We start from the raw sequence: 46,659 nt of genomic DNA on the forward strand, positions 1-46,659 counted from the left end.
TTAGGTGGCTACCTCAATCTCGAGCATGGTTGTGGGGGGGGGCGTGGGGTGTGTATAAGAGCCAGCCCTCCAACGCCTCGAACGCCTGGAACGCGGATTCGCCGGTGGGGCGAGCGGAAGGGATTGCCCCACCGGCGAATCCGCGTTCCAGGCGTTCGAGGCGTTGGAGGGTGGCGGATTCGGTGTCGGAGACCGACGGGAGGAGCATGCGGGCGCAGATGACCTCGAGCAGGAGGCGGGGGGCGGTGGCGCCGCGCATTTCGCCGAGGCCCTCGTGGAGGAGTTCGGCGTAGCGGGTGAGGGTGGCGGGGCCGATGCGGGCGGCCTGGTCGCGCATGCGCTCGAGCACGTCGCCGGGGCCCGCGACGAGGCCTCGCTCGGCGGCGTCCGGGACCGCGCGCAGCAGGATCAGGTCGCGCAGACGCTCGAGCAGGTCGACGGCGAAGCGGCGCGGGTCGTGCCCCGCCTCCATCACCTGGTCGATCGTGCCGAACAGGGCGGCGCCGTCGTCGGTGGCGAGCGCGTCGACGGCGTGGTCGATCAACGCCACATCGGTGACGCCGAGCAGCGAAACCGCCCGCGGGTAGGTGACACCCTCCGGCCCGGCACCGGCGAGCAACTGGTCGAGCACGCTCAGGCTGTCGCGCGGGGAACCCCCACCGGCCCGGATGACCAGCGGATACACCGCCTCCTCCACCGGCACGTGCTCCTGCTCGCAGATCTTGCCGAGCAGTCCGCGCATGGTCGCGGGCGGCAGCAACCGGAACGGGTAGTGGTGGGTGCGCGACCGGATGGTCGGCAGCACCTTGTCGGGTTCGGTGGTGGCGAAGATGAAGATCAGATGGGCGGGCGGTTCCTCGACGATCTTGAGCAGCGCGTTGAAACCGGCCGTGGTGACCATGTGCGCCTCGTCGACGATGAATACGCGATAGCGCGACTCGGCGGGCGCGTAGAAGGCACGATCGCGCAGCTCACGGGTGTCGTCGACACCACCGTGACTTGCCGCGTCGAGCTCGATGACGTCGAGGTTCCCCGATCCGCCCGGCCCGAGCGCCACACACGACCCGCAGGTGCCACACGGCCGCGAGGTCGGTCCTTCCACGCAGTTGAGCGAGCGGGCGAGGATGCGCGCCGAGGACGTCTTGCCGCAGCCACGCGGCCCGGAGAACAGGTACGCATGGCTGATGCGGCCGGTGTCCAGCGCTGTACTCAGCGGGTCGGTGACGTGCTCCTGACCCACTACCTCAGCGAATGTCGCCGGTCGATATTTCCGGTACAGAGCCACGGCCCAAAGGCTACCGGTGTGGTGTGACATCCCGACTGGCGCCGCAGAGGTGGAGCCGAAAGGCATAGCGGTACAGCGGGTTACATGTGTTGTAGATCACATGGTGGTTAAAGGTTCAACTCATGGCCGCATAGCGGGCACGGTGGGTGCAACTGACCGGTTATCGAGGGTTATCGATTCGGCGAATCGAGACAGGACGAGTTCGTCGATCCTGGTTGTCGCGTAATTCCGTACCAGGTCCCCGAATATCGACCCGTTTCCAGATGTAACGAAACCGTGAACCGTCGTGACAGCGGCGCAAGCGGCTGGCTACCGTGGTTATCGGCAACTTCGGTGGCCAAACCTTCATCAGGTTGGTGACCCCGGCCGGTCCCTCATCCCGACCGGGGCACAACCTTCGCGCACCGATCGCTCCCCCACCGCATCGACCGGAGGAACGTTTCATCGTGCTGTCGTGTGATGACATCGCAGCCGCCTGGCTGGCCCACACCGAGTTCGCGGGCGATCACGCCGCGGTCGGACTGCTGAGCCGGGCGATCAGCCCACAGGACTTCGACATCAAGCGCGACTCCTTACCCGTCGCGGCGGCCGCCGACCCGGCCACCGCCGCCGCCATCCTGCAGCTGCTCGAGCGCGGGCAGGTACCGACGATGGCCGCGATCCGCACCCTCACCGCGCAGAACGAGATGCGCCGCGAGGCCGAACGGATCGAACGGCTCGGCAGGCGGGCACAACGCAGCATCGACGAGTTCGGCCGGATTCTGGCCAGGCTCGCGGCCGCGCACTGGACCGAGCACGGCATCGGCCCCACCCGCCGCGACATCCTCGCCGACCCCCAGATCACCGAACTCATCGCCGACCGGGTCGGGGAGATCGCGCCGACCGCCGTGAAACACCTGTGGCTCATCGAACGCGCGCAGCGCGCGGGCTGGATCGCCTCCAACGCGAACCCGGGCTCGCTGTGCCCCGCCCGCCGTTGGCACACAACGAAATACGGCAACCGGGTGTCGCAGAAGCCGGTGAACATGATCGGGAAGATGGTCGCGGGTTTCGTCGCCGAGCACACCGTGGACAAGGGCCGGGCCCCGAGCTGGGCGGCACTGTCGCGCGATCTGCGTGACGACCGCGGCCGCCGCGTGTTCTTCGATGTGGCCGACGCGCACGCCCAGCGCCGCTGGCTGGTCACCGCCGAATGGCTCGCCGACACCGGCGACGACCTGCCAGCCCCGGGCAAACGCGGCCTGCGCGCGCTGGCCAAGGACGCTCGCGGCTGACTCAGCTCACGTCGCCGGCCGCCGCGATGAAGGTATTGCACTGGGGCGTCAAGTTTTCCAGGCCGGCTTCGAACCACTTGCCGCCGTTGTCGGCGGTGCCGTGGTCGCGCATGTCGCCCGGCCGGTCGCCGCGCCCGTAGGAATCGCGGGTGGCGAGGGTGACCTGGTCCGACGACAGCGAACCGCCGCCCTTGGACGCGGCGATGAACATGGCGTCGAAACAGTTGGCCTGCAACTCGACTCGGCGTGACAGCTCGAGTCCCTTGGTCGAGCGCGCCCCCGCGTCGACCCGTTCGCTGTTGGCCTTGCGCAGAATTCCGGACTGCGCCTGGATGTGGTGCCCGTACTCGTGCGCGAACACCGACAGGTACACCACCCAGTTGTCGCGGAACTGATCGGTCTGCAACTGGCTGATCGGCATGTAGATGGTCTTGTTCGCCGCGCAGTAGAAGGCGGCGAAGTTGCTGGTGGAGCCGGTGCACGGGGTGGTGATGCCGTCGGTGGTCGCGGTGATGCTCAGCGTCGGCGACTCGAAGGGCAGTCCGTTGGCGGCCATCAGCGGCTTCCACGCCGCTTCCAGGCAGCCCGCGGCGGACTCGAAGAACTTGCGCGCCTTGTCCACCTGGGTGCCCCACGGCGCGTAGTCGCAGGAGGCGGGCACCAGCGAGCCGTCCGCATCGGTGACCAGCGGGTTGTCACCGGTCTTGGCGGGCGCGCTCCCGGGTTGCGGCGTGTAGGTGGTGGTCGGCCTCGGGCCGAACGCGTCGATGCCGATATCGACGCCTTTGTTCACGGCGAACTTCACCAGACCACCGACGACGAGGAAAATCACCACCAACATCAGCGAGGTGAAACCGCCGCGTCGCTTGCGGGGCGGCGGAGTCGGCCTGCCCGGCGGACCGTAGGGCATCGGCGGCGGACGGTAGCCCGGCGGCGGTCCGTAGGCCGGACGCTGCTGTGGATACCCTTGCGGCGGTGGGTATCCGGGCGGACCGTAGCCCTGTTGCGGGCGATAACCCGGGGCACGACCATAGCCGGGGGGTGGCGGAACCGGTCGTCCACCAGGCCCGTATGGGCCGTAGCCGTACGGTGGTTGGTTCACGTCCCCCGTACCCCCTCGTCTAGTTCGTCGCCGACAGCCGCTGACGCAGGATAGCAAGCTGTCTAGAGTAGGCAGCCATGCTGACTTTTCGGGGGGGCGCCGCGGGCGCGCTGCTGCTCGCTTCGGCGGGCCTGCTCGCGGCCGCTCCGGTAGCCCACACGCAGCCCGCGGGGGTGTCGATCACCGCCGATCTCACCTTGACCGAGACAGGCGTGCTGCGGGTCGTCGAAACCGTCGCGGTGCCCGCCGACGGGAACTTCACGATGTCGCTGCCGTTGCGCCTGGGCCTGGGCGACGGTGTGGAGCGGGTGTTCAAGGTCACCGATGTGTCCGCGACCGGGGCGGGCACCGCGACCACCGTCGACGACCAGTTCGTCGTCGAGGCCAAGCCCGGTGAATCCAAGTTCACGTATACGGTGCACAACACCGTCGCCGACGCGCCGGGCACGCAGATGTTCCACTGGCTCGGCGTGCTCAACGCCGACATCGCCTCCCTCGATGTGTCGGTGATCAGCCCGAGCTTCCAAATGGGCATCGTCGACTGCAAATTGGGCCCCGCGGGCAGCGCGCGCCCGTGCGCCGAGGTGCACGTCGAACCCGACGGTGTGCTGTATCTGAGCCAGACCGACCTGCGCAAGGGCGACGCGATCGACCTCACCCTGCAGATGCCGCCCGGCACGGTGCCCGCCAATGCCGATGTGCGCGACGGCGATTCGAACAACTTCTTCGCCTTCACCACCCCGGTCCTCGCCGCCTTCGGCGCCCTGCTGCTGGCCCTGGCCGGGATGATCGCCTACGTGCTCACCGCCCGCAAGCGCGGTGTGACGGCCCGCGCCACCAGCGACACGTTCGACCCGCTCGTCACCACCGGTGACCGGATGGAATTCACCTCCCCCGACGGTGTCCTGCCCGGCGAGGCCGGTCTGCTGCTCGACGAGCACGTAGACCCGGTCGACATCGCCGCCACCGTCGTCGACCTGGCGGTGCGCCGTTACCTGTGGATCGCCCCGGTGAACGCGCGCGGCGAGGACGACTGGCGGATCAGCCGCGTGAACGCGCCCGACGACCAACTGCGCGAGTACGAGAGGGTCGTCTACGACATGTTGCTGCCCGAGGGCACCGACACCGTCGCCGTGCGCGAGCTGCGCGCACCCGGGCGCCTGCAACTGGACCCGATCCGCGTGGCCATGCGCCGCGACGCGGTGTCGACCGGCGCGCTGGCCGATCCGAAGCAGCGGATGCTGCCCCGCTGGATCGGCGCCGCGCTGATCGCCGTCGGCGCCGCGACCACCGTCGCCCTGGCGTTGACCGCCGGACACGCCCTGGTCGGCGTGGCGATCCTGCTGGCCGGGGTGGCCGCGGTCGTGCTGCCGAACTACCTGCCGACCCGAACCACGCTGGGTGACACCGTGGTCGGCCGGATCAAGGCTATGGGGCGCGGACTCGATTCGGTGTCACGCGACCGCATCCCACCGATCGATCAGGAGACGATCTTCTCCCGCGCCCTGCCCTACACGGTGATCAGCGGTCGCGCCGACAACTGGATCCGCACCTTCCGCGATATGGATCCGTCCGCCGATTCCCAGCCCGGCCTGTACTGGTTCGCCGGCTACGACCGCGACCGCAACCTGCACCGCTTCGCCTCCCAGTTCCCGTTCTTCATCACCGCTTTGGAAGGCGCGTGCTCTTCCGCCTCCCCGCGGATTTAGGCCGGACTCAGGTGCGGGGAGACTGGCGTTGGCGGCCAGACTGAAGCGGTTGGTTCCGGTCTCCCGTGCCCGGTGAGTTACCCATGTGCGTGCGTGATCAGTGGCTGCGGTTGGTTATATCCGACGCAGGGCGGCCAGGGGGTCGGCGTAGATGGAACTGAGTGAGGTGACGACGGCGGCGAATTCCTGGACCTTGCCGCCGAATCCGCTGACCCTGATGTCGGTCGGGGGCAGCTGGGTGCTCTGTGTGAACGCGCGCGCCACGTGGCCGAGGGCCGGGCGGTAGCCGGTGAAGGCCTGCCCGCCGAGGACCACCCGGTCCGGGTTGAGCATGTCGCGGACCAGGGCGACGGTCTGGCCGAGCATGGTCGCGCGTTCGGCGAGCAGCTCGCGGGCACCCTCGGAACCGGACTCGGCGGCCCGGTACAGGTCGGCGATGGTGGTGCCCGCGGTTCCGTTGTGCGCCGGGATGATTCCGCGCCCGACCGCACGCGCTTGCAGCGCCCGATCGCCGACGGTCACTTCCAAGCAGCCACGCCTGCCGCAGGTGCACTGCACGTCCGAACCGGTGGGCAGGTGCGCGATGGAACCCGGGCCGTTGCTCGGGGTGTGTACCCGCCCGTCGAGGGTGACGGCGATGCCCGCCGTCTCGCGGACGTAGAAGTACAGGCTGCTGCCGGGCTGGTCGGCGGGCTGTTCCGGGCCGCGCGCGTCGAAGGTCGGCAGCAGCAGTTCCGAGGCGGCCATCGCTTCCACGTGGGGTGCGACGGAAACCGGGAGCTCGAGCACATCGCCGAGGACCTGGCCGAGCGGTGCGCCCTGCCACGCCAGTTTCGGATGGTCGACCACACCGGTGTGCGTGTCGACCCGTCCGCCGATGGCGACGCCTGCCCACAGCGGGGTGCGCCGGTGCCAGCGCTGCAGGAACGCCTTGGCGCTGCGGGCGACCGTGGTGACGGCGAAGTCCTGCCCGGTCTGCGGTGTCGCGATGGCCAGCCCACCGAGGATGCGGCCGCGCAGGTCGGCGGCCACGATCTTCGTCGCCGCGGCGCCGATGTGGATGCCGATGGTGAGGTAGGCGTCGTGGTCGATCTCGAAGGGCACCCGTGGCCGTCCGACCGCACCGGCGGCGGTGAGATCTGCGCGCTCACGCAGCAGACCGGCCGAAAGCAGCGCGGCCACTTGGCGGTTCACCGTCGCGATGCTCAAACCCGTTGCGCGGGCCGCATTGTCGCGGGAGATGGGGCCGCCGACTGCGGTACGCAGCACGGCGGCGGCGGGGTTGTCGCTGCGCCGCAGCTCGGGGGCGACGACGGGACGCGAAACTCGGGGACGACCGGTGACCACCCGCGAAATGGGGCGGTCGAGAATGGGGGCAGACATATGCAGTTCCTTGCCGAAAATCCCGTTTCAACAACGGGTTTGCCTACACGAGGGGTGTGGCAGCTCGCGAACCCGAGGGGCTCAGCTGCAGCGGCAGGAACGACACAGTTCGCGCGTCAACGGCAACCGCAGACCCAGCGCGGCGGTCACGTAGGTGACCCGCGGGGCGGAGTGATGGTTGCCGGACATAACAATCAAATTAACACCGAATCGGCCCCCATCCAAGACCGACCGGCGAATTGTGTGGTGACACACAGCAAATCACCAGGTCAGCGCGGTGCAGTGCAAGGCGTAATGATGCTGTGACACAGCACGAACCCCTCCCGAGGACGCCGGGAGGGGTTCGCGCGCGGACGGCCTACTTGGCCGGTGGCGTGAAGGGCTGGTTGATGGTGGTGAAGTACTGGATCGCGGCGGCGACGGCTACCGGTCCGGTGACGAACAGCTGCCCGGCGACCACGCCGAGGAAGCCGACGGCGGCCGCACCCGCGACGCACCCGCCCAGCGGACCGAGGCCGAACAGGGTGAGCAGCGCACCGGTGGCGACGAGGCCGAGTGCCGCGCCCGCGATGCAACCGGCGGCGGCCCCGCCGAGCCCGCCGACCAGGGTGCCGATGGTCGCACCCATCGAGATCGTCGAGGTCAGGCGCTGCCAGGCGGCCTGCTCACGCTCGTACTCCGTCTTCCAGGGCGCCTTGTCCTCGTACGGCAGGGCGACCGGCTTGTACACGGCCTTGGCCGGGTCGAGCTGTGGGGTGAGGGTGGCGGTGTTACCCGAGATCTCGGCGGCGATCGGCAACTCGAACTCGTCGAGCCGGAACGTCAGCGGGGTGGCCGCGACGGTGGTTCCATCGGCCGCTTTGATCTTGAACGCGCCGTCCTCGGTGACCAGCGATCCGGCATCGGTGGTGACGACGGCCCTCGACTCGTCGACGACCTCGGCGGTGTAGTTGATCGGTGCTGCTTGCTCGGGCGCCGCGTTGACGGTGCCCGCGGTGACCCCGGTCGCCACGGTCAACAGTGCCGCAACCACGGCGAACTTCCTCATCTTCATGCCGGAAAGCTTCCGGTAAACGCGTTTGCCTGACGAGGAATAAACGCACCGAGATCGCAATCGCCGAATTCACTCGGCCGCTTTGGCCGCGGCTTTCGCTTGTTTCTTGAATTCCCTTACTTCGGCGAGGGTTTCGGCATCCACGACGTCGGCGACCGAACGGCGCGAACCCTCGTCGCCGTAGGCACCCGCCGCTTTTCGCCAGCCCGCCGGTTGCACACCGCGTTGTTTGCCGAGCAGGGCGAGGAAGATCTTCGCCTTCTGCGCGCCGAAGCCCGGCAGGTCCTGCAACCGGCGCAGCACTTCCTTGCCGTCGGGGTCGCCCTCGGTCCAGATCTTCGCTGGTACGCCGTCGTAGTGCTCGATGATGTAGTTGGCGAGTGCCTGCGCGCGCCGGGCCATCGAGCGGCCGTACCGGTGGATGGCGGGTGGGGTGGCGGCGAGTTCCTCGAATTCGGCCGGGTCGGCCTCGGCGATACGGCGCAGATCGAATCCGCCCATTCGCCCGGCCAGTTTCTGCGGCCCCCGAAAGGCGTGTTCCATCGGGTACTGCTGGTCCAGGAGCATGCCGAGCAGCAAGGCGAAATCGTCGGTGCTGAGTAGTTGATCGGCCTCGGCGTCCTGGGCAAGGCACAGCGTTCGGGTCATATATTCATCGTGACACATTTCACTGCACCCACATCGGCGGTACGAATGACGGATTACACCCCACGCCCGGACCGTTTCGATCGGGCGGGGCAACCCCAGCTGATCGATGCCCATGACCTGGAGGTGACTCAGCCCGGCGTGCGCGCCCTCGGCGCCTGGACCCATGAACGACTCTCTTTGCAGCCCGGCGACAGCGCGCTCGACATCGGTTCGGGCACCGGCTCGGAAGTGTTCACCTTCGCCGACGCGGTCGGTCCCCGTGGCACCGCCGTCGGCGTGGAACCCGACCCGGACCTACTCGCCGCCGCTACCCGGCGCGCGACCGAACGCGGCTCCACCGCCACCTTCGTCTCCGGGGACGCCTACGGATTGCCTTTCGGCGACAACACTTTCGACGCCGTTCTGTGCGAACGCGTCTTCCAGCACCTGACCGCCCCCGCCCGCGCCGCGACCGAAATCGCGCGCGTCCTTCGCCCCGGCGGCCGCGCGGTAGTCGTCGACGCCGACTGGGCGACCGCCATCATCCATCCCGGCGCCCCCGAGGTGGCACGCGCGGTGATCGACACCCTGATCTCCTCCACCACCAACCCCCTCTCCGGCCGCAGACTGGCCGGCCTCCTCACCGACGCAGGTCTGACCGTCGACGAGATCGGCTCCCACGCGCTGGTCCAGGACCGAACCATCGGCGCGGGCGCCCTGGTCAACCGCATAGCCGACCTCGCGGTCCTGCGGGGAACCGTCACCCCCGAAGCCCGGGACCAACTCCTCACCGACCTCCAAGAGGCCGCACCCAAGGGCCACACCCACATCTCGGTGACCGTCTTCGCCACCCTGGCCCACAAGAAATAAGCGAAACCCCGCGTATCCCGGCAGGCGGGGTACGCGGGGTTTCGTTCGTGATCAGGCTTCGAGCAGCTTCTCCGTAGCCGCCAGCAAAACACAGGTCGCCAACCCGTCCATCGCCTTCTCCAGCTCCGGCAGCTGCGGGAAACTCGGCGCGATCCGGATGTTCTTGTCCTCGGGATCGTTGCGGTACGGGAACGCCGACCCGGCGGCCGTCAGCGCGATCCCCGCGTCCTTGGCCAACGCGATCACCCGTGCCGCAGTCCCCTCGAGCACATCGAGACTGATGAAATACCCACCCTTGGGCTCGGTCCACGAAGCGACCTTCGACGCCCCGAGCCGATCCTCGAGAATCCGGCGCACCAGCGCGAACTTCGGCTCGAGCAACCGCCGATGCTTCTGCATGTGCTCACGCACGCCTTCGGCGTCGGTGAAGAACCGCAGGTGCCGCAGCTGGTTGAGCTTGTCGGGGCCGATGCTCTTCTTGCCCGCGTGGTCGAGGTACCAGTCGATATTGGCCTTGGACGCACCGAAGAAGCTCACGCCCGCACCGGCGAAGGTGATCTTGGAGGTCGAGGCGAAGACCAGCGGCCGGTTCGGGTGACCGGCGGCCGCCGCCATGCCGAGCACATCGAGCACCGGTGCGGCGGTGTCGGTGAGGGGGTGTACGGCGTAGGCGTTGTCCCAGAAAAGGCGGAAGTCCGGTGCGGCGGCCGGCATCGAAACCAGTTCGCGCACAATCTCTTCGGAGAAGACCACACCGGTGGGGTTGGAGTAGTTCGGTACCGCCCACAGACCCTTGATCTGCGGGTCGTTTGCCAGCAACCGTGCGATGGCATGGGTGTCGGGGCCGTCGTGACGCATCGGGATGGTGATCATCTCGATGCCGAGCGCCTCGGTGATGGCGAAGTGCCGGTCGTAGCCGGGGGCCGGACACAGCCACTTGATCGGCTCGTCGGAGGCCCAGCGGCGCGGGGAGTCGGGGGTGCCGTAGAGCATCGAGAAGACGATGATGTCGTGCATCATCTCGAGGCTGGCGTTGTTGCCCGCAACCAATTGGTCGACGGGGATGCCGAGCAGTTCACCGAAGATCGCGCGCAGTTCGGGCAGGCCGGTGAGGCCACCGTAGTTGCGGCAGTCGGTGCCGGTGCCGTCGCGGAAGTCGCCGTCGCCGGGTAGGGCCAGCAGCGGCGAGGAGAGGTCTAGTTGTTCCGGTGACGGCTTACCTCGGGTGAGATCCAGCGTGAGCTTCTCGGTCTTGAGCGTCGCGTAGTTCGCGGTCTGGGACTCGTGCTCGGACACGAGTTCCGCGTGGCTCATCAAACCGATCTGCGTTTGCCGGGGCATCCTGGGCAGCCTTTCGAAGCAGCAAGGTGGGTGTACCCGCAACGTTACCCGGCGGTTGCCGGGAATCGGCAGGGTATCCAGGGAGGATGGGCTCGCACGCTGCGAAGGTGTGCAGCGGAGTCCGGAAATTTAAGGGGACCCCGCGCACCCGGCAGAGCCCGTTGACCCTTGCTGCCTTCCGGCCCTGGGGGAGTTCACAGGATGCGCGCCGCGCGGGATCCGTCGGCCAGTGTAGCCGCAATCGCGCGTACTAGCGATTTCGGGGTTCGAACAGCAGGTCGGCGGCCCGGATGAGCACCTCGACGCGGGTGCGGCCCTCGTGATCGGCGGCGAGGAAGTGCCCGCCGATCACGGCACAGAAGGCGAGCAGGGCGCGGGCTTCCACTTCGTCGGGATCATCGCAGAATTCGCCGATCGTCTCGCGCAGCAACGCCATTCGCGCGTTGTCGACGCGGCGCAGGCGAGCGGCGACGTCGTCGTCGCGGCGGGCCCAGTCGCGGACGGCCAGATCGATGGGCAGCAGCCGGTGATCGGAGAGGGTGAGGACACCGGCCATGCGCGCCCGGTTCTTGGGGTCGAGGCCCGCGTGGTCGACCTTGGCGAGCACCTCGTCGACCGCCTCGCGCTCCCACGCTTCCAGCATCGCGGTCAGCAGGGCCTCGCGGTCGGCGAAGTAACCGTAGAAACCGCCCTTGGTGACGCCGATGCGTTTGGCGAGCGCTTCCACCCGCACCGCGTCGACACCCGAGGTGGCGAGCACGTGCAGCCCCTCTTCGATCCACCGTTCGCGTGGTGTTCGCGCGACGCCCACGTGTGCTCCGTTTCTGCTCGCCCGACGACGGAACAACCAGTGTACGTAGGCGTATAGATACGTCATCCCCTGCCGAAGCTGGCTACGATCAGTGCGACATCGGCAAGGGGGGTCCCGGTTCCCCATGACTACGAGGGGGTTCCGCGCGTGACCGGCCCGAACCAGCAACCGCCCGGCGGCGACGTACCGCCGTCCGACCCGACTGTGCAGTGGTGGGAACGCCCAGGCCCCGAGTCGGGTCAGCCACCACAGCAGGCCGATCCGACCATCCTGCGCGGTGACATCGGCACGCCCGGCCCCTACACCGCGCCGCCCGCACCGCAGCACAGCGGCGCCAACCCCTACACCGCTCCCCCGGCGGCGACGCCGTATCAGAGCGGTGCCAACCCGCAGCCCTACACCGGCATGCCGTACCAGGCAGGCGCCACCGCACAGCCGTTCGCGGCGCCGCCGCAGTACCCGGCACAGCAATGGGGGACGCCGCCGCGCCCGCCGTCGTCGGGCAACAAGGCCGTGTGGTGGATCGTCGGCGGCGCGGTGCTGCTGGTCGGCGTGCTCGTGATCGGCCTCATCGCCTTCGCCGCGAACAAGGCCGACGAGACCAACCCGTTCGGTCCCAACCCGTCCGAATGGGAAGGCGACTACGCCTTCCAGAAGGGCAAGAACGCCTGCGACCTGATCGACCTCACGGTGCTCAACCAGTGGTCCTCGACCAGGGAGACGACCACGCACACCGAGCGCGAGCCCTCGGAGTACGGCGGTGGCGGCTCCTACAACTGCGATGCCAAGAACCAGGACTCCGGCCGCAGCGGCACCGGCGCGAAGATCTCGCTCGAGGTGGCGTTCAAGTCCAGTTACGAGACCGAATCGGACTACTCGCGCTGGAAGGGCTACGACACCAAGACCACCGGCAAGGACTACGACCACGGCCCGCTCAGCGGCCTGGGCACGGAGGCGTACTACGCCTACGAGCAGCGCATCTACGGTTCCATCCCGAACGACTACATCTACGTGGTCGCCGCGCACGACAGCAATATCTCGGTGAAGGTGGAGATCGAGGTGGACAAGATGGGCAGTGTCGACAAGTCGACCCTGCGCTCGGCCGCCGAAACCCAGGTCCGCAAGGTCCTGACCGCACTGAAGAAATAGCAGGTCAACGGGGTGAGATGGGGGCCGGTTTGGCATCGGCCCCCGTCGACCCGCTATGCTGCTCCACGGAGGATTCGCCTAGTGGCCTATGGCGCTCGCCTGGAACGCGGGTTGGGTTAACGCCCTCAGGGGTTCAAATCCCCTATCCTCCGCCACAGCAGGGCCCTGATCGGTTCGCCGGTCGGGGCCCTGTTCGTTTAATCCGGTGGATCTGTCGGTGGGTGTCCGTAGAGTGACCCCCGATGGTGCGGGAGACCCCCACCGCACCCGACCGCCGTCGTCGCCGCGATAAATCGCGCGTGCAGACACAGCGGAACTGGGTATTAAAGGCTTCGTGCCCGTCGAAACCGACGGCGCACACCGGCCGGCGCCGAGAGCGCCGGCCGAACACACCAAGAGGAAACTTTCGTGAGTACACCTGACACGACTATCGGTCGCGACACGGCGGGCCCGATCCGGCTGATGCTGCGCGACCGCAAGACGGCACCCGGCCCGATCGACGGCGCCTGGTGGCCGCGCACCGACACGCCGATGACCGAGATGCACCAGCTGGTCACCGCGGTCGGACCGCAGATCGGCAAGCTGGCCCAGCTCGGATTCGACTGGACCGCCGACGAACCCGGCGCCGACGAGGCCGCGCGCATCATGCACCTGGTCGGCAGCAACGGCGCGAGCCTCGCGCTGCTCGTCATCCCCGCCTCCACCGAGGCGGCCGCCGCGCGCAGCCAGATGCGCTGGGCCGCGGGCAAGCCACGGATCCAGGACCCGGCCCCGGCCGACACCGCCGCCGACGGACCGCGCACGCTGATGGGCGCGATCTGAGTCAGCGGTCGCTGGTGTAGGTCGGGTCGAAGTCGCGCGGTGTGCCGCGGCGGCTGAGCAACCGGTCGAACCATTCACCGAGAATGACGCCCGCCGCGAGCGCGCAACCGACACCGAAGGCACCGAGGATCTGCCCGAATCCGAGCAGCGTTTCGTCCTCGAGCAGGGCGTACAGCCCTCGGTACACCTTCAGACCCGGCAGCAGCGGCGTGATGCCCGCGGCCGCGACGACCAGCGGCGGAGTGAGCGCGCGCCGCGCCATCAGACCACCGGCCATGCCGATCAGCGTGGCCGCGGCACCCGAGGCGACGACCGGTCCGAACCCGATGTCCTGGACCACGAGGTAGGCCACGGTGCCGCCCGCGCCGCTGAGAGCTGCCGCGAACAAGGCCCGGCGCTCGGCATAACAGGCCATCGCGAACGCGACAGCCGCCACCGCACCGGCGCTGAGTTTGAGCGCGAGGAACTCGGTATCGCGTCCGGCGTTCGCCGCGATCTCGGGCACCTCGATCCCGAGAATGGTTGAAATCCGCAGTGCCAGACCGATGCCCGCGACGATGCCGCCGGTCATCATCACCACTTCGAGCATGCGGGCCGCGGCGGTGACCGGCGCACCGGTGATGGCGTCCTGCACCGAACCGACCAGTTGCAATCCGGACAGCAGCACGGTGATACCCGCCGCGACGATGAGCGCCGCATCGGCTCGCCATTGGTCACTGAACGCGGCAAGCGCTATCGCCGGGGTCGAGGCGATGACGCCACCGATCATGTTCTGGAAGAACAACGGCAGACCGAGCTGATGCAGCGCCCGGTTCACCAGGTCGATGACGGCGGTCGTCGCGAAACTGATCACCGCGAGTATCACGCCACCGCCGAGCAGCACCGCGATGGCCGCGGCGAGCAGCGACCAGCCCGCCGTCGACACCCAGCGCGGATACGGGTGCCGGGCGGAGACGATCTCGTCGAGCGCGGCGTGCGCGTTCTCCACCGGAACCACCTGGGTGCGGATGCGCCGGGTCAACCGGTCGACGGCGGCGAGGCGGGTGAAGTCGAGCGAGCGGTACTTCACCACCCGCATATCGCTGGCCGGCGGCAGGTACGGGCCACGGTCGGCCCAGATGCGGATCGCGTCGAAGGTGACGTCGATATCGCATTTGTCCAGACCGTAGGTGGAGGCGATGAAGCGCACCTGCGCGGAGGTGTCGCCGACACCGGTACCGGCGGCGAGCACCACCTCGCCCACCCGTACCGCCAGATCGAGCACCTGCGACACCTCGGCGTCGTCGGTGAGGTCGATCGGCCGCAGCGGGGTGGGCGCGGCGACGATGTTGTCCGCGGTCGCGCGTTCGAGCGGACGCCAGAACGGGCGGCGCAGGCGCAGACGCGGGCGCGAACCGAGGCGTCCGAGGGACGAATCGTCGCCGTCCGCCGTGTGCTCCGCTGTCATACTTCGACCGTAACGGCGTTTCGTGCCGGTTCGCCGCCTCGTCACGAGTTCGTCAACGTGTCGTTCGTAACTCCCCGCGACCTGCTCAGATGTCGTCGATCAGACCCGTGCTGTACGCGGTGGCCGCGAGGTGCTGCAGGCAGCGTGGTCCGCACCCGTCGTGCTCGGTCAGCACGAAACGGGCCTGCTGGAGCGAAGAGATGGGAGAATCGGCCACGCAGTCGGCATGTGCGGTGCGCCAGTGATGTTCGATATCGCCGGTGACGACCCGTGGCGGCGGGTCCGGCGCGGATGTGTCGGGCAGGGTGTGACGGTAGGGGCCGGCAATGGAGGCGATGACTGTATGAACACCGGGACGGGGAAGGTGATTCAGGAGCGGCGGCGGTTGCTCGGGCTGTCGCAGCCCGCGCTCGCCACCGCCATCGGGGTGAGTTCGCGGCAGATCACCCGGTATGAATCCGAGGAGCAGTCGCCGACCCTTCCGGTCGCGATCCGGTTGGCCGACGCGTTGCGCATCTCGCTGGCGGAACTGGCCGGGATCGTCGACAACCGGGTCGACCTGGCGGGCCGCTGGTGGGCAGCCTGGCAGAAGGCGGCGAAACACGGCGACGAGGTCGAGGTAGCGGAGGTGACGATCCGGCACGAAGGCGACCACCTGCTGCTCGACACCGCCGAAACCGCTGCGGCCGAGGACGATCCGGGGCCCGGCGTGCGTGGTGAGATGCGGGTATGGGACGGCGACGCGATCACCGGCTGGGTGCGTGGCATGGATGTCGCCTTCCCGGTCGGCACCATCTACTACTCGCTGCACCCCCAGGGCGCTCATGCGGTGGGCTCGTGGACGACGAAGTCCGGCCCCGACGGTGTGGTGCGCGGCTGGAGCGCGCTGGCCAGGGAGAAGTCCGACGCCGAGAAGCTCCTGCTGGAGATGTTGCGCGGCGACGGTGTCGTCGAATCGTGGCCGGGTGCCCGCTCGGACTGAATCCTGCGGCGGATGTCGGCGACGGTCGGACGGCCGGTGACGGTCTCGGCGGGCGGTAGTAACAGCAGGTACCGGGTGAGTGCCCCGAATCCCAAGAGGCCGACGGCAATCCACAGGTAGACGTCCATGCTTTCCCCTCCGAACGTGTCAGTGCTGCACGGGTGGCGCGGTATGGTTCTGGTGAAGCCGCCAGGGAAAAGTATGGTCACTGTCAAGACCTTTTGGACAGCAAAAATCGTCTACAAACGTCTACAGTTCTCTACGATGGCTGCATGTCCAGTCGGGGCGAGCAGGGGAGACTCGTAGGCGCGCGGTTGCGGCGGCTGCGGGAAGAAGCCGGATTGTCCTTGGCGGGGTTGGCCACCCGCGTTCCGTACAGCCGGGCCGCGCTCGGCCACTACGAAACCGGCACGCGTGCCGCGCCTTCCGAGGTGATCGACTGGTACGAGCGGGTGCACGCCCAGGCGGTGCCCGCCCTCCCCCGCGTGCGGCGCGATCCGCGTGCGGCCGACGCGGCACTCGCCACCGCCATCGCGCAGCGGACCGGCCGCCCCCTCATCGAGATCGGCCGCCCGCACCAGGGTGATTCGGGGTACTTCTGCCCGTTCCGGATCGACGGGTTGATCGAGGGTGAGGCGGCGGGCACCGATGCGACCACCGCGCTGCGTTCGGCGCTGCGGGCGATCGGCGACGAACTGGGGCGGGCCGGCAAGCGTTAGCCACGCACGGCGTCCACCGCTTCCGCGAGCAGGGCCAGGTACCGATCGGGATCCGGCACGGCCGCTTTGTCGGAATGCACGGAGAGCGTGATGGTTTCGCCGAGTCCGTGGATGCCGTGGGTCAGGTGCATGACGGTGCCGAGCGCCGGAAATCCGCCGGTGAACAGGACCGGTGCGCCCGCGAAGGTGAGGTCGGCGGCGCCACGGTTCACGCTGGAGACGACGGTGTTGCCGTCGATCGTCCGCGGGGGCGTGTCGAGGTCGGCGCGGGCGACGTCACGTACCGCGAACAGCGCGGGAACGGTTTCACCGACTTGATCCTGCACGGCGAGAAGCGGATTCAGTGCGCGTTCACGACGGGTTCGCAGTTCGTCGGCGATCAGTTCGGCACGGACGCGCAGGTCTGGTTCCTCGATGTGCAGGTCGATGGAAAGACCTCGGTAGTTGTTGTGCGCGTTGCTCGATGCGGGCACAGCCATCGGCAGCGCGGCACCGAGGCGTTCCGGTGCTCGACCGTGCTCGGTGAGGTAGGTGGTGAGTGCGCGCGAAATCGCCGTCAGCGCAAGCGCTGTCACTGTGACGTGCGCGCGGCGCAGCGCGTCCGCGGGGACGACGAGCATGCGGACCTGATGATCGAGCGCCGCGACGGGCCGCATCGTGTTGAGCGCACCGGGCGTGAAGCCGGTTGTGGGCGCGGGCACTTCGCCGGCGGCAGTGCGTTCAGCGAGTTCCCGTTGAGCACGGCCCGCCGCCAGACCACGGCGGAACGTCGCGATCAGCTGCTGGGGAAAACGTAGTACCCCAGGCACACTCGGATCCATCCATCCACAGAGTTGTCCCCAGTAATCCACAGGTCTCACCGGCGTTTTCACAGGATCTACTCGGTGTTTCACCGAGTTATCCACAGGCACATCGGGAAGCCTGTGGACAAACAGGGATCTGGTGAGTGCGGCCGCACGGGTGCCGTCGGCGAGAGCATGGGAGATCTGAACCACCGCCACCAGCGACGGCCCGGTCGACATCGGCGCATCACGGACACCACGAAAAACATGCAGCCGCCAGGGCCGTTCGGTGGCATCGACACCGGTACCCAGAAGTTCGCCGAGCCGGTCGAGCAGAGTGGGCCACGGCAGGCCGTCGGGCCGGTGGGCAATGAATTGCTGGGGAATGAATTCGGCCGGAATCCAGTGCGGATAGTCGAGGTCGCGCGCGGTCTCGCGCAACCGGCGGCACAGATCGGGAATGAGCGCTACGCGTTCGGCAACCGCGGCGCGCAGTTCCTCAGTAGGAGTGGAGGTTTCGGCGAAACAGTAGAGCAGGAACACATCATTGGCGGTGCGGCGCGACAGCCAGAACATCGTCGCGTCGCGCGGGGCCATTCTGGTCACCCGGCCACGATAGGCCACGCCGAGAGAAGGCCCCGAGTCCTATCGACCCGGGGCCCGAACTGCCCGGTTCAGGCGCATCGGCGGTTCAGCCGCGCGCGAACTGTCCTGCGGTGACGTCGGCGAGAAACGCTCGCCATGCTCCTGGTCCGAAGGCCAGCACGGGGCCACGCCCGTGATCCTTGGTGTCGCGGACCGCGATCTCGCCGCCGGTGAGAAAGGCGACTTCCACGCAGTTTCCATCGGGACCGCTGTAGGTGCTCTTGCGCCACACAGCGCCCGTCACATCAACCTCCACAGCACTTGCTCCTTTGCATCAGTGAGAACGGGATAACACCGCCGAATCGGTTCAGCATTTCCGATTTCCGGCGCGACCGACGAGTTACTTCGTGGCACCCACAGCACTGCCACCCGGAACGCGCAACCGATCGGCACGAACCAGCGCATGAGGCGTTTCCGCCTCCGGGGGCTGCCCCCGCGGAAGAAACACTAGCAGGTCTTCCGCAAGTTTGCGGATGAGAATTTGCTTTCTCATATCCGTTTGCCAAGCTTGCGAAGGTTTGCGTTTGCGGCGGCATTGCCAGGCCCTCTTACCCATTCCCCACGGGCTTGACACATGCGGATTTACTTCCATGTGATTGGTTCGTGATACGTCACATTCCTGCTCGCCTCACAGGCCACATCAGCACCATCCGAAGTGGACGTGGATCATGGGGGAATGATCTCCCGTGACCGCGACGCCGCAGGTCGTGCCCGTAACGACCGCCCACGCGACCGACTGGGCCGACCACTGCCGCCCGGCAGTGCCGGAGTCGCCCGAATTCCCGACGATCTCGAGTTGACCCCCCAGCAAACTCTGACCTTCGCCCAGCAACTGCTGGACGACGGATTGGCATTCAACGCACACGAGGTTTTGGAGGCGGCCTGGAAGAACGGGCCGGTTGCCGAGCGGATGCTCTGGCAGGGTCTTGCCCAATATGCCGTCGGCCTGACCCACATCCAGCGCGGCAACGCCAAGGGCGCGACTACGCTGCTGCGGCGCGCCTGCGAGCGGCTCGGCGCCTACCCGGCGAATGCCCAGCAGCACGATGTCGATCGTGCGGGCCTGATCTCCTACGCCGAACAGCTGCTCGACGCCGTCGAAGGCGGCGTCCAGCTCACCGACGAACAGCTGCGGCCGAGGCTGCGCCGCACGACCGACTAGGATCGGACAGGTGTCCAGTTCACCAGGTGCAGGCCGCTATGCCCCGAGCCCCTCGGGCGAGCTCCACCTGGGCAATCTGCGCACCGCCATCCTGGCCTGGCTCTACGCCCGCAGCACCGGGCGCGCGTTCCGGATGCGCATCGACGACCTCGACCGCGTCCGCCCGGGCGCGGCACAGCGCCAGCTCGACGACCTCGCCGCCATCGGACTCGACTGGGACGGCCCTGTCCTGCGGCAATCCGACCGGCTCGCGGTCTACGAGTCGACGATCGAGGAACTCACCGCGGCCGGGCGCACTTACGAATGTTTCTGCACCAGACGTGAAATCCAGCAGGCCGCCGCCGCACCGCACGGGCCGATGGGGGCCTACCCCGGCACCTGCCGCACCCTCACCGACGCACAGCGTGCCGCTCGCCGGGCCGAAGGCCGTTCGCCCGCAGTGCGATTGCGCGCCGACGTGACCGACTACGAGATCACCGACCTGCGCCACGGCCGCTACCGAGGCGCCGTCGACGATCTGGTGCTGCGCCGGGGTGACGGCATCCCCGCCTACAACCTCACCGTCGTGGTCGACGACGCCGCCCAGGGGGTGGATCAAGTGGTGCGCGGCGACGACCTGCTGCCGTCCACGCCCCGCCAGGCCTATCTCGCCGGCCTGCTCGGCCTGCCACGGCCCACCTACGCCCATGTTCCGTTGGTACTCAATACCGAAGGCAGAAGACTCGCCAAACGCGATGGGGCGGTGAGCCTTTCCGACCAGATCGCGCTCGGCAACACGCCCGGCGACGTGGTGGCGGCGATCGCCGATTCACTCGGATATGCCGCTCGCACAACGGCAGAGCTCCGCGCGGTTTTCGACCCGGCGCGCATCCCGGAGAAACCATGGATACTCGAGCCTATCGGGTTGTTCCAACCAGACCGATGTCCGTAACGTACGCAACGACCGATCTACTGATCACGACGAGGACGAATTTATGACCAGCGGTGGTTACGACCCCAATCAGTACCCGCAGGGCGGTCAGCCCGGCGGCTACGGCCAGGACCCCTACGGCCAGCAGCAGCCGGGATACGGACAGCAGCAGCAGCCTTACGGTCAGCCGACTCCCGGATACGGCCAGCCGGTGCCCGGTTACGGGCAGGCCGACCCCTACGGTCAGCAGCAGCCCGCCTACGGCCAGCAGCCGTACGGACAGCCGCAGCCCGGTTACGGTGCCGATCCGTACAACCAGCAGGGTTTCGGTGGCGCACAGGCAGGTGACCTCGGTACCCGCCTCGGCGCGAGGGTCATCGACGGTTTCATCATCGGTATTCCGCTGGGAATCCTGAACTTCGTCCTCGGTATGGCACTGATGGACAGCCCGTTCCTCGCAGGCATCATCCTGTGGGTGATCATGGGCATCGCTTACGTGGGCTACAACGTGGGCTTCGAAGTGACGCAGGGCACCACCCTCGGCAAGAAGCTGCTCGGCCTGCGGGTCGTCGCCCCCGGTGGCGCGCCGAAGCTCACCCCGGAGGCCTCGCTCAAGCGCAACATCTTCCTTGCGCCCCTGGCCATCTACTGCCTCGGTGGCCTGGTCACCACCGGCCTTTCCATCTACATCGCGGTCACCATCAACAACGACCCGAACAAGCAGGGCTGGCACGACAAGCTCGCGGGCGGAACCCAGGTCGTCAAGGGCTGATTCAGCTCCGACCTGCGAAAACACCAAGGGGCGCTTCCGGATTCCGGAAGCGCCCCTTGTGTTTGTCCGCGAAAGTCAGTAGGTGGACGAAGAATCCATCCCGCCGACCACGCCGAGGACCACCACGAAAACGATGTAGAGCAGCCAGAGCACCAGGGAGATGGCACCGATCCAGATGCCGGCCTGCGCCATCCCCTTGCCTTCACCCCCGCGTTCCTTGATCTGGTTGATCGCCATCACACCGAGAATGATGCCGACCACCGAACCGACACCGCAGCTGCACAGGCCGATCAGCGACGACACCAGGGCACCGATGGCGAGACCGTTCGTGCCCTGCGGCTGCGGGTACGCACCGTACGGGTTGTAGGCCCCGGCCGCCGGATACCCGCCGTACTGCGGCTGCTGCGGATACTGCGGCGCGGCAGGCTGCTGATAGTTCGGGTACTGCGGCTGCGACGGCGGCTGCTGCTGCGGGTATTGCGGCGCGGACTGCTGCGGATTGGACGGGTAGCTCGAAGGCTGCGACGGCGGGGCGGTCGGGTACTGCGGCACCGAACCCGGCGCGCCGGACTCCGGTGACACGCCGGAACCGCCGTACTGCTTCCACCACTCGTCGGAATCGCCGGGATTCGTCATTGCTACAGACTATGGCATGCGTGGTTGGAGCGCTGGCGCGCTCGAGCGGGGCCCTTCGGGCGCCTGAGGGAGGATGTAACCCGTGACTGATGCAAACTCGCTCGACAAACCCGCCGAATCTGGGCACCCCGCGCCGGAGCATGCGGCATTCGCCCAGGTAGCGCGGGGGTTCTATCCGGTAATCGTCGCCGTGTTCACCGCGACGCTGATCATTTCCAACATCTGCGCCACCAAGGGCGTGGAGTTCTTCTCCGGCAGTTCGGTAGTGCTCGGCCCGCTGCAGATCCTGCCGATCGCCACCGACGGCGCCTTTTTCCTGTTCCCCTTGGCCTACATCCTGGGTGACGTGCTCAGCGAGGTCTACGGCTTCCGCGCCACTCGCCACGCCATCTACACCGGTTTCGCGGCGCTGCTGCTCACCGTCGGCTGCTTCTTCGTCGCCGTCCGGCTGCCTGCCGCCGGTTTCTACGAGAACCAGGAAGCGTTCCGCACCGTCCTCGGTACCACCCCGCAGCTGGTGCTCGCCGGGCTCGCCGGATACTTCGTGGGCCAGTTGCTGAACTCGGCGACGCTGGTGTTCATCAAGGAACGCACCAAGGAGAAGCACCTGTGGGCCCGGCTGATCGGGTCGACCGTGGTCGGCGAGTTCGCCGACACCCTGATCTTCTGCTCGATCGCCGCCCCGGCGATCGGCATCGACACCTGGCAGTCGTTCGTCAACTTCGTGATCGTCGGCTTCATCTGGAAGACGGTGTGCGAGGTGCTCGTCCTCCCCATCACGTACCGCGTCATCGCGATCCTCAAGAAGAAGGAGCCGACCTACGCCCCGGCGAGGGTCGACGCCCTCCACGACTAGGCCGCACGCTGACAGCTGGGCACTTGATCACCACGCTCTGGTGGCGTTCGCCTCTCGGCCGATGCCGCCACCAGAGCGTGGTAATCGAACGACCAGGTCTACTCCCCCGGGGCTTTGATGCGGCCTTGCCACTGGCCGAGGAATTCCTTTTTGAACTCGTCGAAGTAGCCGCCTTCGATGCTCGCGCGGATCCGGTCGACCAGGCGGACGGTGAACCGCTCGTTGTGGATGGTGCACAGCGTCGCCGAGAGCATCTCCTTGGCCTTGAACAGGTGATGCAGGTAGGCGCGGGTGTAGTGCGCGCAGGTGTAGCAGTCGCAGTTCTCGTCGATGGGGGTGAAATCGCGGCGGAAGCGGCTGGTGTTGATGTTGAACCGGCCTTCGTCGACGTAGATCGCCGCATTGCGCGCCACTCGTGAGGGGTTCACGCAGTCGAAGGTGTCGGCGCCGTTCTCGATGGCGACGAACATGTCCTCGGGCTCGCTGATGCCGAGCATGTGCCTCGGCTTGGCCTCGGGCAGCTCGTCGCAGCACCAGCCGACGATGGTGCCGAGGTTGTGTTTCTCCAGCGCACCGCCGATGCCGTAGCCGTCGAATTCTGTTCCGCCACTGCCCCGGATCGATTCGAGTTCACGGCAGGCCTTGCGGCGCAGGTCTTCGTACTGCGCGCCCTGGATCACCGCGAACAGCGCCTGGTACGGCCGGTGCGTGCGGGCGGCGGTGAGCCGTTCGTGTTCGTCGATGCAGCGTTGCGCCCACTCGTGCGTGCGCTGCAGCGACTTCTCCTGGTAGCCACGGGTATTCATCAGGGTGGTGAGTTCGTCGAAGGCGAACATGATGTCGGCGCCGAGCTGGTGCTGGATACCCATCGACACCTCGGGGGTGAACCGGTGCTTCGAGCCGTCGAGGTGGGACCGGAAGGTGACGCCGTCGTCGTCGACGGTGGCGAGGCGCTCCTTGCCTGCCGCGATCACCTGATCGGAGCGCACCCCGACCGCCTCCATCGCGAGCACCTTCTTGAAGCCGACACCCAGCGACATCACCTGGAAGCCACCGCTGTCGGTGAAGGTCGGCCCGTCCCAGTTCATGAACTTACCGAGCCCACCCGCCTCGTCGACGATGTCGGACCCCGGCTGCAGATACAGGTGGTAGGCGTTGGCGAGCAGCGCCTGCGCCCCCAACTCCTTCATCGTCTCCGGCAGCACCGCCTTCACCGACGCCTTGGTCCCCACCGGAATGAAGGCGGGCGTCGCGATCTCCCCGTGCGGCGTGCCGATGACACCGGTACGCCCATGCCGGCCCCCGTCGAGACGGGTACCTACCGTGAAGGAGAATTCGCTGCTGTCGGCCACCCGCCCATGGTGCCAGCCACGCACATCCCGACCTCGAGGAGGGATCGCCGACGAAGTCGGCGGTCGGCGGCCGTCCCGACGATCAGGTGCCGTTGCGTAGGCGACGAAGGAGCAAGCAACGGTGCCTGATCGTCGGGACCGCAGGGGCCGCCGACTCGAGCGCGCCAGCGCTCAATTAGACACAGCCGCGAACTGGGCGTTGTAGAGGCGGTAGTAGGCGCCGCGTTCCTCGAGCAGGCGTTCGTGGTTGCCGTGTTCGACGATGCGGCCCTTCTCCATCACCACGATCAGGTCGGCGTCGCGAATCGTCGAAAGCCGGTGGGCGATGACGAAACTCGTGCGGTCGCGGCGCAGCGCGGCGGTGGCGTGCTGCACGAGCAGTTCGGTGCGGGTGTCGACCGAGCTGGTCGCCTCGTCGAGGATCAGGATCGACGGCTTGGCCAGGAACGCGCGGGCGATGGTGATGAGCTGCTTCTCACCGGCGCTCACCCCGCCGCCTTCCTCGTCGATCACCGTGTCGTAGCCGTCGGGCAGCGAGTGCACGAACCGGTCGACATAGGCGGCGCGGGCGGCGGCGATGATGTCGTGCTCCGAGGCGTTGGGATTGCCGTAGGCGATGTTCTCGCGGATGGTGCCCTGGAACAGCCAGGTGTCCTGCAACACCATGCCGATACGCGAACGCAGGTGATCGCGGGTGATGGTGGTGATGTCGACGTCGTCGATGGAGATGGTGCCCGCGTCGATCTCGTAGAAACGCATCAGCAGGTTCACCAGCGTGGTCTTGCCCGCACCGGTCGGGCCGACGATGGCGATCACATGGCCCGGGTCGGCCACCAGTGAAAGCCGTTCGATCACCGGGGTTTCCGGGTCGTAGCCGAAGGACACCGCGTCGAACTCTACCCGGCCGCGGTCGACCGGGCGCGAGTTCTCCACCAGCGGGTCGGGGCTCTGTTCCTCGGCGTCGAGGATCTCGAAGATCCGCTCGGCCGAGGCCACCCCGGACTGCAGCAGGTTGGCCATGGCGCCGATCTGGGTGAGCGGCTGGCTGAACTGGCGCGAGTACTGGATGAAGGCCTGCACCTCACCGAGCGAGAGATTGCCGGTGGCCACCCGCAGGCCGCCGACCAGCGCGATGAACACGAAGTTCACGTTTCCGAGGAACATGATCGCGGGCATGATCAGGCCGGAGATGAACTGCGCCTTGAAGCTGGCGTTGTAGAGCTTGTCGTTGCGCTCGTCGAACTCCCGGCCCACTTCGCGGCTGCGGCCGAACGCGGTGATGATCTCGTGGCCGGTATAGGCCTCTTCCACCGAGGAGTTCACCTCACCGGTGTATTTCCACTGGTTCACGAAGTGCGGCTTGGACAGTTTGGCGATCTGCGCGGTGACGACGATGGCCGCGGGCACCGTGAGCAGGGCGATCAGCGCCAGCAGCGGCGAGATCCAGAACATCATGATCAGGATGCCGACCACGGTGAACAGCGAGACGAGCAGCTGGCTCATGGTCTGCTGCAGGCTCTGGGAGACATTGTCGACGTCGTTGGTGACGCGGCTGAGCACGTCGCCGCGCGGTGCGGTGTCGAAGTAGCGCAGCGGTAGGCGGTGCAGCTTGTTCTCCACGTCGTCGCGCAGGCGTTTCACCGTGCGGTTGATGACGACATTGAGCAGATACCCCTGCAGCCAGCCGAACACCGCCGCGACCACGTAGAGCACGAGGACCAGCGTGAGCACCCGGCCGACAGCACCGAAATCGATACCGGTGCCGGGGATCACGTTCATGGCCGAGAGCATGTCGGCGCGGGTGTTCTCCCCGCGCTGACGCAGCATCTCGACGGTTTCGTCCTTGCTCAGCCCCGCCGGTAGTTGCTTGCCGACGAACCCGTCGAACACCAGGTTGGTCGCCTTGCCGAGCAACCACGGGCCGAGCGTGTTGAGCACCACCGAGGTGACGACGAGCGCGATGATGACCGCGACGGCGAACTTCTCCGGCGCGAGTCTGCGCAGCAGCCGCTTCAGCGACGGAACGAACGATTTCGGTTTCGTACCCGGGGCGCCGGGGACGGGTCCACCCGGCCTCATCGAGCCTCCTCCACACTGAGCTGGGACTCGACGATCCCGCGGTACTCCGGGCACCGCTGCATCAGCTCGTCATGGGTGCCGAGGCCTGCCATCGCGCCGTCCTCGAGGACGACGATCTGGTCGGCGTCGCGAATGGTCTGGATCCGCTGGGCCACGATGATCACCGACGCGTCGGCGGTCTCGGGTTTGAGCGCCGCGCGCAACCGGGCGTCGGTCGCCACGTCGAGCGCGGAGAACGAATCGTCGAACAGGTAGATGCGCGGCTTGCGCACCAGCGCGCGGGCGATGCACAGGCGCTGACGCTGACCGCCCGATACCGTCGTGCCGCCCTGGGCGACCGGGGTGTCGAGGCCCTGGGGCATCTCGCGCACGAAGTCGGCCGCCTGGGCCACCTCGAGCGCGTGCCAGAGCTCGTCGTCGGTGGCGTCGGGTTTGCCGTAGCGCAGATTGCTCGCGACGGTTCCGGAGAACAGGTACGCCTTCTGCGGCACCAATCCGATTCCGCCGCGCAGTGTTTCGAGGTCGAGGTGCCGTACGTCGGTGCCGCCCACGTACACCGCGCCGTCGGTGACATCGATCAGGCGCGGGATCAGATTGATCAGCGTGGTCTTGCCCGCACCGGTGGAACCGACCACGGCCGTTGTCGTTCCGGGCGCCACCTGGAAGCGGATGGCGCGCAGCACCGGCTTCTCCGCACCGGGGAAGGCGAATTCGGCGAACTGCAGGTCGACGGTCGCCGGATCGCCTGCGAAGGGCTGCGGCAGGCGCGGCGGGCGCACCGAGGACTCGGTCTCGAGCACCGCGCCGATCCGGTCGGCCGAGACCGCCGCGCGCGGGGCCATCATCGCCAGGAACGAGGCCATCATCACGGCCATCAGGATCTGCATGATGTAGGACAGCATCGCGGTGAGCGAGCCGATCTGCATGGTGCCGTCGTCGACGTGGTGCCCGCCGAACCAGATCACCCCGACGGCGGTGACATTGGAGATGAGCATGACGATCGGGAACATCAGCGCCATCAGCTTGCCCACGCGCAGCGAGGCATCGGTGAGCGAGGTGTTGGCCATCCCGAAGCGCCAGATCTCCTGACGTTCCCGCACGAACGCGCGGATCACCCGGATGCCGGTGATCTGCTCGCGCAGCACCCGGTTCACCCCGTCGATGCGTTCCTGCATCTGCCGGAAGCCGGGCACCATCTTCGCCACGACCAGGCCCATGCTCAGCGCCAGTGCGGGCACCGCGATGAGCAGCAGCCACGAGAGCCCGACGTCTTCGCGCACCGCCATGATGATGCCGCCGACGCACATGATCGGTGCCATCACCAGAATCGTCACCGACATCACGATGAGCAGCTGCACCTGCTGGATGTCGTTGGTGGAGCGGGTGATGAGCGAGGGTGCGCCGAACAGGCCGACCTCGCGCGCGGAGAACGTCTCGACCCGGTGCAGCACCGCGCCGCGCATGTCCCGGCCCGCGCCCATCGCCGCCTGCGCACCGAAGTACACCGAGGCCGACGAGGCGATGATCTGCACGCAGCTCACCGCGAGCATCCACAGTCCGGTGGTCCAGATGTAGCCGATATCGCCCCTGGTGATGCCGTTGTCGATGAGGTCGGCATTGAGGCTCGGCAGGTAGAGCATCGCGATGACCGAGACCAGCTGGAGCACGAGGACCCCGGCCAGCTGGGCGCGGTACGGGGCCGTGTAGGTCCGCAGCAGGGTGATCAACATGATGGACGCAGGCTACCGCGTGCGGCGAGGCCGCGTCCCCCGGTTATCCAGGCGTTTCACCAGGCCTGTGGATAAACCCGAGCCTGTGGACAGATCACGCGTCAGCGGGAGTACGTGGCTCGCGCCGGGCCCAGGCGCCAGGATCCGCGATCAGCTCATCCATGAAACCGGGCAGTCGGTCGGCGGCGATATCGGCGATCGACACGTTCTCGAGCACGGCCCGGATGTTCACCCGCAGCGCGATCCACACCCGCTGCAACGGCTCGGCCGCACCGGGGTAGCGCACGTCCTCGGGGCGCTGCCCGCGCACCGAGGCCAGCGGCGATTCCACGCCACGGATCACGTCGGCCACCGAGATCTCCTCGGCGGGCCTGCCGAGGCGGTACCCGCCGTCCGGTCCGCGCCTGCTGCGCACCAGTTCGGCGCGACGCAGCTCGGCGAGCACGGTCTCGAGTACCTTCGGCGGGATCTGCGCCGCGGCGGCGATGGCCTCGGCCTTCACGACCCCGTCGGCCGCGGCGAGCTCGAGCAACGTTCGCACCGCGTAATCGACCCTTGCGGTGATATGCACGGTCTCGAACCTACGCGGTCGCGCCGCCGGCCAGCACGGCGGTCGCCGCGTCGAGCAGCGTCTGCTCGACGAGCGCGTCGGTGGCTCCCGGCGCCAGTTCGGTCGACAGCAGCGCCACGCCGAGCACCTCGATGGCACCGGCCGCGCGCAGCATCGTCTCCGGCGTCGGATTCGGTCCGGACAACCAGGTCCGCAGCTCGCGAGTGGGTTCCATGAGATCCGGGTAGCGGTCGGCGATGGCGTTGACGATGGCGGCGGTGTCGCGCACGCACAGCGCGCCCGCGTCGCGGTGGCGGATCATGCCGCGCAGATAGGTGCGCAGGACGGCGCGGATGCCCTCGCTGTCGTAGGGGACGGCGTCGATATCGGTGACGATGTCGCGCATGTGATCGATGATCGGGTCGATGATCGCCAGCAGCAGATCGAGCTTCGACGCGTAGTGGTAGTACAGCGACGCCTTTGTGATTCCCACCATATCGGCGACTTCGCGCAGGCTCGTCTGTTCGAAGCCTTTCGCGGCGAACAGCCGGAGCGCGGCATCACGAATCGCCTGTTTAGTGCCTCCACCTGCGGTAACGGTGTCGGCGGTGTCCCGGGCAGCCATGTGGCAATCCTCCCATGAATCGGTTGTGATCTATCCGGCGCCCATAAAATTGAGGTTGCCCCTCCGCTTACGCCGTCGGTAGTCTACCTACCGCACGGTAGACAAATCATTCGCGATGTGGAGGCGGGGACACGTGTCCGTATACCTGTACCGATGGGGAAAGTTCGCTTTCCGCCGTAAATGGATAGTGTTGCCGGTCTGGCTACTGCTGTTCGTGCTGCTCGGCGGGCTCGGCGCCACCCTCAGCAAGCCGATGAGCAACGACTTCAGCATGCCCGAGCTGCCCTCGGCTCGCGCCAACGAAATCCTCGACAAGCACTTCCCCGGCATGTCCGAACAGTTCAAGTTCGACGCCGTGGCAGGCACCTACGTGATCGCCGCGCCGGCAGGCCAGCAGCTCACCGACCCGGCCAACCGTGCCGCGATCGACGCGTTCATCGGCAAGCTCGGTGAACTGCCGATCGTCGACAAGACCAAGCCGCTGGCCGACCCGATCGAGATGACCGACAAGATGGGCTGCCTGAGCAACCCTGACCCGTCGACCTGCTCGGGTGCCCCGCTCAACGTGCTCAACGAGTCCGCACCCAAGACCGTCGCCACGCTCACCGTGCCGTTCACCATCAAGAACGTCACCGACGTGACCGACGCCGAGCGCGACGCCGCCTTCGAGGTCGGCGCCGACGCCCGCAACGCGGGCCTGACCGTCGAGCTCAGCGGTTCCATCGCGATGAAGCAGGAACAGCCGAGCGGCAAGTCCGAGCTGATCGGTATGGCCGTCGCCCTGATCGTCATGGTGATCGCCTTCGGCGCCATCGTCGCCGCGGTCGTCCCGATCGTCACCGCCATCGTCGGCCTCGGTGCCGCGACCTCGACGATCATGCTCGGCACCTCCTTCATGGAAGTGCCCGGCTTCACCACCTTCCTGGCCTCGATGATCGGTATCGCGCTGTCGATCGACTACGCGCTGTTCATCGTCTCGCGCTACAAACACGAACTGTCGGTGCGTGATTCGGCCGAGGAAGCCGCCGGTACCGCGCTCGGCACCGCCGGTTCGGCCGTGGTGTTCGCCGGTCTCACCGTCATCATCGCGCTGGGCGCGCTGAGCATCGTCGGCGTGGAGTTCCTGACCTTCATGGGTCTCGGTGGCGCCATCGCCGCCGCGTTCGCGGTGCTCACCGCCGTCACCCTGATGCCCGCGCTGATGGGCGCCTTCGGCAAGTCGCTGTTCAAGCCGAAGCTGCCGCTGGTGGCCCAGCACGATCCCGAGGACGAAAACTCGGTCACCAACGGCCAGCGTTTCGCCCGCCTGATCGGCAAGGCACCGTGGGTCGCCCTGATCCTGTCGGTGGTCGTGCTCGGTGCGCTCGCCGCACCCGCCGCGGGCCTGAACCTCGGCCTGCCCGGCGAGGACAGCCTGCCCAAGACCTCGACCGTGCGTAAGGCCTACGACCTGCGCACCGAGGGCTTCGGTGAGGGCAGCAACGGTGTGCTCATGGTCGTCGCCGACCTGAGCGCCACGCCCGAGGGTCAGCGTGAGGCGGCGCTCGGCGCGCTGCGCGACAAGCTCGCCTCCTACGAGGGCATGGACTACGTCACCGAGCCGCAGTGGAGCGAGGACAAGCAGGGCGCCATGCTCAACGGCGTCCCGGTCTCCGGTCCGAACAACCAGGAAACCAAGGATCTGGTGCAGTCGGCGCGCGGCGCCGAGGCCGAGCTGCAGGCGCAGTACGGCATGCAGTACGGCATCACCGGTACCACCGCGATCTACGCCGATGTCGACCACGCGCTGCTCAGCAAGATCGTGCCGTACCTGGCGATCGTCGCCGGTGCCGCGTTCATCCTGCTGATCCTGGTGTTCCGCTCGATCCTGGTTCCGCTCACCGCGGCCCTCGGGTTCCTGCTGTCGATGGCGGCCACCTTCGGCGCCACCGTGCTGATCTTCCAGGAGGGCACCTTCGGGCTGATCGAGGACCCACAGCCGCTGGTCAGCTTCCTGCCGATCATGTTGATCGGCTTGGTGTTCGGTCTCGCGATGGACTACCAGGTGTTCCTGGTGACCCGCATGCGTGAGGAATTCGTGCACGGCCGTTCGCCGAAGGACGCCATGGTCGCCGGTTACCACCACGGCGCCCGCGTGGTCACCTCGGCCGCGATCATCATGATCTCGGTGTTCGGCTCCTTCATCATGGAAACCGACGTCACCGCGAAGTCGTTCGGTTTCGCGCTGGCCGCCGGTGTCGCCATCGACGCCTTCGTGGTCCGCATGGTGATCGTGCCCGCGCTGCTGGTGATCATGGGCAAGTGGGCCTGGTGGATGCCGAAGTGGCTCGACCGCATCGTTCCCGATATCGACGTCGAGGGCGCCAAGCTCGAGCAGCTGCGCAACTCGGGTACCGAGACGGTGAAGCACCCGGTCGCCGTCGGCTGACCATAGGTTCACCACACGACCCCGCGATCCGCCCCATGGATCGCGGGGTCGTCGCATGTGCGGGCCCGGTTGCTTGATATCGCGGTATCGCGGCACCAGACTCAGGACTAGTTCGACCCGGCTCTACTCCACGCTCTGCATCGAATCACCGAGGAGAAACCCGTGTCCGTCTATCTGTACCGGTGGGGAAAGCTGGCCTTTCGCCGCAAATGGATCGTGCTCCCCGTCTGGTTACTCTGCTTCATGGTGCTCGGCGGACTCGGTGCCCAGCTGCAGAAACCGATGACCGACGACTTCAGCATGCCGAACCTGCCGTCGGAGCGAGCGACCGAAATCCTCGACAAGCACTTCCCCGGTATGTCGGAGGCGTTCGCGTTCGACGCGGTCACCGGCACCTACGTCGTCGGCGCGCCCGCCGGCCAGAAGCTCACCGACCCGCCCAATCGCCAGGCCGTCGCGGCGATGATCGAACGGCTCGAGCAGTTGCCGATCGTCGATCACACCGAACCGATCATCGACCCGATCACGGCCACCGAGGAGATGGGTTGCCTTACCGCGCAACCTGATCCGTCCACCTGCAGTGGCGCGCCGCTCAATGTGCTGAACGAATCGTCGCCCGACACCGTCGCCTACTTCAGCGTGCCGTTCACCATCAAAGAGTTCGCCGACGTGAAACCCGAGGACCGCGAGGCCGCCTACGCCGTCGGCGACGACGCCCGCGCCGCCGGGCTCACGGTGGAGATGAGCGGCAGCCTGCCCATGGAGCAGGAGATGCCGAGCGGCAAGTCCGAGATGATCGGTATGGCCGTCGCGCTGGTGGTGATGATCGTGGCGTTCGGCGCGATCGTCGCGGCCTTCGTGCCGATCATCACCGCCGTCGTCGGCCTCGGCGCCGCGACCTCGCTGATCTTCCTGTCCACCACGGTGCTCGAGATCCCGAGCTTCACGACGTTCCTGGCCTCGATGATCGGTATCGCGCTGTCGATCGACTACGCGCTGTTCATCGTCTCCCGCTACAAACACGAACTGACCGTGCAGGATTCGGCCGAGGAAGCCGCCGGTACCGCGCTCGGCACGGCGGGCTCGGCGGTGGTGTTCGCCGGTCTCACCGTCATCATCGCGCTGGCCGGGCTGGCCATCGTCGGCGTCCGGTTCCTGACGTTCATGGGTCTCGGTGGTGCGGTGGCGGCCGCGTTCGCCGTGCTCACCGCGATCACCCTCATGCCCGCGCTGCTCGGTGCGTTCGGCAAGGCGCTGTTCAAGCCGAAGCTGCCGCTCATCGCCCAGCACGATCCCGAGGACGACAGCGTCGTCACCAACGGCACCCGCGTCGCCCGGGTGATCGCCAAGTTCCCCGCGGTGACGATGATCCTGGCCATCGTGGTGCTCGGTCTGCTCGCCGCGCCCGCGCTGAACCTGAACCTCGGTCTGCCCGGCGAGGACAGCCTGCCCAAGTCGACCACCGTGCGTAAGGCCTACGACCTGCGCACCGAGGGTTTCGGCGAGGGCAGCAACGGTGTGTTGCAGGTGGCCGTCGACCTGGCCGACACGCCCGCCGATCAGCGGCCCGCCGCGTTGAACGCGTTGCGCGACAAGCTCATGTCCTATCCCGACATGGATCTGGTCACCGAACCGCAGATGAGCGCCGACGGTGCGGGCGCCCTCATCAACGGTATTCCCAAGGCCGGTCCCAACGATCAGTCGACCAAGGATCTGGTGCAGTCGGCCCGCGATGCCGAGGCCGCGTTGCACGAGCAGTACCAGATGTCGTACGGCATCACGGGAACCACCGCGATCTACGCCGATATCGACCACGTGTTGCTGAGCAAGATCGTGCCGTACATGGCGATCGTCGCGGGCGCCGCGTTCATCCTGCTGATCCTGGTGTTCCGCTCGATCCTGGTCCCGCTCACGGCCGCGCTCGGATTCCTGTTGTCGATGGCGGCGACGTTCGGTGCGACGGTGCTGGTCTTCCAGGAGGGCAAGCTCGGGCTGATCTCGGACCCGCATCCGCTTGTGAGCTTCCTGCCGATCATGTTGATCGGCTTGGTATTCGGGCTCGCGATGGACTACCAGGTGTTCCTGGTGACCCGCATGCGCGAGGAGTACGTGCACGGCGCCGAGCCGACCGAGGCGGTGGTGAAGGGTTATCACCACGGCGCGCGCGTGGTCACCTCGGCGGCGATCATCATGATCTCGGTGTTCGGTTCGTTCCTGCTCGAATCCGATGTCACCGCGAAGTCGATGGGCTTCGCACTGGCGGCGGGTGTCGCGCTCGACGCGTTCGTCGTGCGCATGGTGCTCATCCCCGCTCTGCTTGTGCTGCTGGGCAAATGGGCGTGGTGGATGCCCGCCTGGCTGGACAAGATCGTTCCGGATATCGACGTGGAAGGTTCCAAGCTGCGCGAGATCCACCGCAACGACCGCGAGATGGCGGCTGCGGAACTGTGAGACCCGGGCCGGGCACTCGTTCGGGTGCCCGGCCTACTTGCTCGGCTGCGGAACCTCGCATTCGGTGACCCGCGGGTTCAGCCCGATGTAGTTCCCCGGTCCCGCCGCCGCCGTGACGGCGATCGTCGCCCAATCCGAGCACTCCCTCGGGAGTTTCGAGAAATAGTGCCGCTGACCTGCGGCGAGCAGCCCTACGGCCACCCACCCGAGCACGATCAGAACCAAGAGCTTCCCCCCGAGCCCGATCCCGGACTTCGCGGGTGGCGGCACACGCCCGCGCATAATCATCGTTCCTTCCCGGATTTCGGTGTAACTCAGTCTATTACGCGAGTACTACACCGCAGGTCGGACGCAGGTGAATAGCCGTCGACAGCTCTCGATCAGCGCGTTGTGGGTTTCGCGGGTTCGCGACGGGCGGCGGCGGGTGGGCACACACCGTGCCTGATGGCGTTCGCGGCGTGAATGCCGAGTGCGAATTCCTTCAATTTCTTCCACATGAATCCATGGTCGCGAGCCGCGAAGGCCACGAGAAGTGGCGTAGATGACGACTATCGCTAAGATTCAGACATGGGTTCGAGCGTGTCGGTTCTGGCCTACGACGGGATGACGGCGTTCGAGGCCGGCATCGTCATCGAGGTGTTCGGCCTCGTGTGGCCCGACATTGATCAGCCCTGGTACGAGCTGAAGATCTGCACCGAAACCTCCGACCCCATCCGGGTGATCGGCGGCGCGACCATGAGCAGCCCCTACGGTCTCGCCGACTTCGCCGCCGCCGACACCGTGGTGGTGCCGAGCGTCGCCGACCCGCGCGCCGCCACCTCACCGGAGCTGATCGAGGCACTGCGGCAGGCACATCGCAACGGGGCACGCATCGTGTCGATCTGCTCGGGGGCTTTCGCACTCGCGGCGGCCGGACTGTTGGACGGTCGCCGGGCCACCACGCACTGGCGATACGCCGACCTGCTGCGCGAGCGGTATCCCGCCGTGGTCGTCGACGCCGAACCGCTCTACACCGACGACGGCGACATCCTCACCAGCGCGGGCTGCGCGGCGGGCCTCGACCTGGCGCTGCACCTGGTGCGCACCGACATGGGCGCGTCCGTCGCGAACGCGGTCGCCCGCAGGCTGGTGATCCAGCCGCACCGCACCGGCGGCCAGGCACAGTACATCGAGTCCCCGATGCCGCCCGCACCCCTCGACGACCCGGTCGGCCGCAGCCTTGCCTGGGCCGCCGAACACATCCACGAGCCGATCGGCGTCGCCGACCTCGCCCGGGTCGCGGGCCTGTCCCAGCGCACCTACCTGCGTCATTTCGTTCGATCCACCGGCACCACCCCGAGCAAATGGCTCACCACTCAACGCATCCAGGCCGCCCTCGCGATGCTCGAAACCAGCGATGCCCCGGTGGAGGAGATCGCCACGGCCGTCGGCTTCGCCACCGCGGTCACCTTCCGCCACCACTTCGCGAAGGCCCTGCACACCTCCCCCTCGGCGTATCGCAACACCTTCCGAACCGAGCAAAGCAAAAGCCCCTCACCTGCCTGAACAGGTAAGGGGCTTGCTGGCGGTGGCGGAGGGATTTGAACCCTCGGACGGGGGTTACCCGTCACACGCTTTCGAGGCGTGCTCCTTAGGCCGCTCGGACACGCCACCGCCGACTACGGTACCGGATAGGGGGCTCGATCACTAAATCGGCTGGTCAGCGCTGGTTGCGGAAGAAGGTGTCGAGGAGGGCGACGCACTCGGATTCGAGGATTCCGGCGCGCACCTGAGGGCGGTGGTTCAGGCGGCGGTCGCGGACCACGTCCCACAGGGAACCGACGGCCCCGGTCTTGGGTTCCCATGCGCCGAAGATCACCTTCTCCACGCGGGCGAGCACCAGCGCACCCGCGCACATCGTGCACGGTTCCAAGGTGACGGCGAGAGTCGCGCCCTCGAGCCGCCAGCCGTCGCCGTGGACAGCGGCGGCCTTTCGCAGGGCGAGGACTTCCGCGTGGGCGGTCGGGTCGCCGAGGGCTTCGCGCGCGTTGGCCGCGCGGGCCAACTCACGGCCGTGTGCATCGAAGACGACGGCGCCGACCGGCACATCGCGCGGGTCGGCGTCAGCGGCGGCCGCGAGGGCGGCGCGCAGCATGTCCTCGTCGGTCACTTGTGCAGTTTGTCCAGCACCGCCGCGTATTCGTCGGCGAAACCGAGGCGTTCGGCGATCAGTTTAAGCTGTTCGTCCGGGTAGAGGTCGGTGTCGGCGAGGATCACGCTGAGTACCGGTTCGGGCAGGCCGAGGTCGGCGAGTACGCCGAGGTCACCCTCTTCCCATGGTTCGATGTCGTCGAGCTCGTCGGGGTCGATGTCGGGGATCTCGACATTGAGTGCGTCGAGGACGTCGGCGGCGATGTCGTAGTCGATCGCGGCGGTCGCGTCGGAGACGAGCAGCCGGGTGCCGCTCGGCGCGGGCCGCAGCACGATGAAGAACTCGTCGTCGACGTCGAGCAGCCCGAACACCGCACCGGAGCTGCGCAATGCCTTCAATTCGGTCTCGGCGGTGGAGAGGTCGACGAGGGCGTCGTGGCTGAGGGGACTGCACCGCCACGTACCTTCTTCGCGGACCACCGCCACGGCGAACCCTTCGACGTCGAAGTCGTCATCCGACGTCGCCCTGTTCGTGCCCGAGCGCTGTGCTGCCATGGACCAAACGGTAGTCTGTCCCGCCCGCAATGATGAACTCGTGTGCCAATCTGTTCCCGTGAGTATCGACGAGCGTGGCGCCGTATGTGTCCTCGGAACGGGTCTGATCGGCGGCTCCGTGCTGCGCGCGGCGGTGGACGCCGGGTACGAGGCCTTCGGGTACAACCGGTCGGCCGACGGCGCGCAGGCCGCCCGCCTCGACGGTTTCGACGTGTCGGGTGACCTGCCCGAGGTGCTGGGCCGGGCCGCTGCCGTCGACGCGCTCGTGGTGCTCGCGGTGCCGATGCCCGCCGTCGCGCCGGTGCTCGCGGAGGTCGCCGCCTATGCGCCGGAATGTGCGCTGACCGATGTGGTCAGCGTGAAGGGGCCGGTGGCCGACGCGGTGCGCAAGCAGGGGCTCGAGGCGCGGTATGTGGGCGGTCACCCGATGGCCGGTACGTCTGAATCAGGCTGGGCGGCAACCGATCCCGAGCTGTTCCGCGGCGCGGTGTGGGCTGTGGGCGTGGATGAGGGCACCCGGGTGGAGCCGTGGTCGCGGGTGGTTCGGCTGGCTTTGGACTGCGGTTCCGTCGTGGTTCCGGTCGTCGCCGAGGAACACGACCAGGCCGTCGCGCGGATCTCGCATCTGCCGCATGTGCTGGCCGAGGCATTGGCCGCGGCCGGAGCGGGCGGGGGTGAGCTGGCGCTCGGGTTGGCGGCCGGTTCATTCCGCGACGGGACCCGGGTAGCCGGTACCGCGCCCGACCTGGTTCGCGCGATCTGTGAACCGAATGCCGGGGCATTGGAACTGGTGCTCGACGAAACCATCGAGGCGCTGATCGCCGCGCGTGACGCTCTTCGCGCCGACGGCACGCTCGGCGAGGTTGTCGAGGCGGGTTACCGGGGGCGGTCGGCGTACGACAGCCGGGCGCAATGGGAGATCACGGGGGTGACGCCCGGCGCCGACGGCTGGCTCGACGTGCTGCGGCGTGCTGGTCAGCGCGGTGGGGTGCTGCGGGCGCTGTAGTCGGTCGCGACCGTTCCGGCCGCCGTGCCCGGTCGATCAGGGCATCGGGCGGTCGGCGCCGACAGGTGGCCGCCTGCGAGGGCGGCCGGTGCCGCGGTTCAGACCCGCTCGGCCAGCCCCGGATAGTCGAGGACGAACCCCTCCGGATCCACCTTCAATGTGGCGCTCGAAACCGGGGAGAGCACGTTGATGCCGTCGGCGGCACTCGAATAGGTGAGTTCGGCCTCCTGCACCAGCAGGTCGGGCAGACGCACGTAGACGACCGGCACCTGCACGTCGCCGACGGCGTTCTGCAGGCAGAACCGGCGGATCGGCAGGGTGTTGAAGAACGGGCTGAGCACCACGTCCACATCGAGGGCGCCGGCGAAGGTCGAGCGCACGTGGGTGCCGCCCGCGTCGACGAGCCAGTAGTTCTCCTCGTCCCGCGACACCGAGGCGTGGCGTTCACCGGCGGCGGTCGTGGTGCGCAGCGACAAACGCCTGGTCGCGCCCGCTTCGTCGGTGACCAGATCGTAGGAGGCGCTGAACGCCGGGTGCTCGTTGCCTGCGCTGCCGATCATCCGGCCCGCGGCCCTGATCCGGTTGCCGTTCACCGTCACCCGGACCGATTCCATCCGGGAGTTGTCGTGGGCTCGCCAGGTGAGCACCGCCGGCCACCGAGAGGCCGGTCTGTTCTCGGTGGGGCCTGCGGCCGGGCCCGGGGCTGGGGTCGTCACCTCTCTACGGTAAGCGACACCGGCCCCGGCGCTGTACAACACGAGCGCATCACACCAGCGAATCCCGCCAGGCGGCGTGCAGTCCGGCGAAGCGGCCCTGGCCTGCGATCAGCTCGGCCGGTGCGCCGTCCTCCACCACACGGCCGCCGTCGAGCACCAGCACCCGGTCGGCAATGGCGACCGTGGACAGCCGATGCGCGATGATGACGGCCGTCCGGTCCCGCAGCAGCGTCTCCAGCGCACGCTGCACCAGGCGCTCACCGGGGATGTCGAGACTCGACGTGGCCTCGTCGAGCACGATCACCACCGGATCGGCGAGGAACACCCTGGCGAAGGCGACGAGCTGACGCTGACCGGCCGATAATCGCCCACCCCTGGTTCGCACGTCGGTGTCGTACCCGTCCGGCAGCGACCCGACGAACTGGTCGAGCCCGACAGCGCGGGCCGCCGCCCGCAGCTCTGCATCGGTGGCCGACGGCCTGCCGAGCCGGATGTTGTCGGCGATCGTGCCGGAGAACAGGTACGCCTCCTGCGTGATCATCACGACGTGCCTGCGCAGCTCGGTGTCGGCCAGTTCGCGCAGGTCGACACCGTCGAGAGTGATGGTGCCGCCGGACGGATCGTAGAAGCGGGTGAGCAGCTTGGCCAGCGTCGACTTGCCGGCCCCTGTGGCACCGACCAGTGCGACGATCTGCCCGGCCGGGATGTCGAGGTCGAATTCGGGCAGCACCGGCGAAGCCGCGTCGTAGCCGAACCACACCTTGTCCATCCGCACCGCACCGGTGGGGTGATCGACCGTCACTGGTTCGACCGGTTCCGCGACCGCCGGTTCCTCCTCGAGCACACCGGAGATCTTCTCCAGTGCCGCCGCGGCCGACTGGTAGGAGTTGAACACCTGGGCCAGCTCGTCCAGCGGGCCGAAGAACTGGTCGAGGTAGAGCAGGTAGGCCGCGAGCACACCGATGGCCAGGTTGCCCTCCATCACCTGCCAGGACCCGACGAGCAGCACGACAACGGTTGTCACCTTGCCGATGAAGTTCGACAGACCGACGTAGTCGCCGACGCCGCGCATCGCGGTGGTCGTCGCCTTCTGGTACGCCGCGTCCTCGACGCCGAGTACTTCCTGGTTGCGGTGTTCGCGCCGGAACGCCTGCACCGCCCGCATGCCGCTCATCGATTCGACGAACTGCACGATCACCCTGGCGATCGCGCCACGGGTCCGCCGGTAACCCGCCCGCTGACGCCGCTGCGCCCACCGGGTGACGAATACCAGGGGCACGAACCCGAGCAGCACGATGGCCGCGAGCATCGGGTCGAGCCAGACGAGCAGGACGGCGATGGTCACCACCGAGAGCAGCGCGCTCGCCGCCTGGTTCAGCGCGCCCTCGAGCAGGTCCTGCAGCGCCTCGATATCGCTGGTGAGCCGGGTGACGACCTTGCCCGAGGTGTACTTCTCGTGGAACGACACACTCAACCGCTGGGTGTGCGCGAAGGTGCGCACCCGCAGGTCGAACAGCACCCGCTGGCTCAGCGTTCCGGCCGCGCGCAGGAAGGCGAAGGTGGTGAGACCCGACAGCACCGTCACCGCGACGAACCCGGCGACGGTCGCGATCAACGGCGTCCAGTTCCCTTGGCGCCCTTGCGCGATCCCGTGGTCGAGCCCGTAGGCGATGAACAGCGGCACCGACACCTTCGCCGCGTTGTCCAGCACGATCAGGACGAAGGTGAGGACGGCCAGCTTGCGGTAGGGCCGGACCAGATCGAGCAGCAGCCTGCGGGAACGGCCGGCGAGCACCACGTTTCCGGTGCCGGTGACGGCGTCGTCCTCCTTGGCGATGCCGCGCCAGTCGGCCGCCTGATCCTGTTGTGGTTCAACCGTTTCGGTGGTCATCACGCACCGCCCATCAGTTCGCGGTAGTGGCGGCTGGTGCGAAGCAGTTTGTCGTGGGTGCCCTCGGCGACGATGTGTCCGTCGGCGAGCAGCGCCACCCGGTCGGCCAGTGCGGCGGTGGACGGGCGGTGCGCCACCAGCAGGGTCGTCGCACCGGAGAGCACCGCGCGCAGCCGATCCTGCACGCGCTCCTCGGTTTCCACGTCCAGCGCGGAGAGCGGGTCGTCGAGCACCATGATCCGGCCCTCGGCGGCATCCGCCGCACCGGTGAGCACCGCCCGGGCCAGCGCGAGCCGTTGCCGCTGCCCGCCGGACAGACTCATGCCCTGCTCACCGATCCTGGTGTCGAGACCCCAGGGCAGCGCGTCGACGAAGTCGGTGGCCTGGGCGATGTCGAGCGCGCGCCGCACGTCGTCGTCGGTGGCGCTCGGGTCGCCGAGGGCCACGTTCTCGCGCACGCTCGCCGAGAACAGCACCGGCTCCTCGAAGGCCACCGTCACCACCCGGCGCAGGTCGGCCAGTCGCAGCGTGGCGATGTCGACGCCGTCGATGGTGATGCGGCCGGCGTTCACGTCGTAGAGGCGTGGGATCAGCTCCAGCAGTGCGGTTTTGCCGCTACCGGTCGCGCCGACGAGCGCGACCGTCTCGCCCGGCCTGATCCGCAGCGAGACATCTTCCAGCACAGCGTTTTCCGGACCACCGTCGGCACGCGGGTAACCGAACCGGACGCCCTCGATCACCAGTTCGCCGCGCACCGGCACGGGCAGGGCGACCGGGTCCGGCGGGTCGGCGATGTCGAGCGGGGTGTCGATGATCTCCCAGTACCGGTCGGCGGCGGTACGCGCCTCGAACAGCTCCGACAGCAGGAAGCCGAGCCAGATCACCGGCCACTGCAGGAACGTTTCCAGCGTGACGGCGGCGACCAGGGTGCCGATGGTCATGGAGCTCTGCGCCACCGCGTATCCGCCGACACCGAGCGACAGCGCGATCGCGATGGTCGGTAGCGCGACCAGCGCCGACCACAGCGTGGCGTCCAGATGCACCTTCGTCAGCTCGGTGCGTTGCAATTCACGCGACAGAGCGGTGAAGCGGGCACCGAAGAACTGGCCACGGCCGAGCGCCTTGAGCACACGCACGCCCTGCGCGGATTCCTGGGCGATGGTCGCCAGGTCTCCCGCCTGGTCCTGGGAGCGGCGCGAGGCCACCTCGAACCGGCGAACGAAACGTGCGCAGTACACGGTGAGCGGCAGGCAGGTCACCGTGAAGATCAGCCCCACCTGCCAATTCAGCACGAACAAGGCGATGAGCCCGACGGGCGCGATCACCGAGTTGACGATGAGGAACGGTCCGGCGAACGCGACGAACCGGCGCAGCGCCGACATGTCGTCGACCGCACGCGAGAGCAGCTGACCGGACTGCCACCCGTCGTGACGGCCGATCGACAACGCCTGCAGCTTCGCGAACAGCTTTGCCCGCATGGTGATTTCGAATGTCGTCGCCGGTTTGGACACCAACCAGCGCCTGCCCCACATGCCGAACGATTCGAGTGCGCCGAGCAGGAACACGAATGCGACCGGCACGAGCAGACCCGCGAAATCGCGGCGCGCGATCGGTCCGTCGATGATGCGAGCGATGACCAGCGGTGTCACCACCGCGGTCGCGGCCATCATGATGGCCAACAGGTTCGCCAGGATCAGCGGAACCCGGTACGGCTTCAGGTAGGGCAGGAACCGGCGCAGCGAGCGCATACCCCCGCGCGCTCGCTGTGTGGGCTGCCCCGAACTGTCGGCCTCCGATTCGGTGACCGCCAGTTCTGATGTGACAGACAAAGACTCCCCCTCGGGTCCGGTTGGATGGGTTGGTTACCGGAACGGACTCCCAGACGATGTTCGCATCGGGGTCCGACAAGTAGGCCCTTCCAGAGTCGCACCGGACCCCCGTTCCCGGCCACCGAATTTTCTGCCGGACGAAAGCATCCACAGGTGTGCACAGCCCCGGCTGCTACGCCCTCTGCCGCTGTTCAGCGGCCCGATACAATGCCGCAGGCGCGAGAAGTGGGTGTTTGCGCGTTCCGACAAGCACAGGAGGACTGTTGACGCGGATGGTCGGGTTGTTCGCCGGGATCGGCGGGCTCGAACTCGGCCTCGGCAGACACGGATGGTCCACCGAGTTGCTGTGTGAGATCGATCCGGGTGCGCAGGGCGTGCTCGCCGCGCGTTTTCCCGAAACACCACTGCACGCCGACATCACCCGGCTGCGTTCGCTGCCAGCGCGCACCGAACTGGTCGCGGCGGGGTTCCCGTGCCAGGACCTCTCGCAGGCCGGGCGCACCGCGGGTATCACCGGTCGCCGTTCCGGGCTGGTCGACGAGGTGTTCCGGCTGGTCCGGCGGCAGCGTGGGCCGCGCTGGCTGCTGATCGAGAACGTGCCGTTCATGCTCCAGCTGGGTCGTGGCGCGGCGATGCGCCACATCACCACCGCCCTGGAGGAACTCGGGTACACCTGGGCCTACCGGGTGGTCGACGGTCGCGCGTTCGGGTTGCCGCAACGGCGCCAGCGCGTGCTGATGCTCGCATCCCGCACCGAGGACCCGCGCCAGGTGCTGTTCGGTGACGACGCGGGCCCGCGCGACTACGGCGACCCCGACCGCGACCCGTGCGGCTTCTACTGGACCGAGGGCGTGCGCGGCCTCGGCTGGGCGGTGAACGCGGTGCCGACCTTGAAGGGCGGTTCCGGGCTCGGCATCGCCAGCCCGCCCGCGGTGCGGCTTCCGGCGGGCGAGATCGTCACCCCCGGCATCATCGATGGGGAACGATTACAGGGTTTCGATGCCGAGTGGACCGCGCCCGCGCTCGACGTACCGGGTGTGCGGCAGGGGCATCGGTGGAAGCTGGTCGGCAACGCGGTGAGTGTGCGGATGGCGAACTGGGTGGGTGAGCGGCTGGCCGCGCCGCTGGAGCCGCTCACCGTCGGTGCGCCGCTGCGGCCGGGCGCACCGTGGCCGAGTGCGGCGTGGGGGCATGCGGGCGTGGTGCATCAGGTGCCGCTGTCGACGTGGCCGGTCCACGAGCCCTACGAGGATCTGAAGAACTTCCTCACCGAACCGCGACTGCTCTCCCCGCGGGCCACGGCCGGATTTCTGCGACGAACGTCCATGGGCAACTTGCGTTTTCCGCCCGGATTCCTCGACGACGTGCGCGACCATCTCGATCGCATGGGTGGCTGGGCGGCATGACGGGGAGGCGGGACCACGGAGCCGATGCTCCGCGGTCGGCACCCGTCACCGACGCGGCGACCAGCGCGCGGATGTCACGCCAGCGCCGTGCCGACACCGCTCCCGAACTCGCCTTACGACGCGAGCTGCACCGCGCGGGCCTGCGCTATTTCGTCGACCGAGCACCGATCAAGGGCCAGCGCCGACGCGCCGATGTGGTGTTCCCACGCCGTCGCGTCGCCGTGTATGTCGACGGCTGCTTCTGGCATCGGTGTCCCGAACACGCGACCGATCCGAAGAACAATGCCGAGTGGTGGGCGCAGAAACTGGCGGGCAATGTGGCACGCGATCGCGCCACCGATGCCGCGTTGATCGAGGCGGGCTGGCGGGTGGTTCGGGTGTGGGAACACGAGGACCCGCGGGTCGTCGCCCAGCAGATCGTCGCGTTGGTTCGCGGAACTGGCTGACCGGGGTTCGGCCCTCGTCCGAGAATGCCCGGTGACCGGGCGCGCTTGGTCAGCGGCGGCGGGGCGAGCGGTCGGCGCGGACGCGGACCAGGGAACGGGGTGCGTTGGCGGCGGCGTAGCCGGATACCACCATCGCCAGGATCGTGGCGAAGCCGGCCAGTGCGATCACGTAGCTCATCTGAGACCTTCCGGTTGGTGACATCGCCCAGCTTGCCCGCCCAACCTGACAACAACCTGTGCGCCCTGTGATGAAACCGCATGTGACCCGGTCACACACCCCGTTCGCCCCGCCTACTTCACGGTGATCTTCACCGTATGACCTCCCACCTTCGCGGGCAGCTTCGTCGTGTCGACCACCAGCACCTCACCGGTGTCCTGTAATCCGTTGGCCAGCGTCTTGGGCTTCAAGCCGAACGGTGGTTGCTCGCCGGTGCTCGCGGCGAGACCGAAGTCGCTGTCATTGGCGATGTAGACGGTCTTGCCGCCGTCGAGCGAGGCGATGCCCTCGATCTTGTCGTGGCCGAAGAACCTGCCCTTGTCGTCGAGTGCGGTGACCAGGGCCGCCAGGTCGAGGTTGCTCTTCTTCTCCACCGGTGTGATGCCCGATTTCTTCAGTGCGGCAATCGCATCGGTGGTCGGGACGGTGCCGATCAGGGTTTCGATCGCCTTGCCGTCGACCAGCAGGCCGCCCTGCTCGGCGTCGTACCGAGCGCCCGCGAGGGTGGAGTGGGGACCGACGTCGGTGGCGCCCGCGATGTCGATCGTCCAGATCTTCTTGTTCGCCTCGGGCGCCAGGTTCCCGTCACGTTCGGCGACCAGGAAGGTCGTCGCGCTCAGCGCCGTGATCTCGGAAACGGCGACCTTGTTCTGCTTCGGGTTCTCCAGCGGGTACAGGAATTCCTTCTGCGCCTTGGTTTTCAGATCGACGGTGACGATCCGCGCGAACGGAACTTCCTTGGCCGAGCCGTCGAGGCCGGGCGTCTTCAGCGCGCTCTGCACCATGCCGACCAGCGTGCTGCCGTCCGGGGTGATGGTGAGCCCTTCCATGCCCTGGTTGGGGCTGCGCAGCGCGATCTCCTTCGGCAGCCCGCTGCCGGGTGCGAGCCGTTCGATCTCGGTGCCGTCGGCGGCGAAGTGCACCAGGAACGGTCCGTACTCGTCCGATACCCAGAACGTGCCGTCGGCAAGGGCGACAAGTCCTTCCGGGTCGAGGCCGTGATCCGTGGCCGGCAGCACCGTGCCTGCCAGATCCTTGATCGTCTCGCCGGTACTTGCCGCCGAGTCGACCTGTCCGTTGAACGGGACGCCCGCCCGGTTGCGCAGCTCGATGCTCGACTGCAGCACGGCCTTGCTGCCGACCAGCTTGAACTTGCCGATCTTCGGAACGAACGTCGGTGTGGGCGAGAGCTTCTCGTTCTTTCCCGGACCGTCGACATTGGGGCCACGGTCGGTGAGACCGTAGAACTCGTCGGTGGTGCCCGGCACCGGTGTCCACGCCGACCCGAAACCGCTGCCCTGCACCGTGGTGCCGCCGAATTCGCCGAGCACCGGGATGTCGGTGGTGTACAGCCGGACCGCGTCGCTGGTGGTCACGGTGAACTGGTCGAGCCCGGTGTAACCGGCGCTCGGTGTGTACACGTAGGACCCGTCGGTCTTGCGGGTGAGGTTGCCGTGCTCGGGCTCCATGCTCACGCCGAGCACCGCGTCCCCGCCCACGCTCGCCACGAGTTCGTCCAGCGAGATCACCAACGACTGGTCCTTCGTGGCGGTGAAGTCGGGATCGGAGCCGGGTGTCGAGCAGGCCGCAGTGACGGCCGCGGCACACAGCGCGGCCGTGAGCGGGAAGAGACGAAGTGCTGGTCGTGCGTTCATCCGCCTTGCGTACCGCGCGCAACCGACCAGCAGACGACCGGGAAATGAATTGTCCTCCCGCAACCGGTGGCCCATTCTGGCCACCATGACAACAACACGGCTCAACATTTCCTCTGCCTCCGACTTCGAGGATGTCGTCGGGTATTCGCGTGCCGTGCGGGTGGGCGACCATGTGCTGGTCAGCGGCACCACGGCGGCGCTGCCCGGTGGGGGCGCTGTCGGTGGCGACGATATCGGCGCCCAGACCCGCGAGATCCTCGCGCGGATCGCCACCGCACTCGACCAGGCGGGCGCGAGTGTGCACGATGTGGTGCGGACCAGGATGTTCGTCACTGATATCTCCCGTTGGCCGGAGGTCGCGGCCGCGCACGCCGAGGTGTTCGGCGATATCCGGCCCGCGGCGTCGATGTACGAGGTCACCGCGTTGATCGCGCCCGGGCTGCTGGTGGAGATCGAAGCCGATGCGATCGTCGCCGGCTGATCGTCGCATCACGGGCACTTCGCACCCTGGGCGTCGACGGCGAAAAGTGCACAGTTATCCACAGGTTTCGAGTTATCCACAGGCGGGGTCGAGGGCGTCGTGAACTCCGGTGCCGCGCGCGTCGAACTACTACCCTCGATCTCGTGACCAGCGAAATGGCAACGCCCACCGACCTGTTGGCTCAGGTCTCCGCCTCCACCGCGCGTCTCGAGGCCTCGATCGGCGCGCTCGGCGAATCGGCTCTGGCCGAGCCGTCCCAGCTGCCCGGCTGGACCCGCGGCCATGTCGTCGCCCACTTGTCCCGCAATGCGGACAGCTTGCTGAACCTGCTGCTGTGGGCGCACACCGGCATCGAGATCCCGCAGTATCCGAGCGTGGCGGTGCGCGACGCCGACATCGAAACCGGTGCGGGCCGCGCACCCGACGTGCAGCGGGCCGACTTCGCCGCGTCGGCCCATCGCTGGCAGGCCTTGGCCACCACCATGTCCGCCGCCGACTGGGCGGCCGAGGTCCGCAACCGCCAGGGCGGCACCCTCACCGCCGACATCGTACCGTGGATGCGTCTGCGCGAAACCGAGATCCACCACGTCGACCTCGGCGTCGGCTACTCCCCCGCCGACTGGCCGAAGGAATTCGTCGCCCGCCTGCTCCCCGAAACCGTCGCCGACCTGTCGGCCAAGGTCCACCCCGAAGCCACCCCGACCTTCGACATCCAAGCCACCGACACCGACTTCATCGCCACCATCGGCCCCGACCGCCCCCACCACACCGTCC

General features: G+C 67.7%; 43 protein-coding genes, 2 tRNA genes, 1 other RNA gene and 1 pseudogene. 20 read left to right on the forward strand and 27 right to left on the reverse strand.

Annotation, left to right across the window (positions count from 1 at the left end):
- Window positions 1–106: 106 nt before the first annotated feature.
- Window positions 107–1,285: pseudogene (locus HYG95_RS21320) on the reverse strand (DNA polymerase III subunit gamma and tau); the annotation flags it as partial.
- Window positions 1,286–1,731: 446 nt separating this feature from the next.
- Between HYG95_RS21320 and HYG95_RS21325 the strand changes: the two are divergent.
- Entirely contained in the window at window positions 1,732–2,559 is an 828-nt protein-coding gene (locus tag HYG95_RS21325) for a hypothetical protein (protein ID WP_067494625.1), read from the forward strand.
- A 1-nt stretch (window position 2,560) separates the two neighbouring features.
- Here the strand turns inward: HYG95_RS21325 and HYG95_RS21330 are convergent, their stop codons facing one another.
- Window positions 2,561–3,469 (reverse strand): neutral zinc metallopeptidase, encoded by a 909-nt coding sequence (locus tag HYG95_RS21330; RefSeq protein WP_181700422.1) that lies wholly within the window; start codon window positions 3,467–3,469, stop codon window positions 2,561–2,563.
- A 269-nt stretch (window positions 3,470–3,738) separates the two neighbouring features.
- Between HYG95_RS21330 and HYG95_RS21335 the strand changes: the two genes are divergently transcribed.
- A complete protein-coding gene (locus HYG95_RS21335) occupies window positions 3,739–5,370 on the forward strand; it encodes a DUF2207 domain-containing protein (RefSeq protein ID WP_181700424.1) in 1,632 nt (543 codons plus the stop codon).
- Between the two features lie 114 nt (window positions 5,371–5,484).
- Here HYG95_RS21335 and HYG95_RS21340 read toward each other — a convergent pair whose 3' ends face one another.
- The 3 genes from HYG95_RS21340 to HYG95_RS21350 all read right to left on the reverse strand — a co-directional run bounded on the left by HYG95_RS21340 (window position 5,485) and on the right by HYG95_RS21350 (window position 8,455).
- Complete coding sequence (locus tag HYG95_RS21340; RefSeq protein ID WP_181700426.1) at window positions 5,485–6,753, reverse strand: ROK family transcriptional regulator; 1,269 nt, start codon at window positions 6,751–6,753, stop codon at window positions 5,485–5,487.
- Window positions 6,754–7,111: 358 nt separating this feature from the next.
- The gene (locus tag HYG95_RS21345; protein ID WP_181700428.1) at window positions 7,112–7,807 is read right to left on the reverse strand and encodes a hypothetical protein; all 696 of its coding nucleotides are present in this window, start codon (window positions 7,805–7,807) and stop codon (window positions 7,112–7,114) included.
- Between the two features lie 69 nt (window positions 7,808–7,876).
- Window positions 7,877–8,455, reverse strand: a complete 579-nt coding sequence (locus tag HYG95_RS21350) for an HhH-GPD-type base excision DNA repair protein (RefSeq protein ID WP_067640350.1) — start codon at window positions 8,453–8,455, stop codon at window positions 7,877–7,879.
- A 45-nt stretch (window positions 8,456–8,500) separates the two neighbouring features.
- Here HYG95_RS21350 and HYG95_RS21355 point away from each other — a divergent pair, with 45 nt between their 5' ends.
- Window positions 8,501–9,304 carry a methyltransferase domain-containing protein gene (locus HYG95_RS21355; RefSeq protein WP_181700430.1) on the forward strand — a complete coding sequence of 268 codons (804 nt, stop codon included), beginning with the start codon at window positions 8,501–8,503 and terminating at the stop codon, window positions 9,302–9,304.
- A gap of 51 nt (window positions 9,305–9,355) precedes the next feature.
- Here HYG95_RS21355 and HYG95_RS21360 read toward each other — a convergent pair whose 3' ends face one another.
- The 3 genes from HYG95_RS21360 to HYG95_RS21370 all read right to left on the reverse strand — a co-directional run bounded on the left by HYG95_RS21360 (window position 9,356) and on the right by HYG95_RS21370 (window position 11,456).
- A complete protein-coding gene (locus tag HYG95_RS21360) occupies window positions 9,356–10,645 on the reverse strand; it encodes an aminotransferase class I/II-fold pyridoxal phosphate-dependent enzyme (RefSeq protein ID WP_181700432.1) in 1,290 nt (429 codons plus the stop codon).
- 129 nt (window positions 10,646–10,774) lie between these two features.
- Window positions 10,775–10,869, reverse strand: an RNA gene (ffs, locus tag HYG95_RS21365) — signal recognition particle sRNA small type.
- A gap of 26 nt (window positions 10,870–10,895) precedes the next feature.
- Window positions 10,896–11,456, reverse strand: coding sequence for a TetR/AcrR family transcriptional regulator (locus HYG95_RS21370; protein WP_370465871.1), 561 nt, complete (start codon window positions 11,454–11,456; stop codon window positions 10,896–10,898).
- Between the two features lie 147 nt (window positions 11,457–11,603).
- Between HYG95_RS21370 and HYG95_RS21375 the strand changes: the two genes are divergently transcribed.
- The 3 genes from HYG95_RS21375 (at window position 11,604) to HYG95_RS21385 (ending at window position 13,427) form a co-directional block, all read left to right on the forward strand.
- Window positions 11,604–12,605, forward strand: a complete 1,002-nt coding sequence (locus tag HYG95_RS21375) for a hypothetical protein (protein ID WP_181700436.1) — start codon at window positions 11,604–11,606, stop codon at window positions 12,603–12,605.
- Window positions 12,606–12,672: 67 nt separating this feature from the next.
- Window positions 12,673–12,760: transfer RNA gene (locus tag HYG95_RS21380), tRNA-Ser, on the forward strand.
- Window positions 12,761–13,013: 253 nt separating this feature from the next.
- Entirely contained in the window at window positions 13,014–13,427 is a 414-nt protein-coding gene (locus HYG95_RS21385) for a DUF5994 family protein (protein WP_181700438.1), read from the forward strand.
- 1 nt (window position 13,428) lies between these two features.
- On the opposite strand, the gene HYG95_RS21390 is transcribed toward HYG95_RS21385, so the two are convergent.
- Together HYG95_RS21390 and HYG95_RS24965 are read right to left on the reverse strand one after the other, a co-directional pair.
- Window positions 13,429–14,874, reverse strand: coding sequence for a threonine/serine exporter ThrE family protein (locus HYG95_RS21390; protein ID WP_181700440.1), 1,446 nt, complete (start codon window positions 14,872–14,874; stop codon window positions 13,429–13,431).
- A gap of 85 nt (window positions 14,875–14,959) precedes the next feature.
- Window positions 14,960–15,091, reverse strand: coding sequence for a hypothetical protein (locus tag HYG95_RS24965; RefSeq protein ID WP_255284036.1), 132 nt, complete (start codon window positions 15,089–15,091; stop codon window positions 14,960–14,962).
- 126 nt (window positions 15,092–15,217) lie between these two features.
- Here HYG95_RS24965 and HYG95_RS21395 point away from each other — a divergent pair, with 126 nt between their 5' ends.
- Window positions 15,218–15,856: a helix-turn-helix domain-containing protein gene (locus HYG95_RS21395; protein ID WP_166655806.1), complete on the forward strand. Its 639-nt coding sequence runs from the start codon at window positions 15,218–15,220 to the stop codon at window positions 15,854–15,856.
- A 272-nt stretch (window positions 15,857–16,128) separates the two neighbouring features.
- Window positions 16,129–16,575, forward strand: coding sequence for a helix-turn-helix transcriptional regulator (locus HYG95_RS21400; RefSeq protein WP_181700442.1), 447 nt, complete (start codon window positions 16,129–16,131; stop codon window positions 16,573–16,575).
- On the opposite strand, the gene HYG95_RS21405 is transcribed toward HYG95_RS21400, so the two are convergent.
- The gene (locus HYG95_RS21405; protein ID WP_181700444.1) at window positions 16,572–17,963 is read right to left on the reverse strand and encodes a WS/DGAT domain-containing protein; all 1,392 of its coding nucleotides are present in this window, start codon (window positions 17,961–17,963) and stop codon (window positions 16,572–16,574) included. The two genes, HYG95_RS21400 and HYG95_RS21405, sit on opposite strands and share 4 nt — an antisense overlap.
- Before the next feature lie 85 nt (window positions 17,964–18,048).
- On the reverse strand, window positions 18,049–18,258 hold the full coding sequence (locus tag HYG95_RS21410) for a DUF397 domain-containing protein (protein ID WP_067494664.1): 210 nt from the start codon (window positions 18,256–18,258) through the stop codon (window positions 18,049–18,051).
- Between the two features lie 420 nt (window positions 18,259–18,678).
- Here HYG95_RS21410 and HYG95_RS21415 point away from each other — a divergent pair, with 420 nt between their 5' ends.
- From HYG95_RS21415 to HYG95_RS25060, 3 genes are read left to right on the forward strand one after another with little or no spacing between them, the layout of a single operon-like run.
- The gene (locus HYG95_RS21415; protein ID WP_181700446.1) at window positions 18,679–19,164 is read left to right on the forward strand and encodes a DUF309 domain-containing protein; all 486 of its coding nucleotides are present in this window, start codon (window positions 18,679–18,681) and stop codon (window positions 19,162–19,164) included.
- A 10-nt stretch (window positions 19,165–19,174) separates the two neighbouring features.
- Complete coding sequence (gluQRS, locus tag HYG95_RS21420) at window positions 19,175–20,095, forward strand: tRNA glutamyl-Q(34) synthetase GluQRS (RefSeq protein WP_370465872.1); 921 nt, start codon at window positions 19,175–19,177, stop codon at window positions 20,093–20,095.
- Window positions 20,096–20,138: 43 nt separating this feature from the next.
- On the forward strand, window positions 20,139–20,846 hold the full coding sequence (locus HYG95_RS25060; protein WP_181700448.1) for an RDD family protein: 708 nt from the start codon (window positions 20,139–20,141) through the stop codon (window positions 20,844–20,846).
- A gap of 75 nt (window positions 20,847–20,921) precedes the next feature.
- Here HYG95_RS25060 and HYG95_RS21430 read toward each other — a convergent pair whose 3' ends face one another.
- Window positions 20,922–21,482, reverse strand: coding sequence for a DUF4190 domain-containing protein (locus tag HYG95_RS21430; protein ID WP_181700450.1), 561 nt, complete (start codon window positions 21,480–21,482; stop codon window positions 20,922–20,924).
- Between the two features lie 82 nt (window positions 21,483–21,564).
- On the opposite strand from HYG95_RS21430, the gene HYG95_RS21435 reads away from it, so the two are divergent.
- On the forward strand, window positions 21,565–22,338 hold the full coding sequence (locus tag HYG95_RS21435; protein ID WP_181700451.1) for a queuosine precursor transporter: 774 nt from the start codon (window positions 21,565–21,567) through the stop codon (window positions 22,336–22,338).
- A 98-nt stretch (window positions 22,339–22,436) separates the two neighbouring features.
- Here HYG95_RS21435 and tgt read toward each other — a convergent pair whose 3' ends face one another.
- The 5 genes from tgt to HYG95_RS21460 form a co-directional block, all read right to left on the reverse strand.
- On the reverse strand, window positions 22,437–23,690 hold the full coding sequence (gene tgt, locus HYG95_RS21440) for a tRNA guanosine(34) transglycosylase Tgt (RefSeq protein ID WP_181700453.1): 1,254 nt from the start codon (window positions 23,688–23,690) through the stop codon (window positions 22,437–22,439).
- A 171-nt stretch (window positions 23,691–23,861) separates the two neighbouring features.
- Window positions 23,862–25,769, reverse strand: a complete 1,908-nt coding sequence (locus HYG95_RS21445) for an ABC transporter ATP-binding protein (RefSeq protein WP_181700454.1) — start codon at window positions 25,767–25,769, stop codon at window positions 23,862–23,864.
- Entirely contained in the window at window positions 25,766–27,499 is a 1,734-nt protein-coding gene (locus HYG95_RS21450; RefSeq protein ID WP_181700456.1) for an ABC transporter ATP-binding protein, read from the reverse strand. Before HYG95_RS21450 ends, HYG95_RS21445 begins: the two co-directional genes overlap by 4 nt.
- 94 nt (window positions 27,500–27,593) lie before the next feature.
- Window positions 27,594–28,070 carry an Rrf2 family transcriptional regulator gene (locus HYG95_RS21455; protein WP_181700457.1) on the reverse strand — a complete coding sequence of 159 codons (477 nt, stop codon included), beginning with the start codon at window positions 28,068–28,070 and terminating at the stop codon, window positions 27,594–27,596.
- Between the two features lie 10 nt (window positions 28,071–28,080).
- Window positions 28,081–28,674, reverse strand: a complete 594-nt coding sequence (locus tag HYG95_RS21460; RefSeq protein WP_181700459.1) for a TetR/AcrR family transcriptional regulator — start codon at window positions 28,672–28,674, stop codon at window positions 28,081–28,083.
- A gap of 133 nt (window positions 28,675–28,807) precedes the next feature.
- On the opposite strand from HYG95_RS21460, the gene HYG95_RS21465 reads away from it, so the two are divergent.
- Both HYG95_RS21465 and HYG95_RS21470 read left to right on the forward strand, forming a co-directional pair.
- Window positions 28,808–31,102 (forward strand): MMPL family transporter, encoded by a 2,295-nt coding sequence (locus HYG95_RS21465; protein WP_181700460.1) that lies wholly within the window; start codon window positions 28,808–28,810, stop codon window positions 31,100–31,102.
- Between the two features lie 162 nt (window positions 31,103–31,264).
- Window positions 31,265–33,553: an MMPL family transporter gene (locus HYG95_RS21470; RefSeq protein ID WP_181700462.1), complete on the forward strand. Its 2,289-nt coding sequence runs from the start codon at window positions 31,265–31,267 to the stop codon at window positions 33,551–33,553.
- 33 nt (window positions 33,554–33,586) lie between these two features.
- Here HYG95_RS21470 and HYG95_RS21475 read toward each other — a convergent pair whose 3' ends face one another.
- On the reverse strand, window positions 33,587–33,835 hold the full coding sequence (locus HYG95_RS21475; protein WP_067494949.1) for a hypothetical protein: 249 nt from the start codon (window positions 33,833–33,835) through the stop codon (window positions 33,587–33,589).
- 285 nt (window positions 33,836–34,120) lie between these two features.
- On the opposite strand from HYG95_RS21475, the gene HYG95_RS21480 reads away from it, so the two are divergent.
- Window positions 34,121–35,098 (forward strand): GlxA family transcriptional regulator, encoded by a 978-nt coding sequence (locus tag HYG95_RS21480; protein ID WP_181700463.1) that lies wholly within the window; start codon window positions 34,121–34,123, stop codon window positions 35,096–35,098.
- Between the two features lie 17 nt (window positions 35,099–35,115).
- Here HYG95_RS21480 and HYG95_RS21485 read toward each other — a convergent pair.
- The 3 genes from HYG95_RS21485 to HYG95_RS21495 all read right to left on the reverse strand — a co-directional run bounded on the left by HYG95_RS21485 (window position 35,116) and on the right by HYG95_RS21495 (window position 36,238).
- Window positions 35,116–35,206 (reverse strand) — tRNA-Ser (locus HYG95_RS21485).
- A gap of 46 nt (window positions 35,207–35,252) precedes the next feature.
- A complete protein-coding gene (locus tag HYG95_RS21490) occupies window positions 35,253–35,687 on the reverse strand; it encodes a nucleoside deaminase (RefSeq protein WP_181700479.1) in 435 nt (144 codons plus the stop codon).
- Between the two features lie 11 nt (window positions 35,688–35,698).
- Window positions 35,699–36,238: a tRNA adenosine deaminase-associated protein gene (locus HYG95_RS21495; protein ID WP_181700465.1), complete on the reverse strand. Its 540-nt coding sequence runs from the start codon at window positions 36,236–36,238 to the stop codon at window positions 35,699–35,701.
- A gap of 40 nt (window positions 36,239–36,278) precedes the next feature.
- On the opposite strand from HYG95_RS21495, the gene HYG95_RS21500 reads away from it, so the two are divergent.
- Window positions 36,279–37,244 (forward strand): prephenate dehydrogenase, encoded by a 966-nt coding sequence (locus HYG95_RS21500; protein ID WP_370465874.1) that lies wholly within the window; start codon window positions 36,279–36,281, stop codon window positions 37,242–37,244.
- 98 nt (window positions 37,245–37,342) lie between these two features.
- Here the strand turns inward: HYG95_RS21500 and HYG95_RS21505 are convergent, their stop codons facing one another.
- The 3 genes from HYG95_RS21505 to HYG95_RS21515 are packed head-to-tail and all read right to left on the reverse strand — an operon-like array spanning window position 37,343 to window position 41,680.
- Window positions 37,343–37,960: a putative glycolipid-binding domain-containing protein gene (locus tag HYG95_RS21505; RefSeq protein WP_181700468.1), complete on the reverse strand. Its 618-nt coding sequence runs from the start codon at window positions 37,958–37,960 to the stop codon at window positions 37,343–37,345.
- 49 nt (window positions 37,961–38,009) lie between these two features.
- Window positions 38,010–39,851 carry an ABC transporter ATP-binding protein gene (locus tag HYG95_RS21510; RefSeq protein WP_181700470.1) on the reverse strand — a complete coding sequence of 614 codons (1,842 nt, stop codon included), beginning with the start codon at window positions 39,849–39,851 and terminating at the stop codon, window positions 38,010–38,012.
- Window positions 39,851–41,680 (reverse strand): ABC transporter ATP-binding protein, encoded by a 1,830-nt coding sequence (locus HYG95_RS21515; RefSeq protein WP_370465875.1) that lies wholly within the window; start codon window positions 41,678–41,680, stop codon window positions 39,851–39,853. Before HYG95_RS21515 ends, HYG95_RS21510 begins: the two co-directional genes overlap by 1 nt.
- Window positions 41,681–41,952: 272 nt before the next feature.
- Between HYG95_RS21515 and HYG95_RS21520 the strand changes: the two genes are divergently transcribed.
- Window positions 41,953–43,086, forward strand: coding sequence for a DNA cytosine methyltransferase (locus tag HYG95_RS21520; RefSeq protein ID WP_181700483.1), 1,134 nt, complete (start codon window positions 41,953–41,955; stop codon window positions 43,084–43,086).
- Window positions 43,083–43,532: a very short patch repair endonuclease gene (locus HYG95_RS21525; protein WP_181700471.1), complete on the forward strand. Its 450-nt coding sequence runs from the start codon at window positions 43,083–43,085 to the stop codon at window positions 43,530–43,532. Before HYG95_RS21520 ends, HYG95_RS21525 begins: the two co-directional genes overlap by 4 nt.
- Before the next feature lie 49 nt (window positions 43,533–43,581).
- Here the strand turns inward: HYG95_RS21525 and HYG95_RS24980 are convergent, their stop codons facing one another.
- Window positions 43,582–43,710 carry a hypothetical protein gene (locus HYG95_RS24980; RefSeq protein WP_255495604.1) on the reverse strand — a complete coding sequence of 43 codons (129 nt, stop codon included), beginning with the start codon at window positions 43,708–43,710 and terminating at the stop codon, window positions 43,582–43,584.
- 113 nt (window positions 43,711–43,823) lie between these two features.
- On the reverse strand, window positions 43,824–45,404 hold the full coding sequence (locus HYG95_RS21530; RefSeq protein WP_181700473.1) for an esterase-like activity of phytase family protein: 1,581 nt from the start codon (window positions 45,402–45,404) through the stop codon (window positions 43,824–43,826).
- 85 nt (window positions 45,405–45,489) lie between these two features.
- On the opposite strand from HYG95_RS21530, the gene HYG95_RS21535 reads away from it, so the two are divergent.
- Both HYG95_RS21535 and HYG95_RS21540 read left to right on the forward strand, forming a co-directional pair.
- On the forward strand, window positions 45,490–45,885 hold the full coding sequence (locus tag HYG95_RS21535) for a RidA family protein (protein WP_181700474.1): 396 nt from the start codon (window positions 45,490–45,492) through the stop codon (window positions 45,883–45,885).
- Window positions 45,886–46,028: 143 nt separating this feature from the next.
- The coding region (locus HYG95_RS21540; RefSeq protein WP_181700476.1) for a maleylpyruvate isomerase family mycothiol-dependent enzyme at window positions 46,029–46,659 on the forward strand (631 nt) is incomplete at its 3' end.

This window comes from Nocardia sp. GTS18, assembly GCF_013839555.1.
In the GTDB taxonomy this organism is placed as follows: Bacteria; Actinomycetota; Actinomycetes; order Mycobacteriales; family Mycobacteriaceae; genus Nocardia; species Nocardia rosealba.

What these genes read in the sequence shown, in the direction of transcription:
- HYG95_RS21330 (WP_181700422.1), bottom strand. Translation starts at nt 3,469, where the DNA reads ATGCCCTACGGTCCGCCGGGCAGGCCGACTCCGCCGCCCCGCAAGCGA.
- HYG95_RS21335 (WP_181700424.1), top strand. Translation starts at nt 3,739, where the DNA reads ATGCTGACTTTTCGGGGGGGCGCCGCGGGCGCGCTGCTGCTCGCTTCG.
- HYG95_RS21340 (WP_181700426.1), bottom strand. Translation starts at nt 6,753, where the DNA reads ATGTCTGCCCCCATTCTCGACCGCCCCATTTCGCGGGTGGTCACCGGT.
- HYG95_RS21345 (WP_181700428.1), bottom strand. Translation starts at nt 7,807, where the DNA reads ATGAAGATGAGGAAGTTCGCCGTGGTTGCGGCACTGTTGACCGTGGCG.
- HYG95_RS21350 (WP_067640350.1), bottom strand. Translation starts at nt 8,455, where the DNA reads ATGACCCGAACGCTGTGCCTTGCCCAGGACGCCGAGGCCGATCAACTA.
- HYG95_RS21355 (WP_181700430.1), top strand. Translation starts at nt 8,501, where the DNA reads ATGACGGATTACACCCCACGCCCGGACCGTTTCGATCGGGCGGGGCAA.
- HYG95_RS21360 (WP_181700432.1), bottom strand. Translation starts at nt 10,645, where the DNA reads ATGCCCCGGCAAACGCAGATCGGTTTGATGAGCCACGCGGAACTCGTG.
- HYG95_RS21390 (WP_181700440.1), bottom strand. Translation starts at nt 14,874, where the DNA reads ATGACAGCGGAGCACACGGCGGACGGCGACGATTCGTCCCTCGGACGC.
- HYG95_RS21395 (WP_166655806.1), top strand. Translation starts at nt 15,218, where the DNA reads ATGAACACCGGGACGGGGAAGGTGATTCAGGAGCGGCGGCGGTTGCTC.
- HYG95_RS21400 (WP_181700442.1), top strand. Translation starts at nt 16,129, where the DNA reads ATGTCCAGTCGGGGCGAGCAGGGGAGACTCGTAGGCGCGCGGTTGCGG.
- HYG95_RS21415 (WP_181700446.1), top strand. Translation starts at nt 18,679, where the DNA reads ATGATCTCCCGTGACCGCGACGCCGCAGGTCGTGCCCGTAACGACCGC.
- HYG95_RS25060 (WP_181700448.1), top strand. Translation starts at nt 20,139, where the DNA reads ATGACCAGCGGTGGTTACGACCCCAATCAGTACCCGCAGGGCGGTCAG.
- HYG95_RS21430 (WP_181700450.1), bottom strand. Translation starts at nt 21,482, where the DNA reads ATGACGAATCCCGGCGATTCCGACGAGTGGTGGAAGCAGTACGGCGGT.
- HYG95_RS21445 (WP_181700454.1), bottom strand. Translation starts at nt 25,769, where the DNA reads ATGAGGCCGGGTGGACCCGTCCCCGGCGCCCCGGGTACGAAACCGAAA.
- HYG95_RS21450 (WP_181700456.1), bottom strand. Translation starts at nt 27,499, where the DNA reads ATGTTGATCACCCTGCTGCGGACCTACACGGCCCCGTACCGCGCCCAG.
- HYG95_RS21460 (WP_181700459.1), bottom strand. Translation starts at nt 28,674, where the DNA reads ATGGCTGCCCGGGACACCGCCGACACCGTTACCGCAGGTGGAGGCACT.
- HYG95_RS21475 (WP_067494949.1), bottom strand. Translation starts at nt 33,835, where the DNA reads ATGCGCGGGCGTGTGCCGCCACCCGCGAAGTCCGGGATCGGGCTCGGG.
- HYG95_RS21480 (WP_181700463.1), top strand. Translation starts at nt 34,121, where the DNA reads ATGGGTTCGAGCGTGTCGGTTCTGGCCTACGACGGGATGACGGCGTTC.
- HYG95_RS21490 (WP_181700479.1), bottom strand. Translation starts at nt 35,687, where the DNA reads ATGCTGCGCGCCGCCCTCGCGGCCGCCGCTGACGCCGACCCGCGCGAT.
- HYG95_RS21495 (WP_181700465.1), bottom strand. Translation starts at nt 36,238, where the DNA reads ATGGCAGCACAGCGCTCGGGCACGAACAGGGCGACGTCGGATGACGAC.
- HYG95_RS21510 (WP_181700470.1), bottom strand. Translation starts at nt 39,851, where the DNA reads ATGACCACCGAAACGGTTGAACCACAACAGGATCAGGCGGCCGACTGG.
- HYG95_RS21520 (WP_181700483.1), top strand. Translation starts at nt 41,953, where the DNA reads ATGGTCGGGTTGTTCGCCGGGATCGGCGGGCTCGAACTCGGCCTCGGC.
- HYG95_RS21525 (WP_181700471.1), top strand. Translation starts at nt 43,083, where the DNA reads ATGACGGGGAGGCGGGACCACGGAGCCGATGCTCCGCGGTCGGCACCC.
- HYG95_RS24980 (WP_255495604.1), bottom strand. Translation starts at nt 43,710, where the DNA reads ATGAGCTACGTGATCGCACTGGCCGGCTTCGCCACGATCCTGGCGATG.
- HYG95_RS21530 (WP_181700473.1), bottom strand. Translation starts at nt 45,404, where the DNA reads ATGAACGCACGACCAGCACTTCGTCTCTTCCCGCTCACGGCCGCGCTG.
- HYG95_RS21535 (WP_181700474.1), top strand. Translation starts at nt 45,490, where the DNA reads ATGACAACAACACGGCTCAACATTTCCTCTGCCTCCGACTTCGAGGAT.